Source organism: Fructilactobacillus sp. X2R5C2 (assembly GCF_059901375.1).
In genome coordinates this window covers 230,687-288,357 of sequence record NZ_JBWXUX010000002.1, presented here as the reverse complement: position 1 = coordinate 288,357, position 57,671 = coordinate 230,687, and the positions used below count along the sequence as shown (strand labels likewise).

The following is a 57,671-nucleotide window of genomic DNA, read 5'->3' as shown; positions in this document are numbered from 1 at the left end:
GTAGTGACCATCTTGGCTACCGAGGACCAGTACTTAGCCCATGGTGATGATCTTTCTGGTGAGAATATTATTGTCATATCGGATGAAATTGCCGCTGAATTGAGTGATACTTCGACGACTCAGGGGATTTTTGCCGTATGTAAAATTGAGGAACAAAGTTTTAACGTTCAAAAAGACAGTGGCGCTTGGCTATTACTTGATAACGTCCAAGATCCAGGCAACATTGGAACGATGGTGCGAACTGCCGATGCAGCTGGATTTGCTGGTGTTATTTTTGGTGATGGAACTTCTAGTGAGTATAATGGTAAAGTTTTGCGTGCAATGCAGGGCAGTCAATTTCATCTGCCTGTAATTCGGATGAATTTAAAGAAAGCCATGGAAATATTTAAAGCACAACACGTTAAAATATACGGAACCGAGTTAAATCCAGATGCAATTAATTATCAAGATGTCCAGCCAATGGATAATTTTGCCTTAATTATGGGTAACGAGGGAAATGGAATGAATAAAGACTTACTAAAAATGACTAATGATAACTTATACATTCCCATTAAGGGAAATGCAGAGTCATTAAATGTTGCCATTGCGGCTGCGGTTATTATGTTTCGCATTAAAAGCTAAATTGTTTATTAAGGTAAGGCTTTATCATTGAACATGACTTGTCTAATTATGTAGAATTAATATAGAGACAGATTGGAGTAATGTAAAATGGAAACTGAATCATGGAAAAATGACCCTGAGTATGTTTCAATTATTTCTGATTTATTAGAAAGTCCTCAGATTCAAAAATTGGGTGATTATACCCAACATCACCACTCGACCAGGCTAAAGCATTCAATTGCGGTATCGTACGAGAGTTATAAAATTGCCAAAAAAATGAATTTGGATTATCGGGCAGCTGCCCGTGGTGGTTTGTTACATGATCTCTTTTATTATGATTGGCGGACAACCAAATTTGATTTAGGAACTCATGCTTACATTCATCCCCGAGTGGCACTTAGAAATGCCAAGAAAATTACTGACATCACACCTAAAGAACAAGATATTATCTTAAAACATATGTGGGGACTAACCCTTGCAAGACCAAAATACATGGAAAGTGTGATTGTTTCCTTGGTTGATGATTATTCTGCTGTTGATGAGTTCTTTTCACCAATGAAGAAAAAGGTCAGAGGTTTGTTAAAAAGATAAGTTAGGAGGATGTGAAGATGAATTTTACTGATAAAGAAATAATTCATTTATGTCCTAAGTTTCAGGTCGCTTTTCAAATTCTAGGAAAGAAGTGGAATGGTTTAATTATCGAATCATTTTTGTTGGCGGGGCCACTTCGCTTTCGTGAATTGGCTAACAAGGTTGAAGGGTGCAGTGATCGTGTTTTAACTGAACGTTTAAAGGAGTTAGCTCATGAAGGAATTGTTGAAAAGCAAGCTGGTAGTAACTCAGGAGTTGCTCATTATCAATTAACCACTAAGGGAGAAGAATTACGGCCTATTATGAAGGAAGTTCATGGTTGGTCAGACAAGTGGTGCGACCCTGATAAAGCTTGACCATGTTGCTAAATTGCTATAATATTTAAATAAATACAATGATAAAAGAAGTAGTAGATCGGCTTATACAGAGAGTTCAAATTAGCTGAGATTGAACGTTACGATTGAATTCGCTTTTTGATGTTAGCATTGAATATTAAAAATGTTCGGTTGATGTCGTTATTCATCATCTATAAGTGCACACTTTAGTGTGAATTTGGGTGGTAACGCGATGCTTCGTCCCTTTGATTGGGGGACGAAGCTTTTTTTATGGAAACGGAGGTTGTCATGGCTTTAAAAGAAGACTTGGAACAAATTAAAACAAATGGCTTACAAAACATTAAAGCAGCTCAAGATGGAAAAACTTTAAATGATTTAAAGGTCAACTTATTAGGGAAAAAGGGATCAATTACTAAGGCACTACATGGAATTTCTGAATTGCCAGTTGAAGAAAGACCTAAGATTGGTAGTTTGGCAAATAAATTAAGAGATGAACTCGCAAAAACAATTGATTCTAAAAGGGTAGAGTTAGATCAGGCAGCCTTAAATCAAAAATTAAAGGATGAAAAAATTGATGTAACTCTTCCAGGTGATTCAGTTCCAAAGGGACATCCTCATGTTATTCAACAGATCATCGATGAGATTGATGATATTTTTATCGGAATGGGATACCAGGTTCTTTCTGGTCCTGAAGTTGAAGAGGAAGTTTATAATTTTGAAATGATGAACTTGCCTAAAAACCATCCGGCTAGGGATATGCAGGATACTTTTTATATTACTAAAGACATTCTTATGAGAACTCATACATCACCAATGCAGGCTCGTGCTCTTCAAAAACATGATTTTACTAAAGGACCATTAAAAATGGTTTCGCCAGGGGTCGTTTATAGGCGTGATACTGATGATCCGACTCATTCGCATCAGTTTCATCAAGTAGAAGGAATTGTGATCGATAAACACATCACGATGGCTGATCTTAAGGGAACCCTTGAAGTGATGACTCATAAACTTTTTGGTGATAAATTTCAGGTTCGACTGAGACCTAGTTATTTTCCCTTTACGGAACCATCAGTTGAGGCAGACATTACCTGCTTTAATTGTAACGGTAAGGGATGTGATGTATGCAAAGGCACTGGTTGGATCGAAGTTCTTGGAGCCGGCATGGTACATCCGAACGTCTTAAAAATGGCTGGAGTCGATAGTAATGTATACGGTGGTTTTGCATTCGGAGTTGGACCAGATCGTTTTGCCATGTTGAAATACGGTGTTGATGATATTCGTGACTTCTACCTTAATGATTTAAGATTCTTGTCACAGTTTGATTAAAGGAGGAAATAAATTTGCTGATATCTTATGAATGGTTGAAAGATTATGTTCAAATTAAGCTTTCTCCCGAAGAACTAGCTAATAAAATTGAGAAAACGTCCGTTGAGGTTGATTCTGTTTTTAAACGGAGTGATGGACTTAAAAAAATCGTGGTTGGTCAAATTTTATCCATTAAAGATCATCCAGATGCCGATCATCTTCATATTACACAAATCGATGTTGGTGAAGATGAACCCATTCAAATTGTTTGTGGTGCTCCAAACGTTGAGATCGGTAAAAAAGTCATTGTTGCTTTGTCAGGTGCCCGAATTGCGGATAATGTTAAAATCAAGAAGTCTAAAATGCGTGGTGTTGAATCAAATGGAATGCTATGTGCGCTTGATGAGATTGGCTTTGATAAATCAATCGTTCCTGATGAATGGAAAGACGGCATTTATTTCTTGCCAGATAACGCTAGGGTTGGCGATGAAGTTTATAACTATCTAGGAATGAATGAATCACTAATTGACCTAGACGTTACGCCTAATCGTGGTGACATGTTGAGTGTTCGTGGTACGGCATATGATTTGGGCGCTGTTTTTGATGAAAAAGTTAATTTCATTGAGCATGCTAGTGCACCCACTGGGACCCATGACACTGACGAATTTATTTCGGCAAAAGCAGATCCTAATTTAGCTCCAATTTATAAGCTGAAAGTTGTCGAAAATGTGGATGTGAAGCCAAGTCCATTGTGGCTCCAGATTAAGTTATGGAATTCTGGTATTAAGCCGATTAATAACATTGTTGATATTACTAACTTCATCATGGTTAAAGTTGGGCAACCAATGCATGCCTATGATTTGGATAAGTTGAAGTCAAAGGATCTTGAGGTCAGAAATGCTAAAGATGGTGAAGTAATTACTACCTTGGACGGAAATGATCGAAAGTTAACCAGTACTGATGTTGTAATTGCGGATGATAAACCAATCGCACTCGCTGGATTAATGGGTGGTAAGGACACGGAAGTAACGTCTGAGACCAAGAATATTGTTTTTGAAGCGGGTGTCTTTGATCCCGTTAAGACACGAAAAATGGCCCAAAAACAGCTTCTCCACACGGATGCCTCGCAGCGTTTTGAACGTGGAGTTGACCATGGAAACGTTGAAGCAGCCCTTGAGTATGCCGCTGGGATGGCAGAAGACTTGGCCAACGGTGAATCGGAACAAGGGATTGTTAATGGTAGTAATGAAGAAGTTCAACCACGTGTCATTTCAATTTCGGCTTCTTATATTAACCATGTCCTTGGCACGAATCTTAGTGTTGAAGAAATTGTTTCAATTTTTAAACGTTTAGGATTTGGTGTAGAAAAATCCGGTGATAATCTGACTGTCACGGTTCCAACTAGATGCTGGGATCTTAAAATTGATGCTGATCTAGTTGAAGAGGTAGCTCGAATATATGGATATGACAACATTCCGTCTACATTACCAATTACTCAGACAACTGAAGGCGGATTAACCCCCAAACAAGAAATGATCAGGAAATCAAGGGGAACGCTTGAAGGACTTGGACTAACTCACGCAATGTCTTATTCATTAACTACTCAAGAAAAAGCAAAAATGTTTATGTTAAGAACTAGTTCAGAAACCCCATTACAGTGGCCCATGACTGAAGATCATGCTATTTTAAGAATGAATTTGATTTCAGGTTTATTGGATGACGTGGCTTATAATCAGGCACGAAATGTTTTGAACGTACCACTTTATGAGCAAGGACGGGTCTTTTACAAACAAGATGAAGATCAGGTTCGACCTGATGAAGTGGAACATATTGCTGGTGCCATTTCTGGCTCGCTTGTTGCTAATAGTTGGGACCAAAAGGCCAAGCCAGTTGATTTTTATCAAATTAAGGGAATTCTGGAAAAGTATTTGGCAAGCCATTCTTTAAAGGGACATATCACTTATGTTTCTACGGACAAAATGGCCGATATGCATCCTGGTAGAACCGCTCTGATTAAACTAGATGACCATCTTATTGGATTTATTGGTGAGGTTCATCCTAAAGTTGCTAAGCAATTTAAGATTAAGGAAACCTATGTTTTTGAACTAGATCTTGATTATTTATATACAGCACCAAAATCGGGCCAACAATATCAAAAGGTCGGTCAATACCCAGCAATTCACCGTGATATTGCCATGTTAGTTGATGAGAACGTTACGAATGCTGAGATTAATAAATTAATTACTAGAAGAGGCGGCGCATACTTACAAGACGCTACCGTGTTTGATGTATACCAAGGTAGTAATGTCCCTGAAGGTAAAAAATCAATTGCATATTCTTTGACATTTGAAGATCCCAACGCCACCTTAAAAGATGAGACTGTTGATAAAGCAGTAGATAAAATTCAAAAGCGCTTAACTAACGAGTTAAACGCTGAGATTAGATAAAGGCGGATTTGTAATGGATGACAAAAAGAAACGTTTAAAGGGTGTCATTTTAAAAGCCAAGACCAGTTCATTTGGCAAGAAAATTATTTATTCAGTGATCGTAATTATTGTGATTTTAGTCATTGCAATTGTGTTAATTGGTCATCATTACTTCAAAACATCCCTTCAACCACTTGATCCCCATGATCAGCAAGTGACCCAAGTCGACATTCCCAGGGGATCATCTACCAAAAAAATTGGTGCGATCTTACAAAAATCGAAAGTGGTTAAAAGTGGAATGGTGTTTAATTACTACGTTAAGTCTCACAATATTACTAATTTTAAGTCCGGATATTATCAATTGAAGCCTTCGATGTCTTTGGATAACATTGCGCAGAATCTCCAAAAGGGTGGAAGTTCTGAGCCAATTCAAAGTACCAATAGTAAACTAATCATTCCTGAGGGTGATAACATTGATCAAATTGCGGATATCATTGCTAAGAATACCGATTTCTCTAAAGATGAGTTTCTGTCCCTTATGAAGGACCGTAAGTTCTTTGATGCCATGGTACAAAATTATCCTGAGCTGTTAAGTTCAGCTAAAAATGCAAAAGACACTCGCTACTTTTTTGAGGGGTATCTGTATCCGGCAACTTACCCGGTTCCAAAACATTCATCGTTAAAGATGTTGGTAAGTTTGATGCTTGCTAAGAGTAACGCAATGTATCAGCCATATTATCAACGAATGAAAGATCAAAAGTTAACGGTACAACAAACCCTGACTTTAGCTTCATTGATTGAACGGGAAGGCGTTAGCCAGGATGATCGCAATAAGATGGCTGGGGTACTTAGAAATCGAATTGAGAAGAAAATGCCACTCCAATCAGATGTAGCTGTTTTATATGCACTTCATAAGAATACTAAGACCCTTTCTAAACGTGACCTGACGGTTAATTCTAAATATAATCTTTATATCAACCAGGGATTTGGACCTGGCCCGTTTGATAGTCCTTCAGTAAGTTCAGTTCATGCGGTTTTGTATCCAACGGATATGGATAAGGGATACTTGTATTTCTTGGCCGATAACAAGACCAAAAAGATTTATTACGCTAAAAACTTGAAAGAACAACAAAATAACATTAAAACTCACATTAATCGGTAGTGGAGGAGAGACATGGTGAAAAAGAAGGAAAGACCAGTTATTATTGGCGTCACTGGTGGTTCTAGTAGTGGAAAAACGACGGTTAGTCGTGCAATCTTGCACCGTTTGTTAGGGCATTCCATTGCAATTTTGCAACAAGATTCTTACTACAAGGATCAAGCTAATATGACGATGGATGAGAGAAGACAAGTTAATTATGATCATCCACTGGCTTTTGATACCGATTTGATGGTTAAACAATTAAAGCAACTTTTAAATTATGAATCAATTGAAAAACCAGTTTATGACTACTCTAAGTTCACGCGGAGTAGCAAGACGATTACTCAGGAACCGCGGGATGTCATCATTGTTGAGGGCATTTTGATTCTTGATGATAAAAGATTACGTGATTTGATGGACATTAAAGTGTACGTTGATACCGATGCCGACATTCGGGTAATCAGAAGAATTCAAAGGGATACAAGTGAACGGGGACGATCGCTTGATTCAGTAATTCAGCAGTACTTGGCAACGGTTCGTCCAATGCACCTTCAATTTGTTGAGCCGACGAAACGGTATGCTGATATAATTATCCCTGAAGGTGGAAAAAATCAAGTGGCAATTGACTTACTTGTTACTAAAATTCAGTCGATTTTAAATGACATTGGTGATGATCCAATTAGTAATGCAATTGATACGACAATCTAGTTAAGTTGCTAAATCTTGATTTAAATGGTATTTTAATTTTGAATAAATTAGTGAGGTGTAAGAATGGCTGAAGATGAAATGTATCCAATGACGCAAGAGGGTAAGGAAAAGCTTGAAACTGAATTAAAGGATTTGAAAGTTAATCAGCGTCCTAAGATTGTTGATCGAATTAAAGTTGCTAGAAGTTATGGTGATTTATCTGAGAATTCTGAATACGAATCAGCAAAGAATGAGCAAAGCATGTTAGAAAGTCGAATTTCGACGGTTGAACACATGCTCCAATATGCTCAGGTTGTTGATAAAGAAGAAACCGATGAAGATGAAGTTACGGTCGGAAAAGAAATTCAGTTTAAAGAATTGCCCGATGAAGATCCTGAAACGTTTAAAATTGTTGGAGCCGCTGAAGCAGATCCAATGAGTGGAAAAATTTCAAATGATTCTCCGATTGCCCAAGCTTTACTTGGACACAAAGTAGGAGAGAATGTTGATATTGATATTCCCGCGGGCGTTATGCACGTTAAAATTTTATCAGTTAAATAATTGTGCAATTTAAATAAGACAATCGTCAGTTAAGACGATTGTCTTATTTATTTACGTAATTTTTTGAATCTGGTTTGGACAAGTAATATAAGTAACGTTAGCACACTTACCAAGATTCCAAGGTTTAAAAATGGTGGCCAATATGAAAGCTGAATGTTTTGCTTGCCCTTACCAGTTTTTATGGCAATAAAGTAATTATCCCATTTGGTAATAGGATGATTTTTTCCGTTAACTTTAGCGTGCCATCCCTTTGAATATGGGATACTTGAAGCAACAACGGACTTTGAATTGTTGGTATCGACAATGGCATTAACCCTTCTTGAATTAGGACTAGTAACCTTGATCGATCCCGCTTGGAGTTGATGGTCAGTCTGCTTAAAAAGAGAATTATTTAATTGGTAGAGAGTAAAATTCTGAAGCCACAACGATGATTTTTTGAATTGGATTTTAACGTTAACAACTTTGTCCTTTGATTGGTTAGCAATGTTTATCACCTTGATGGAATTTGATTCGGGACTAAGTGATAATTGATTACCATTTACGAATAAATCACACTTGCTATTTTGCATTTCAGTGCCAAGGGTCAAATAGTAGGAGTCATTAGTTTGTGGTTTAAATTCGAGTTCTAATGATGCCGGCTTGAGTGGGTTAACTTTATTAAAAATCGTACCAGTTAATTGGTTATGCTTAGTTACATTGTTATATCTCACGTTGTCAAAGTTGCGGTTTGAAAAAAGGTTCCTCCTAACACTTTGGTTACCGGTTAAGTTGGACCACAACTCTGACTGATATTGGATTGGATCGGCACTAGTAGCCTGGCTCGTAATTGCCTGCTTACTAGCACTAAATAGCATTGGCAGGGCATACTGGTTTTTATATAATGAGAATCCTGCGACATTATTTTGATATTTATAAGCGGCTTGATCATATCTTTCAGGGAACTCGCGAATCCCAGGAACATCAACGGATGCAGTCAATGGACGAGCAATATGATAATTCATGGATAATAACGCGTCCGAAACCATGGTTCCACTAGAATATTCAATGACTCCATCTCCATTTGGTTGACCAAGATTACCGATCAAGTTCGACATTTGAGGATTCATAACGGAAGAAAATAGAGACGCACCGTTGAAACCAAAGTTAAACGGATCATTTTTAGTGCGGGAAAAATCTTTATTGATACGAAAAAGCTGGTTAGAAGATTTAGCATGAAGAGTCGTTGTTACTTGGTTTAGTTTTGTCACGTAACCTCGGTATTCAACGTTACTTAAATATGAAATGTTGTCTAGTGATAGGAAGAGATTAGTGGCAATACCAAAAATTACCAACGAAAAGATACCAGCATTAAACCATTTTTCTTTGCGGAATGGAGTTATTAAGACAATTAGTGAAGCTAATATCATTAATCCTTCAATTGTCACTGTGTACCACTTTAAATAGTTATATTTGGAAATTCTAAGGCAAGTGTATCCAATCATTGCTAGTAAGGTTATTATTATGATCCAAAGGCCCTTTTGTGTGAGGTTGATGGATCGAATGTGCTTTAAACTTGTTAAGGCAACCATAATTAACCAGAAGCAAATTACAAATGAAAAGCGGTATGGATACCATATTGGAAATTGAAAGGCATGCCAGAATAGATTAAGTGGTTCAAAACAAGCTGACAAAATGAGAAAAATTGTCATTATGAAAGTGGCGAATCGAAGCCTTTTAGAAAAGGTTCGATTAATAAAAAACAATAAAAACAACATTAGGATCATTGAAGAAACAAAAATGTTTGGTAGTCCATTCGGCATTTGATCAAAGTTAAATGATCCAGGAGTTAACTTGGTGACAATGTCTAGAATGGGGTATTCAAACTTGAAATTTAATTTAGACGAAAATCCTTGTCCCTTTGAATTAAGCAAAGAGTAAAAGACAGGGAATAGGATGAAAGCAGCTAGTCCAACGGAAATGATTCCGTTGATAAGAAGTCGTAGTAGTTTAGTGGCAGCTTCTTTGATGCTCTTGGCATTAACAGCTAAATAATAAATTGTTAATAAGATGATAAAGATGGTGATCATATAAGCCATGTAGTAGTTGATGATTAACATGGCAGTGTAAGAAATGATGAACAGTGCCGAATGCTTATTTTTTAAAAGTTGAGAAAGCCCTAATACAATTAAAGGAAGCAAAATCATGGCGTCTAACCAAATGATGTTTAAGTTGTTAGCTACCATCCAACCATTTAAAGCGTATGCGGTTGCAAACGATGATGAAATTAACCATGATTTAGTAAGCTTGAGCTTCTTTATGAGAACGCTGAAAGTGAAGCCAGATAGGCCAATTTTGATTAAAAGAAGAAATAAGACTCCGATTGATAAATTGTCATTACTGAAGAAAAGCAGAATGAGATTTAAAGGACTCATTAAATAGTATGCCCATGTTCCAATCATTTCATTTCCTAAACCATTCGAAAAAGAGTAAAAAATAGATGATGGATGTTGTAAAATTGCTCTTCTAAAGTAAGCAAAAAAATCAATGTATTGTTGGCCTAAGTCAACCGTTAAAATCGTGTTATTGCCGAAGGGAGCCATATTGCGATATACTGCATATAATGCCATAATGACTATTGGTATCAAAAAGCCTAGAATTAATGACAAATTCTTAGACAAAATTTTTTTTATTTTTTGGTTAAGCATTTGATTACCTCATTAATTTATCAAACTGGTGAATTATAATGGAATCAGTTTGATTGTTTTTCTAGTAAATAGGTTATCATACATGAATTAAGAAAAGCGTCATAAATAATGAATTCGAGTTATTAATGTTAGTTAAGGAGCGTTAGCGTTGTGAAAAACTTTTTTGATCGGTTATTTAGGAGAAGAAGCCGTGGTTCAAGCCGTCGAAACGGTAATTCCAAGATCCCGTTTAGATTGAATTTTATTTTTGCTATTGTGGGAATATTGTTTGCGGTTTTGGTCTTTCGTTTAGCATACATGCAAATTTTTCAGGGGTCAGTATATAAGTCAGATGTTAATCAAAGTGATAATTCAGTGAAATACGGAAACGTTCCTCGTGGAATGATCTATGATTCAACGGGGAAGGTTTTAGTTGGGAACAAAACTCATCGAGCTATCACTTACACTAAGGGCTTAAGTGTCATGCCACAGGAGATTTATAATAATGCCAATAAGCTTGGTAGTTACATTACCATTCCAACCAAGACACTTACTAAGAAACAAATTGGTGAATATTACTTAGCTGATAAAACTAATTTAGCCAAAGCAACGAAGGCCGTTCCTAACGGTGAAAAATTGGCACCTCAAGCTGCTTACGATAAAGCCTTAGATATGATTCAGGATGGCAAGCTTATTAAGGTTACCCCTCAAATGAAGAACGCCGCTGCTATTTTTACTGAAATGAGCGGGGCTTATCAATTATCGACCACCAATATTAAAACTGATGGGGTAAGTAATAAGGAAATTGCTGAAGTAGGTGAACACGCTGCTGAAATGCCCGGAGTTCAAGTTGGAACGAGCTGGTCGCGTGATTATCCATCTGGTAATGAAATCCAAAGCATTGTTGGAAACGTGTCTTCTAGTAAAACGGGATTACCATCTGATCGGGTTAATGAATTATTAGCTGAAGGATATTCGAGAAATGATTCCGTTGGTCAAAGTAATTTGGAACAACAATATGAGCCAGTTTTGAGAGGATCAAAATCACAGACTGAAGTAAAAGTCGGTGGTGATAATAAGATTGTTAAAGAAGTTAAGAAATATCCTGGTCAACGTGGTCAAAACCTTCAACTTTCTATTAATTCCAAATTTCAGAATAAACTCCAAGATCTAGTAAAGGGTTCTGAATCAGGAGGAGTTGGTAATTCAACCGGAGCTTATGCGGTCGTCATGAATCCCAAGAATGGTGCAGTCATTGGAATGGCTGGAGTAAATCGTGATCCTAAGACTGGGAAAATCACGCCAAACGAATTAGGAACGATTAACAGTGCTATCGTAATGGGATCCGTCGTAAAGGGTGCTATGGTATCTGGAGCATTGATGGATAAAGTTATTACCCCAAATAGTAGTACGATGGAAGATATGCCAATTGATATTGGTGGAGCTAAAAAGAGTTCGTGGTTTAATAAAAATGGTGAAGCTAACATGTCCGTTAATGCTCAAGGGGCACTGGAAGTTTCATCGAACTCATACATGATGCAGCTTGCTATGAAGGAAGGCGGCTTTAAGTATAAAGCCGGGGGCTCGTTAAACATGAGTCCTAACGTCTTTAACACTGAGCGGAATTACTTCAATCAATTTGGATTGGGAGTTAAAACCGGAATTGATTTACCTGGTGAAACTGCCGGAATTCAAGGACCATCAACCTTTGCTAACATTGGTAAAGCACTGGATGAATCGTTTGGTAACTATGATTCATACACTACGATTCAGTTAGCTCAATATATGTCAACAATTGCTAATGGTGGGTATCGGATGAAACCCCATGTTGTTCAAAATGTAAGATCAACTAACACGAAGAATGGCCAACTTGGGGCCGTTCAAAATACCACAATGCCGACGGTGCTAAATGAAATTCCAATGACTCCAGCAGAACGAAACGTTGTTACGCAAGGACTGTACCAGGTTGTTCATGGTACCAATAAATACAAGACTGGTGGAGATCTATCCAGTATCTCTCCAGAGGTTTCTGCGAAGACCGGTACTGCTCAGACCTTTTATGAAGGTAAGCCAACGGTTACTTTAAGTTTGGCATCATATGCACCTTCAAAGGATCCTCAAGTGGTGGTTGCCCTTGCAATTCCAAATCTACCTGTTAATGCTGAAAATAATAACTTGAATTTAGCTAAACAAATTTATCAAGCATACTGGTCGGATGTTCAGAACAAGCCTTAGTTGCTGTTAAGGGAAAATACTTAACATTCTGTTAAAAGGACTGGATATCTAAGTTTAAAGATGTTAAGATTATGATTGTTGAGTTAGTTAAAAAAACGAATATGTTTGGAGGTATTTGACATGCGTGTTCATATCACTTTGGAATGTACTGAATGCCACGAACGCAATTACTTATCAACTAAGAGTCGTCGTAACAATCCCGATCGCTTAGAATTAGAAAAGTATTGCCCACGTGAAAGAAAAGTTACTTTACATCGCGAAACAAAATAAGATTTTGGGTTATTGCCCAAGATCTTTTTTATTATAAAATTAATGGGTGCTAAAATTGAATAAGGATAAAGTTAGAAAGCAAATATTAAATAAAATGGAAGGTGCTACACATACAGATCAAAAGTTTTTTGATCTGTATGTAGAACTTTTTCATCTTTCAGAATGGAATCACGCTGAAATAGTAGCTACTACCATGAATACGACAAATGAAATTCCCACGGCTCCCATTATTTTCAAGGCTTTAGGTGAAGGCAAACGGGTTGTTGTCCCCAGAACCTTACCAAATCATCAGATGGAATTTGTTGAAATGGATCATAATTTGGTTTTCCAGCAAACTAGATTTGGAATTTGGGAACCAGTTGCTGGTTCAGTGGTTAAATCGAATAAAATTGATTTAATGATTGTTCCAGGTGTGGCATTTAACCCTCAAAGCAAGCAGAGAATTGGCTATGGGGCTGGTTTCTATGATCGATACTTATCACATTTTAAGGGATATAAAGTAGCGCTAGCTCAAGAGGAACAAGTTATCTCTGCTTTAGATTGGAAGCCAGAGAATTTTGACGTTAAATTAGATCAAATTATTTATAGAGGATGAGCATGATAAGACAAAAGATTAGAAGGATTAATAATTATCCGTGGGTCACATATTTGTTATTATTTGTCATGATTGTGATTTATTTATTGATGACCGTGAGTGGCGGATCAGAAAACGTATTTAATTTATTGAAATTTGGTGCTCAGTCGAATCAACTGGTCCGGGATGGACAATGGTGGCGGTTAATTACCCCAATCTTTGTTCACATTGGCTTTCAACACATTCTAATCAATGGAATTACATTATATTATTTGGGAAAGTTGATTGAGCCAATTGTTGGGCACTTAAGGTATTTCATCATCTTTATGGTTTCTGGAGTTTGTGGTAATCTGATGAGTTTTGCCCTCGGAAATGGAATTTCAGCTGGATCTAGTACTGCTATCTTTGGATTATTTGGTGCTTTTTTGATGATTGCATTTCAGTATCGTGGTAATGATTTTGTGAGAAGTACAGCGAAGACGTTCGTTCTCTTTGTGGTAATTAACTTAGTGTTTGATATTTTTACTCCGGGGATTGACATTTATGGTCACATCGGTGGATTCATTGGTGGTTACTTGGTCAGTTTTGTTGTAGGATTAAGACAAAATATCAATTTAAATAAAATTATGCGATTATCTTATGCAACCGCTTTAATTATTGGTATAATAATAATGTACTATTTAGGTTCTGTTCGTTGACACGTTATACATAGTTAATTTAGGATGATGATTAAAAATGACAACTTTATATGATGTTCAACAACTGTTAAAAAAATTTGGAATATATGTATATGTCGGGAAACGACTTTGGGATATTGAGGTGATGGCTCTGGAACTTGACCATCTCCATGATGCTCATGTAGTTAGTGATCGAGAGTTTACATCCGCAAAACTGGTATTAACACGTGAACACAGAATTGAAGAGAAAAACTTAAAATCTAAAAATGAGACGGGAGGTCTATAGAATGGCAAAGAATTTGATTGGAATTGACTTAGGTGGTACGACCACCAAAATGGCTTTTTTGGACGAAAATGGTGAGGTTCTTGATAAGTGGAGAGTGCTTACCGATACTAGTGACAAGGGTGCTCACATCGTTGAAAATATCGTCAAGTCAATCAACAAACACATCGAAGATTCTGATAAAACCATTAATGACTTTGTTGGAATTGGAATGGGAACACCTGGAACGGTAAATCGTGAGAAGGGTACGGTTTCAGAAGCTTTCAACCTTAACTGGAAGGATGAACAACCAGTTAGAGAATTAATTCAAAATGGGGTTGGGTTACCGTTTCAATTAGATAATGATGCCAATGTGGCTTCCTTAGGAGAATACTGGAGAGGTGCAGGTAGCACTGAAGATGATGTTGTCTTCGTTACTTTAGGAACTGGAGTTGGTGGTGGAGTGATTGCCAACGGGAAACTGCTCCACGGTGTTAACGGTGGTGCCGGTGAAGTTGGTCATATTGCTGTTCAACCAAATGGTTATCTCTGTACTTGTGGAAAGAAAGGTTGTTTGGAACAGTATGCTTCAGCAACTGGAATTGTTCATGTCGCAAAAGACATGTCAAAAGAATTTAATGGACATTCGCGTCTAAAAGACCTAGAAAATACTGATGAAAAGATTACTTCTAAGATGATTTTCTACTTAGCAGACAATGGTGACATTTTGGCAAACCAAGTAGTTAACCGAATTTGTTTCTACCTTGGTCTTGCTTTATCCGACATTGGAAACACTCTTAATCCCGCAAGTATTATTATTGGTGGTGGAGTTTCGAATGCAGGTAACACTTTGCTTCAACCAACCACTCGATATTTCCAAGAAAACGCCTTCCCATCAATTCGTGATTCAACTAAAATTAAATTAGCCCAATTGGGGAATGATGCTGGTGTGATTGGAGCAGCTTCATTAGCATTACAATTTAGATAAAAGTATTGGAGAGATTTTAATTGAGTAGCGTGATAGTTTCAGTTCTTTATTTTTTGATCACTCTGGGAGTGGTTTTGTTAATTTGGTGGTTGTATCATGAATTTACTATTTTAATGGCCAAACGTTATTGTAAGTTTTTGAATGAAGACGAATTTCAAAAAGGGATTCGCAAATCTCAAGTTATTGACTTACGTGAAAGTAAGGCTTTTAACGATGGACATATTTTAGGTGCAAGGAACATGCCATATTCAACTTTTCGAAGTTTTTATCAAGAACTGAGACCAGATCTACCAGTTTATTTGTATGATCAAAATAAGACTTTGAGCATGAAAGCTGCTAAGCTTCTTCATAAAAAGGGGTTTAAAGACATCTCAATCCTTGATGAAGGATATCAAAGATGGGATGGCAAGATTAAAAAAGGTTAAATAAAAAAGAGAACTCAGTTGAGTTCTCTTTTTTGCTGAATATTATTAACTTAAATGAGCTGAATGACTCTTTCGGTTTGCTTTCTTGCGGTTTTCATCCATCTTAGATTCTTGTTCTTCAATTGGTTGAACCACTGTCTTCTTAAATGAAAGCCAAACTCCTGCAGCAATTCCAACACATGCCGCAACTCCGATAGTAAATCCTTGTGTAAATTTACTCATAGTCATTGCCTCCTTTTTATTATCTACTTGTCTATTATGCTTTATTTGCGCTAATATATCCAGTATAGAACATCATTAAATTAGGTGAATTTATGGAAAAATTATTAGCAATTGTTGGTCCAACGGCAGTTGGGAAAACGAACTTATCAATTAAGATTGCCAAGCGATTCAATGGTGAGGTTATTTCGGGTGACTCGATGCAAGTTTATCGACATTTAGATGTGGGCACCGCTAAGGTAGCCGAACCTGAACAAGAGGGAATCCCACATCATTTAATTAATATTATTGACGTTAATGAGCAGTACTCAGTCGCAGATTTTACTGAAGCAGCCCAAAAACTAATTACCGAAATCACAGGTCGTGGTCATTTACCCATTATTGTTGGTGGAACAGGCTTCTATGTTAGTTCGTTGTTAAATGGTTTGAGTTTAGGAAGTAAAAAAGATCCTGATATTCGTACTCGACTAAATGACGAATTAAAAGTTAGTGGGCCAAAGAAAATGTGGGAACAATTGAAGCAAATTGATCCTGTTTCGGCGGTAAAGATTCCCGTTGAAAATACTCGGAGGATTATTCGAGCCCTTGAAGTATATGAAAGTACGGGGAAACCAATTTCACATCAGGTTAATTCTGGGAAACAATATGATGATTTAGTGATTGGATTAAACACCGATCGAAAAGTTCTATATCAGCGGATTAATGATCGAGTTGATCTGATGATGCAAAATGGTCTAATTGAAGAAAATGAGTGGCTTTTTAAAAATGGTGGGCGTAAAATTCCTGCTAGTAAGGGAATTGGATATCGCGAATTTATCCCTTATTTTGACGGTAGAGAGGATCTTGATCAAGTTAGAAGCGAGATCAAGAAAGACTCACGACATTACGCTAAGAGGCAACTAACGTGGTTTAGAAACAAGATGAGCGTCAGTTGGTATGATTTAGTTCAACATCCAGATGAAATTCAACAAATTGAACGGCAAATTAAAGAATGGAGGAAGTAAATATGAATATCAGTAAAATGGTATCGGACACGGTTAACTTATACCGACAGTTAGATGCCAAAGATCAGAAAATTTGGAAACCAGGAACCCATGTTTCAAGTTCTTACGTTTCACTTAATATTCACATGAGTGAACTGGCTAAAAGTTCAGGGATGTTAAAGACGGATATTACCGTTCCCAGTGGCAATCGAGACTACCAATTAGAGAATTATGTCAAGACACTTCGGGACTTTCTGTTAATCGCTAATTTACAAAGCTGGACTGACATTATTGATGTAGATGAACAAACGTTAAATAAACTGTCTGCAATGAAGAAAACTGATGATTTAAATTCGTTGTATTTGTCAATGCTAAATATGCTGCTCAAAAGTTATTACGAAAAGAGCAAAATTGGGTATAAACACGCTTGGACCTTGTTTTTGAAGTTTGGAATTGTTGATCTAGGCTTTCAGGCAGAAGAAATCACAGACAAGTTTGATGAAATGATTCAAAATGACTTGAACACGGTCTTAGATAACCACTAAATCTAGTAATATATTAAAAACCATTGACTTATAGTTTAATATTCAATATAATTGTTCTTGTTGTTTGAGTTTATGTCGCAGTAGCTCAGCTGGATAGAGCAACGGTCTTCTAAACCGTAGGTCGAGCGTTCGAATCGCTCCTGCGACATATTTAAAAGGGTACATCTTTTAGGAGATGTGCCTTTTTAATTTGACTTATACCAGTAATTTTTATATACTTGTGATGTTGTAATTGTGGACTTCCACAGCTACAACCGCTCAGTATGAGTTTTTAAGTCCATTAGGCACTTAATACTGGCGAGTCTAAGCAAATTATAGGGAGGTGCACTACATGTACGCAATTATTGAAACCGGTGGTAAGCAATACAAAGTTGCCGAAGGCGAAGCCATTTTTGTTGAAAAACTTGATGCTAATGAAGGCGATAAAGTTACTTTTGATGATGTTGTCTTTGTTGGTGGTAAGACTCCTAAGGTTGGTTCACCATTAGTTGATGGTGCTTCAGTCGAAGGAAAAGTTGATAAGCAAGGTAAGGGCAAGAAGATCCGTATCTTTAGATACAAGCCTAAGAAGGGCGCTCAATCAAAGAAGGGTCACAGACAACCTTACACTAAAGTTACTATCAACAAAATTAATGCTTAATTCTCATGATTAAAGCTAAGTTTGATTTAAATCATAATCTAATTACTGGATTTAAAGTAACCGGGCATGCTGATTCTGGGGAGTACGGACATGACATTGTTTGTGCTGCTGTGTCAGCGTTGGCTATTTCTTCTGTGAACGGTTTAATTACTGTTTGTGATGTTGATCCCTTTGTTAAACAGGATGAAAAGAATGGAGGTTATCTCCAGGTTAAGATTCCTGATGAGCACTGGGATGATGTTAAGGTCCAGACTTTACTTAAAAGCTTTATGAATGGTCTTAAGGATATTTCAAAACAATATGCGAATTATGTTGAAGTAAAATAATAATCCTTTTAATTTGGAGGTGTAAACACATGTTAAAAATGAATCTACAATTCTTCTCTCACCATAAAACTGGTGGTTCATCATCTAACGGTCGTGACTCTGCTGGACGTCGTTTAGGTACAAAAGCCGCTGATGGTTCATCAGTAACGACTGGTACAATTTTATACCGTCAACGTGGAACTCATATCTACCCAGGCAAAAACGTTAAGCGTGGTGGAGATGACACATTATTCGCTTTAGTTGATGGAATTGTTCGTTTCGAACGTTTAGGCCGTGACAAACGTCAAGTTTCTGTTTACCCTGAAGCAGAAGTAGCAACTAAGTAAATCAAAAGAGACCTAGCGGAAACGTGGGGGTCTCTTTTTTTATCAGTATCGTAACTTGCTTTTACATGATCGATATTGATATGATAGGAATATAAATATGTGGGAGGCATGAAAATGTCAATTTCAATTGTAAAAGTAAAAAATGGTATGACCATTCAAGCTGACAATAACATCTGGAAAATCGTTAGTTTTCAACACGTAAAGCCTGGTAAGGGTGGAGCGTTTGTTCGGACTAAGTTAAAGAACTTAAGGACCGGAGCGGTTCAAGAAAAGACTTTCAGAGCCAGCGCTAAGGTTGAAAAAGCCAACATTGAGACTAAAAAGATGCAGTATCTTTACGATGATGGTAGCGGTTTGGTCTTTATGGATATGGATAATTATGAGCAATTAACAATTCCAAGAGAACAAGTTAAAGAAGAAATGAACTACTTGCAAGAAAACATGGAAGTTCAGGTAATTCAGTATGGTGGAGAAACACTTGGAGTCGAAGTCCCTAAGACGGTTACACTTGAAGTAGCTGATACTGAGCCTGGAATTAAGGGTGATACTGCTTCTGGTGGATCAAAGCCAGCTACTATGACTACAGGTTTAACCCTTCAAGTTCCATTCTTCGTTAACAAAGGTGACAAGTTAGTTATCAATACTGACGATGGTACTTACATTTCTCGGGCATAATAATTAGGCGATTCTGATTATTATACCAATTGGGGGTTTATATTATGGCAGCAGATGAAAGTTTCATTACACTCGATAATAAGAAATCAGACCTAGGATCAATTAAAATTGCACCGCGTGTGATTGAAGTAGTAGCTGGAATTGCAGCTGTGCAAGTTGAAGGTGTCAATCGTATGCGTGGTAGCTTTTCTTCTAGTGTAAATGAATTATTTGGAAGAAAAGAACGTGGTAAGGGTGTCAAACTAGCGATCGCTAATGGAAAACTAAATGTTGATATTTTTGTCTATCTTAATTATGGCGTTTCGGTTCCTAAGGTAGCATTAGAGATTCAGAGTCAAGTAAAACAACAGTTGTTGTTTATGACTGATCTTCGAATCGGTGCCGTTAATGTTCACGTTGAAGGGATGATTCCTCCAAAGAGTACTGGTAAAGTTGATACTGATAAGTTATTCGATAATGAGGATAAAAAGTGAAAATAAGTCGACATCAAATTAGGGAGTTAGCTTTTCAAACTTTGTTTGCAATGGAAAGTAATGACTCGGTGGAACCAAGTGAGTTTTTTGATTATCTGGTAAAAGAAGATGTGACCGCTCCTAAGTACTATTTAGAGCTCGTCAACGGAGTAAGAGATCATAAAACGGAGCTTGATGCCATTATTACTGATCACTTAGCTAATAAGTGGTCCATTGATCGAATAAGTAAGGCTGACTTAATTATTCTAAGAATTGCGTTATTTGAAATTAAATATGTAGAAGCAACGCCGAATAAAGTTGCTATTAATGAAGCTTTGGAATTAGCTAAAAAGTTCTGTGATGATAAATCCAGAAACTTTATTAATGGAGTATTAGACAGCGTAATTGAAAAATAAGAATCCCACTCGGATTCTTATTTTTTTACGTTTAGCTAGATTAAAAATAATATGCTAGAATTGTACTAATAATAACGTAGCGGGAGATGTTTTCGTGGTTCAGTTAATTAATGGGAAAAAGGTCGCTAATGACCTCAATTTAGAAACGAAAAAAAGAGTTATACGTTTGAAAAAACAGGACGTAATTCCCGGGTTAGCGGTAGTAATTGTCGGAGATGATCAAGCAAGTCAGCGATACGTGCGTAGTAAGGAGAAGAAGGCCAAAGAACTCGGAATCTTTTCAATAAAACGGGCATTGCCTGAGTCTGTTACCCAATCTGAATTAGTTCAAATCGTAAAAGACCTTAATCATAATGACCGCATTAACGGAATTTTAGTTCAATCACCTCTTCCCGATCATATTGACGAAGAACAGATTATTGCAACTATTGATCCTAAAAAGGATGTTGATGGTTTTCATCCGGTGAACGTTGGAAAATTATTTCTTAATTTAAAGGGCCATTATCCCGTTGCATGTACTCCCAAAGGAATCATGACTTTGCTTGCTAAATATAAAATTAATTTGGACGGCAAAAACGTTGTGGTGGTTGGAAGAAGCTCAATTGTTGGAAAGCCCATGTTGGCATTGATGTTAAATGCTGATGCAACGGTCATTGATGTCCACAGTCATACTGATGATATTTCAAAGTACACTAAACATGCGGATATCGTTATATCTGCCGTTGGAAAGTACGCCATCTTAAATGATGATGATTTTAAACCAGGTGCGGTGGTAATTGATGTTGGTCAAAATATGGATGAAAACGGTAAATTAGCTGGCGATGTAGCTTACAAAGCCAAGAGTGACAACATTGAATTCATTACACCTGTTCCGGGTGGAGTTGGTCCAATGACAATTGCTACTTTAATGCAGCAAACGGTTGATATGTGTGAATGGAGTAAAAAGATTGGCAAGTAAATATCTAACTGTATCAGCATTGACGCAGTATATAAAAAAGAAATTCGACGTTGATCCATACTTAGGAAGAGTTTATCTTACGGGTGAAATCTCGAACTTTCGTTTGCGTCCGACACACCAATACTTTAGTTTGAAAGATGATAATTCTAAGATTAACGTTACGATGTTCAAATCAGCGTTTTCTAAGATCAAGTTTATGCCTGAAGAGGGAATGAAAGTTCTAGTAACTGGACATGTCTCTGTTTATGAAAAAACCGGGATGTATCAATTTTATATTGATCATATGGAACCGGATGGTGTGGGCCAACTTTATGAAGCTTATGAACAATTAAAGAACAAGTTAGCTAAAGAAGGACTGTTTGAGGGAATTCATAAAAAGTCACTGCCAATGTATCCGAAAAAGATTGCAGTAGTGACATCGCAAAGTGGGGCCGTTATCAAGGACATTATTACCACCGTTAGAAGACGGTTTCCAATCGCCCAAATTGTTTTGTTTCCAGCTGCGGTTCAGGGAGAAAATGCTGCATCGGAGATTGCCCATCAAATTAGACGAGTTAATGAAATTGGTGGATTTGATACTTTAATTATCGGACGTGGTGGTGGATCAATTGAAGATTTGTGGCCATTTAATGAAGAAATAGTTGCACGAGCAATCTATGATAGTGAAGTTCCTGTTATTTCGTCTGTAGGACACGAAACTGATACTACTATTGCTGATTTGGTATCTGATCAACGCGCTGCCACTCCGACTGCAGCGGCAGAATTAGCTGTTCCCGTACTTAGCGATGTGCTTTTAGATTTAAAGACGAAACAAACTCGAATTTATAATGCGATGGATAATCTTTTGGCACGGTCGCGATCCGAATACGATCGGATCATGAATTCCTATGTTTTTAATCAGCCAGAACGGTTGTATGAGTCATATGTCCAACAATTGGATACCTTAAATACAAAACTCAGTACTAGTATGAAAGATTTGATCAATCATTATCATAATCAACTTCAGGGAGAGTCAGAACAATTAAAGTTAAGTTCACCCGTCCATAAAATTAGTGGGATGCAGAAGCAAGTTAATTATTATCTTGCTTCCATCAAAAAATCAGTCCAAGGAATTGTAGATGGAAAGCGAAATCAATTAAGTTCAAATGCATCTGCACTTGATCATTTGAGTCCGTTGCGCTTAATGAGTTCAGGATACAGTATGGTGACAGATAGTAGCGGCCGAATGGTTAAATCAATTAAAAATTTGAAGAAAAATGAGCAGATTGATGTTCAATTTAGCGATGGGAGTGCCAAAGCAACTGTTGACCGAACTGAATCTAAAGGAGATAACAAATAATGGCAGATAAAAAACCAACGTTTGAAGAAAATATGAGTAAGTTAGAAGAAATCGTTAATCAGCTTGAACAGGGCGATGTGCCCCTTGAGAAGGCTTTGTCTGAATTCAAAGATGGGGTTGAGTTAAGTAATGAAATGCAAAAGACCCTGTCGAATGCCCAAAAGACCCTTACCAAAATGATGGATGATAGTGATAATGAAGTTCCATTTGATCGCGATCAGCAAAATGGTGATAGTAATGATGGCCAATAAACAAGTTCTGACAGAGTTCAAACAGGAGTATATTCCACAAGTTGATCGAGTTCTAGAGAACGACATTCAAAAAGCTAGCTCAGTCAAGTTAATTGTAAAAGCGATGGAATATTCGCTGATGGCGGGTGGAAAGCGACTACGTCCCTTATTAACGTTAGCTACTCTCCAAACCCTGAAGCATCCCATTGATGAAGCAATGGTCCAAGCTAGTTCTGCCGTTGAATTAATTCACACTTATTCGCTGATTCATGATGATCTTCCCGCAATGGATAATGATGATTATCGGCGCGGAAAGTTATCAAATCATAAAGAATTTGGTGCGGGAATTGCAACTTTAGCCGGTGATGGACTATTAACTTTGGCATTTGGATGGTTAACAAACACTAGTTTATCGGATACCAAAAAAATTAAATTAGTTCATCTGTTGGCACATGCCGCCGGTCCTGATGGAATGGTTGCTGGACAAACTGTTGATCTAAGTTCTGACAAAAAGCAGTTAAGTCTTGACGAATTGATGCATTTACATAAGCAAAAAACTGGCGAGCTTTTTCATTATTGTGTCATGGCAGGAGCCATTATTGCCGATGCTGATGAGCAGAGTAAAAAGGCCTTATCAAGTTTTGCTTGGAATTTTGGGTTGGCTTTTCAGATCTTTGATGATATTAAAGATGCACCAGATGATGAAAATCAAGATGATATTGATAAAAATACGTATGTAAACTTATTGGGAATGAAAGGTGCTAAACAAAAATTAAAAGAAACTGTGCAAGCAAGTCAGCATTCATTAGAAGAATTGCCAGAGAAATTTTCACCTGACCTGTTAAGTTCCTTTTTATCATATTTCATGGTCCAGAAGTGAGGTTTAAATGGCAAAAGAAAAAGAACGAGTGGACGTCTTACTAGTCAAACAGGGATTGTTTGATACGAGAGAGAAAGCTAAAAGAGCCGTCATGGCAGGTGAAGTGTTAGGCAAAAATGAACAGCGCATGGATAAGCCAGGTGTGAAAATACCAGTTGAAACTAAGCTTCATTTAAAGGGGAATGTACTTCCATACGTTAGTCGTGGAGGCTTGAAGTTAGCCAAAGCCCTGAAAAGTTTTAACATTAGTATAAAAGATAAAATTGTTTTAGACATTGGATCCTCTACTGGAGGATTCACTGACGTCATGTTGCAAAACGGGGCTAAGTTAAGTTATGCCCTTGACGTCGGAACGAATCAATTAGTTTGGAAATTGCGAAATGATCCTCGGGTGATTGTAATGGAAAACACTAATTTTAGGTATAGTAAACCCGCTGATTTTACACATGGGAAACCTGAATTTGCATCAATTGATGTATCTTTTATTTCGCTCAAATTGATTTTAGGGCCATTAAAATCAATCTTAACTACTGATGGTGAAGTTGTGGCTTTAATTAAACCACAATTTGAAGCTGGTCGTGGCAACGTTGGAAAACATGGAATTGTTCATGATAAAAAGGTTCATCAACAAGTAATTAATAATGTAATTCAATTTGCTACAGATGCTGGTTTTTCAGTTTTAGGTTTAGACTTTTCGCCAATTAAAGGTGGAGAGGGAAACATTGAATTTTTGATTCACTTAAAATCATCTGATAATCCACGGATTGCACCAAGTGTTTCTGCAGAAGATGCGATGGATAAGGCTTATAAAAGCTTGAATAATTAAGAAGGTGAGAAGTTGTTACAGGAAATTTCAATCAAAGATTTTGCAATCATTGATCAATTGGAGGTTAATTTCTATTCAGGGATGACCGTTCTATCGGGAGAGACTGGAGCTGGAAAATCAATTATTATTGATGCTGTAGGTCTACTAGCCGGAGGACGTGGTTCGTCGCATTTTATCAGAAAGGGTGCTAATAAATCGATTTTACAAGGAATGTTTGCTATTCCTACTGACGGTTTGACGGCGCGAGTTTTAGATAAGTTTGGCATTGATCATGATGATGACACTGTCATTTTGCAACGTGAATTATATCGTAATGGGCGTAACGTATGCCGTATTAATGGCATGTTGGTCAATACAAACACCCTGAAACAAGTCGGTGAAACTTTGGTTGATATTTATGGTCAAAATGAACATCAAGCGTTAATGCAACCTGATAAGCACATTGGTTTACTTGATGAATTTGCTGGTAGCAACCTCAAACCAACGCTTAAAAAGTATCGAAATAAATACGAAAAATACCTGAAATTAAAAAAAGAACTAAACAGTAAAAATAAAAATGAAAAAGAATGGGCGCAACGGATTGATATGTTAAAGTATCAAGTTAATGAGATTGAGGCTGCTGATTTGACCGATGGAGAAGAGGAAGATTTGATTGCTGAAAGAGATCGGTTAAATAATTTTCAAGCTATCAGCGATAGTTTAGGTAGAAGTTTTAATGATATTAATGGCGATGAAAGCATTAGCCCAATTGATATGATTGGAGATGCCATGAGCGCGCTTGAAGACGTGGAACGACTTGATGATGAATTTAAGTCAATTTCTGAGAACGTTAAAAATGCTTACTACACACTTCAAGATGCCTCTGGTGAAATTAGTAATCAAATTGACACGTTAGAGTTTGACCCCGATCGGTTAAATGAAGTTGAGCAGCGGTTAAATACCATTTTTGAATTAAAACGGAAATATGGCGATTCAATCGCTCAGATTTTAAAGTATTATGACAAAATTTCAGGGGAATTAGCTGAAATGGAATCTGATGAGAAAAGTGGAAATAATTTAGAAGAACGGTATAATGCAGCCGTTGATGAATTAAACCATTTGGGAAAAGAACTAAGTAAGATTAGACACCAGCAAGCCGAAAAGTTAACCACTGAAATTCACCAGCAGTTGGTGGACCTTTACATGGATAAAACCCAGTTTGAAGTTCGGTTTTCCAACCTACCAAAAGATACATTCAATCGAAACGGGATTGAAGATGTTGAATTTTATATTCGGACTAACCCAGGAGAGGATATGGCACCGTTAGCGAAAATTGCTTCTGGTGGAGAACTGTCTCGAATTATGTTGGCACTTAAAACTATTTTTTCAAGGGTTCAAGGTGTAACTTCGATTGTGTTTGATGAGGTCGATACAGGAGTTTCGGGTAGAGTTGCCCAGGCGATTGCAGATAAAATCAGTGCTATTGGACAAAAATCACAAGTTTTATGTATCACACATCTTCCCCAGGTGGCCGCAATGGCTGATAATCATGATTTTATCTCTAAGCACGTTGACGCCAATAATCGAACTGAGACTTCCGTTCAACCCTTATCTGGTAGTGAACGAGTTAAAGAACTAGCTCGAATGCTTGCTGGGACCACGGTCACGAAGCTAACGATGGAGCATGCTTCTGAACTTTTAAACTTAGCAAACAAGCAAAAAGACCAAAAAAAGAAATGAGTTTCAGTTTATCGCGTGTTGATTAATTGATTGATAAATTGCATAATATAGTTAACGAAGTTACGAAAAAGGAGCGGTTTAAGTGAGTGAAAGAGGAATGTTAATTGTTCTTTCAGGTCCTAGTGGTGTAGGTAAAGGAACGGTTAGAAAAGCACTTTTCAATGAACCTGATGTTGATTTTAAATATTCAATTTCAATGACCACCAGAAAGCCCCGCAAAGGTGAAGTTAATGGGGTAGACTATTATTTTGTTTCAAAAGATCAATTTGAGGAAAATATTAAGAATGGTGAGATGTTAGAGTATGCTAAATACGTTGACAATTATTATGGGACACCACTACAATACGTTAACGAGACATTAGATTCGGGACGAGATGTTTTTTTGGAGATTGAAGTCAATGGGGCAATGCAAGTGCGTGCAAATTGTCCTGATGGCGTCTTTATCTTTTTAACACCCCCTGATATTGACTCACTTCGAAATCGTTTAGTTGGTCGTGGAACTGATGATATTGAAGTCATCAATAAGCGAATTGAAAAGGCTTCTAAAGAAATTAGAATGATGCAGAACTATGACTATGCCGTCGTCAATGATAAGGTATCAAATGCTGTTGATCGAATTAAGACAATTGTTAAAAGTGAACGTTTAAAGGTAAATCGAGTTATGCCGAATTACCTTAACAAATTAGGAGATGAAATTTAATGTTTATTTATCCACCACTTGAAGATTTATTAAAACACGTTGATTCACGATATTCACTCGTGATGTTAGCTAGTAAGCGAGCTGAAGAACTTGATCAGGGTGCAAAACCACTACTTCCTCATTACAAATCAGTAAAATCAGTTGGAATGGCACTTGAAGAAATTGCTGCTGGTGTATTAACAATCGCTCCAGAAGACAAATAATAAAGGCTTTTGTGATGACCTCATCGCAAGGTCTTTTTTTATTAAATGATTAATAATGATTGTGTAGTATAATTGATAAGAAATGTGTTGGAGGGACTTAATTTGTTAAAGGGAAAACGGATTGCTCTGTTTGTGACCGGTAGTGTTGCAGCATATAAAGCAATTTATTTATTAAGAATGTTCAGGAAGAATGGCGTGGATGTAAAAGTTATGATGACTCCATTTGCCGAAAAATTTGTCTCTAAATTAACTTTTCAAGTCTTATCCAAAAATGATGTTTATGATGATCAAAGTTATTTTGATGATTCAACTACCATTAACCACATTGGATTAGCCAAATGGGCCGATTTAGCGGTGATTGTCCCGGCTACAGCTAACTTTATTGCCAAGACAGCCAATGGAATTGCGGACAATTTTGCTAGTACCACTCTGTTAGCCATGGATTGTCCCAAGTATTATGCGCCTGCCATGAATGATGTTATGTTAGATAATCCTGCAACCCAGAGAAATATTATGCAATTAAAGCACGATGGAGCTCATTTTATTGCACCAAAAGTTGGTTTACTAGCGGAGGGTTATTCTGCCAATGGTAGAATGGCTGAACCTGAAGAAATTTATCATTTTTTGGATCAAAATTTTATTGATGGTAATTATAAGCCGTTAGATGGTGTTAACCTTTTGGTCACAGCTGGTGGGACACGAGAACCAATTGACCCCGTTAGGTATCTTTCTAACAAATCTTCGGGAAAGATGGGGTATGCAATTGCTGAAGTTGCCCAGCAAATGGGAGCCAATGTGACGTTAATTAGTGCTAACAGTCATTGTCAGGTTCCGTCTGGAGTAAAGGTTATCAACGTTCATTCAGCTGATCAACTAGAGCAACAGGTACAAGCTAACTTTCCCCATAATCGTGTTTTAATTATGGCTGCAGCGGTAAGTGATTTTAAGCCAGACCACGTTTCATCCCAAAAAATTAAAAAAGATCTTGATCATGATTCGTTGGACCTTCATCTGACTAAAAATCATGACGTTGTTTCAAGGGTAGCCAAGACTAAGAAACCGGATCAAATTGTGATTGGGTTTGCTGCCGAAACTAATCATCCAGTGGAAAATGCTACCCATAAATTAAAACAAAAACATCTTGATTTAATTGTTCTAAACGATGTATCAAATTCGGCCATCGGTTTTAATAGTGATGATAATCAAGTATCAATTATTTCTGATAAAGGGTTAATCAAGAAGACTAACGTTGAGTCAAAATCTAAAATTGCTAAGGAAATTTTAGAGATCCTGTGTAAACGTTTGAACTAATTTGTAGTATACAATACCTGAAAGGAGGGGTCATTTGAAAATTGCAAAAGTAATCGTTGATGTACCAACTATGCAAACAAATACCCCTTATTCATATCGCATTCCTAATGGTTTAGAAACCCAATTAAAGCGTGGAATGAGAGTTGTTGTTCCATTTGGTAATGGGAATCGTAAGGTTGAGGGATTTGTGGTAGATATTGAAGAAACTGATGCTAAACAATCTCCTCAACTAAAAGAAATTGATCGTACGATGGATCTCGTTCCGGTTTTAAATGATGAATTAATTAAACTATCAAAGTGGTTGGCTGACAAAACCTACTCTTTTCAAATTAGTTGCCTTTTAACCATGTTACCCAATGCTATGAAGGCCAAATATGCGACATATGTAAAGGCTATTGGTCCAATTGATGACGAGGACATTAGTAAGAAATTTAAAGCTAGTGATATGATCCCGTTTGATTCAGAACATTTTGATGGCCCAGAGATGGGTAAACTGGCGAAGTTGCGTAAGGCAAATAAAATTAAAGTGGTTTATAAGGTTCAAAACGAGGCCAAAAAGAAGCAAGAAACGGCCGTTGTTAACCAAATTAATGATTTTGATGGAACCCAAAAACAAATTCGAAAGAATGCTACTGCTCAACTCAATCTATTAGAAGTTTTGCAAAAGAATCCCAAGCAACCACTCGTTCAATCACATCTTGTTAAGGATTTGGGAATTTCTAATGCAGCCATTAAAAGTTTTGAAAAGAAGAACTGGTTGAAGAAGATTCAAGTTGAAAAGTATCGCGATCCTTACAAACATGAAATTAAGGCTGATCAACCAAAAAAACTAACTAAAGATCAAGAGGACGCTGTCAAAGAAATTAATCGTTCTATTGATAGTCACCAAAATGATACCTATCTTCTTGAAGGTGTTACTGGTTCGGGTAAAACTGAAGTATATCTTCAAACAATCCAAAGAGCATTGGATTTAAAAGAGACAGCTTTAATGTTAGTTCCGGAGATATCTTTAACCCCACAGATGGTTAATCGGGTTAAAAATCGGTTTGGAAATCAAGTTGCCGTGATTCATAGTGGACTATCAACGGGTGAAAAATACGATGAATGGCGAAGAATCAATAGTGGAGATGCGCGAGTGGTAGTTGGAGCTCGATCTGCTGTTTTTGCTCCATTAGATAACATTGGTATCATTATTCTTGATGAAGAACATGACACAAGTTATAAACAAGATGATAATCCACGTTATCATACGCGAGATGTTGCTATATGGCGCGGCAAATATCATCATTGCCCTGTCGTATTAGGAAGTGCCACCCCTTCGCTTGAGTCGAGAGCGCGTGCAGGTAAGGGTGTTTACAAGTTTCTCCACCTGCCAAAAAGAATTAATCAAAAGCATTTGCCAGAGGTGTCAATTGTTGATATGACTCAAGAAGAAGAAACTCATGATGGGATTTTTTCGGAAGAATTACTTAAGGCTATTGACCAGCGGATTGATAAGAATGAACAAGTGGTCTTAATGCTCAATCGGCGCGGCTTTTCCTCCTTTTTGATGTGTCGTGATTGTGGATACGTTTTAAAGTGTCCTAATTGTGATATTTCTTTAACCCTTCACATGGATTCTCATACGATGAAGTGTCATTACTGTGGATTTGAGGAACCTATCCCTAAGTATTGCCCGCATTGTCATAGTAAAAACATTCGTTATTTTGGGACAGGGACTGAGAAGGTTGAGAAACAGCTACACGAACTCCTTCCTAAAGCTAGAGTGGTCAGAATGGACGTCGACACAACCAGAAAAAAGGGATCACATGAAAAAATTCTTCATGAATTTGGTGATCATCATTTTGATATTCTTCTTGGAACACAGATGATTGCTAAGGGGCTTGATTTTCCGAATGTAACGTTGGTAGGAGTATTAAACGCTGATACAGGATTAGACTTGCCAGATTTTCGATCTAGTGAACGAACTTTCGATCTTTTAACCCAGGTGTCTGGGAGAGCTGGGAGAGCCGATAAAGACGGAGAAGTTATCATTCAAACTTATAATCCTGAAAACTACGTGATTCAATTAGCTAAGCATCAGGATTATGAGGCTTTTTATCAAAAAGAAATGCAGTTAAGACATCTAGCAGATTACTCACCTTATTTCTTTACAATTAAAGTCTCAATTAGTTCGTTAAACGAAAAGCAAGCTGCCTCAGAGGCTTACGACGTAGTTAATTATCTTAAGGGATCTCTTAATAACGAGACCATTATTCTAGGACCAACTCCAAGACCAATTGCAAGAATGAAAAGGCGGTATTATTTTCAGATCATTATTAAATATAAACGTGATTTAAAACTTAATCAGAGTTTAAAGCACGTCCTTCAAGTGTCACAAAAAGAAGTTAGAAAGGGCTTAAGGATTGGGATTGATCCCGAACCAGTAAGTTTTATGTAGGTGAATCATTATGAAATCAGTTGTATTCATGGGAACACCCGATTTTAGTGTTCCAATATTAAAAGCTTTAAATGATAATTATAACGTGTTAGCAGTTGTTACTCAGCCTGATCGTCCGGTGGGGAGGAAACATCAAATTGTGGAATCACCAGTTAAGCAAGCAAGTAAAGAATTAGGTTTATCAGTGCTACAACCGCAAAAGCTGAGTGGTAGTAATGAGATGGAACAAATTATTCAAATGAAACCAGATTTTATCATCACCGCTGCTTTCGGGCAGTTTCTTCCGACCAAACTGCTGAAGGCCGCTCAGATTGCTGATGTTAATGTTCATGGATCTCTGTTGCCTAAATATCGGGGTGGAGCTCCAGTTCAATATGCCATTATGAATGGCGATCAAGTAACTGGGATTTCAATTATGTACATGGTTAAAAAGATGGATGCTGGGGATGTCTTAGCTCAACAATCCGTTGAAATTGAGGATACTGACGATACTGAAAGTATGTTTAAGAAGTTAAGCTTAGTCGGACGAGATCTTCTTTTAAAAACCCTTCCTAAAATTATTGATGGAACGGTTCAACCTCAAAAACAAGATGAAAACCAGGTTGTTTTTGCTCCAAACATTAAACGAGAACAAGAAGAATTAGATTTTGCACTTCCTGCTCGAGTAGTTGATGCTAAGGTAAGAGCTTTGAGACCAGATCCAACTGCGTTTGCAATGATCGATGGTAAGCCCAATAAAATCTGGAAGACTGAGGTAATTAATGAATCAACTAACTTGGATCCAGGTCAGATTGTGAATAAGGATAAGCATCATCTTCAAGTTGCAGCTGGTGATGGAACAGTTATCGGAATTGATGAGATTCAACCAGCTGGTAAGCCCCAAAAATCAATTACCGAATATTTAAATGGGAACCAAAAATTAGAAATTGGAGATCAATTTATTGACAGAAAATAATTCAAGTAATCCAAGATATCTAGCCGTTAAAACTCTAGAACGAGTTCATGGTGGAGCATATTCAAATTTACAAATTAACAATGTCATTGATTCAAGTACCATGAGTTCAAGGGACATCTCATTATTTACTAACATTGTCTATGGGGTAATTCAACATCGATTAACGTTAGAATATTATGTAAATCAGTTGGTAAAAAAGCCTGATAAGCTTGATGGATGGGTAAAAGAATTACTTTATACCGCCATTTATCAAATGCAATACCTTGATAAAGTTCCTGACCGAGCCATTTTTGATGAATCAATTAAAATCGCTAAGAAACGTGGTCATGACGGAATCAGACGGCTTGTAACCGGAGTGCTTCATAACATCCAACGTAATGGATTACCTCAAATTGATAAACCCCAAGATTCGGCTTCGTATTACTCAATTCTTTATAGTGTTCCTCTTTGGATCGTTGAGCAGTTAAATAAACAAATTGGCCTAGATAAGACAATTAGCATTTTTAAAAGTATTAATCAGCCAGCTAAGCAATCGATTCGGGTTAACCAACAAAAAATTTCTGATGCTAATTTAAAAAGGGAGTTAGTTCAAGAAGGGTATGATGTTAAAACCAGTGAAGTGGCGGATCATGCATTAATTTTGTCAGGGAAAAGTGCCAGTTCAAGTCCCTTATTTAAAGCTGGGATGTTCACCATACAGGATGAAAGTGCGATGTTACCAGTGCAATCAATGAACATTCATGGTGATGATTACGTACTCGATGCGTGTGCTGCACCCGGAGGTAAAACCACGCAAATTGCTGAGTATTTGGCCTCTGGAAAAGTTGAAGCATTGGATTTACATCAGAAGAAGTTGAATAAAATCGAACAGAATGCAGCTCGGATGGGTGTAAAGGATAAAATTGAAGTCCATGCACTTGATGCTCGAAAAGTCTCAAATTTGTTTCGTAATGAAGTCTTTGATAAAATTCTGGTTGATGCTCCCTGTTCAGGACTAGGATTGATGCGTCGAAAACCAGAGATTAGATATGACAAAACGCTAGACGATGTTTCTCATCTTGCGAAAGTTCAGGCTGAAATTTTGGATGCAGTTGCTCCTACACTGAAAATAGATGGACAGTTAGTTTTTAGTACCTGTACTATTTTGAATCAAGAAAATCGTGATAACGTGCAAAAGTTCTTAGATAATCATCCAAATTTTAAGCCGATTTGGGTGGAAACAAAACAAAATCTTAAACCAAAAAGAGAAACAGATGATTTAAGAATTTATCCGGATGATTATGATTCTGATGGCTTCTTTATTTCTGGATTTCAGCGGATCAAATAGGAGATTAATGTGAAAAAGGGAAAGATTTACCAATCTTTAAGTGGATTCTACGACGTTAAGTCCGATGGTAAAGTATATCGAACCAAAGCACGTGGTAATTTTAGAAAGAAAAACATTAAACCCATTGTCGGAGATATGGTTGAGTTTGATATTACTAACGTTAATGAGGGGTATATTTTGAAGATGTTACCTCGATTTAACGAGTTGATTCGTCCGCCGGTGGCAAACACCGATCAGGCCGTTGTTGTGAGTTCAGCGGTTGAACCGGATTTTTCATTTTCACTTCTGGATAAACAGTTAGTGGCACTTGAAAAGCAAAAAATCACACCAATTATTTATATTAGTAAAACTGATTTACTTTCTTCTGAAAAACAGATTGATTTTTTTAAAAAGATTGCTAAAGATTATCGCACCATTGGCTACGATGTGATTTTGCCCGTTGAGGTGGATGATCCGCATGCGATTAATGAGGTTGCTAAAAAGCTTCCGCACAAGCAATCCATTGTAATGGGGCAGACTGGATCTGGAAAATCCACTCTTCTTAATCAGATTGATCCGGAATTAAAATTAAAAACAGGAGAGGTTTCAAAGTCTTTAAGTCGTGGAAAACATACGACGAGAAAAGTTTCCTTATTAACAGTAAATGAGGGTTTAATTGCTGATACGCCTGGGTTTTCTTCGTTTGATACCCTTGATATTAAATCAAATGAATTAAAGAATTATTTTCCTGAATTTAAACGAGTATCAGCTAACTGTAAATTTCGTGAATGTCTCCATGTAAATGAACCCGGTTGTGCCGTGAAAGCAGGAGTTGAAAGTGGTACAATCTTGAAGAGTAGGTATGACGATTACCTGCAGGAATATAATTTATTAAAGGCACAGAAGCCAGTTTATAATAAGAAAAGAGGAAATTAATCATGATTAAAGTTGCTCCTTCAATTTTGAGTGCTGATTATGTCAACCTTCAAAAGGACATTGAAAAAGTTGATAAGGGTGGTGCCGAATTATTACATATCGACATTATGGACGGAATGTTTGTTCCATCAATTGCTTATGGTCCAGGTTGGGTAAAAGAAATTCGTCCCATTACTGGTCTGACTCTTGATTGTCATTTGATGATTGAAAATCCTGAGCGATACATTAATACTTTTGCAGATGCCGGCGCTGATATTATCGGGGTTCATGTTGAATCTACTCCTCACATTCATAGAGCTCTTCAAATGATTAAAGATAAAAACGTTAAAGCTGAGGTGGTTATTAACCCAGGGACTCCCGTAGAGATGATCAAGCCCGTTTTATATATGGTAGATCAAGTTCTTGTTATGACCGTTAATCCCGGTTTTGGCGGCCAGAAATTCATTCCGGAGACCATTAGTAAGATTAAAGAACTGAACAGACTCCGTGAAGAAAATGATTCTTATTCTTATGACATCGAGATTGATGGAGGAGTTAATGATCAAACTGTCGTTGGCGCTTATAATGCCGGAGCAAATGTGGCTGTAGCGGGTTCGTATGTATTTGATGCCAAAGATCCTGCTGCTCGAATTCAAGCTTTAAAGGATGCCACCAACTTTTAATTATGAATACAGTTAAGGTGGTTGTTGGTGGTCCAGTTCAATTTTGGCCAAGTAATTTACAAGATAACCAAATTTCGGGACCGTTTGTTGGAGTAGATCGAGGAAGTCTACGATTAATTAAAATGGGAATTCGTCCTGATTATGCTGTTGGTGACTTTGATTCAGTTTCGGATGAGGAATTTAAATTAATCTCACAAAATGCAAAAAAAGTGATTCGAGTTGATCCGGTCAAGGATGAGACTGACACGGAACTAGGTGTGATGACAGCTGGTGAACATTTCGCTAGTTCGGAAATTGATGTTTATGGATTTTCGGGTGGTCGATTGGATCATTTACTTACTAATCTATTAATGGTTTTAAAACCCAACATCAAACCATATTTAGAACGTTTGAAATTAATCGACAGTCAAAATCAGGTTAGATATTTTTTGCCAGGTTCGCATCAAATTGAGAAGATTAATGAAATGAAATATTTGGATTTTTGTCCTTTAACAGCCATGCATTTAACCCTTAATGATGAAAGGTATCAATTGAATCATAAGTGGGTAAGTCAGCCAACTTCTTATTCTAGTAATGAGTTTATTGGTGATAAAGCTTCATTTTCTTTTGATGATGGAGTATTAATGGTAATTCAAAGCAGAGATTAAAAAAGCAGCATAACCACTGAATGGTTATGCTGCTTTTTTAATTAATTAATTAAAATACATTGATTATACTCGGGTAACCTTACCAGATTTTAAAGTTCTAGCACTAACCCAAACACGCTTAGGCTTGCCATCAACTAAGATACGTACCTTTTGTAGATTTGGCTTCCAACTTCTTCTTGAGGAGTTTAAAGCGTGAGAACGACGATTACCAAAATGAGTTCTCTTGCCATTAATGTGATCCTTTGCCATAATATCCCTCCTTATTTTGGAATTCTTTTTTATTTAATAGTCCACTTAAATAATTTACCATAATACAGCCATAAATGCAAAGTTTCTTTCAAGTAAATGTCCTTGACAGCTTTGTTCATATTTTTGTTTTATAATGGGGTGTGGTAATATTAGATATCGTTATGAGCTCGAAAAAATAAGGGGGATGCAAACGATGGCTGTAAAGTTAAACACTCAATATGGATCAATTGATATTGATAATGATGTAATTGCTACAGTAGTCGGTGGTGCCGCAACTGATAATTATGGTGTTGTTGGCATGGCTAGCAAAAACCAATTTAAAGATAATATGAATGAAATTCTTCGCAAGGACAGTTACTCTAAAGGGGTAGTAGTCAGAGAAGTAAATAAAAAGGTGCAAGTCGATGTTAATGTGATTGTAAGTTATGGGACCAAAATTTCTGAAGTTTCTAGGAATGTTCAATCAAAGGTCAAATATAACCTAGAATCAATGTTGGGCATCAATGCCGATTCAGTTAATGTAATCGTTCAAGGCGTTAAAGTAATTAACGACTAGCGGCTGAAGTATAAGGAGGATTTGATAATAGTGTCATTAACTAAGATTACTACTAAAGAGTTCGACCAAATGGTTCAAGCTGCCGCGGTCGTTCTGAATAATAATACTGATTTTATTAATTCATTAAATGTGTTCCCAGTTCCAGATGGAGATACTGGAACTAACATGAGTTTATCATTATCAAGTGGAGAAAGTTATGTTGATAAATCAACTGATGACACGGTTGGTGGAAAAGCTTCGGCACTTGCAAAGGGACTTTTAATGGGAGCTCGTGGGAATTCTGGGGTAATTATGTCCCAGATTTTCCGTGGTTTTGCTAAAGACGTTGAGGGTAAAAAGGATCTTAACGCTAAAGAATTTGCTGACGCTATTATTGCAGGAGCCAAGACTGCTTATAATTCAGTGATGAAGCCTACAGAAGGGACCATTTTAACCGTTGTTCGATTAGCAGCAAAAGCTGGTGAAAGCAAGGCTGACGATACTGATGATATCATCGAAGTAATGGATGCAATTCTTAGTGCATCAAAGAAAGCCCTGAAAGAGACCCCCGATCTCCTGCCCGTTTTAAAGCAAGTCGGCGTAGTTGACTCAGGTGGTCAAGGATTAGTTTTTGTCTTTCAAGCCTTTGATGATGTGTTAAATGGACGCAAAATCGAGGATAAGGGTGAACATCAACCCAATTCTGAAGAAATGAATGAAATGATTGATGTTGAACACCATAAAAGTGCTCAAGGGAAGTTAAATCCTGAAGACATTGTTTATGGATATTGTACTCAAATCATGGTTCGAATTGGGAAGGGTAAGCAAGTAACCCAAAAATTTGATTATGATACTTTCTACAATTACTTAGCTAAACTGGGTGATTCATTATTAGTTATCAATGATGATGAGGTTGTCCGAGTCCATGTTCATACTGAACATCCGGGTAAGGTTCTTTCGTGGGGCCAACAATTTGGTGATTTAGCAACTGTTAAGGTCGATAATATGCGGCTTCAACAAGAATCAATCATGGAAAGTGACGAAAAAGCACAACAGAATGATAAAAGAGCTGAAAATGAAAAAGAAGATCACAAAAAGCCAAGAGACTTAGCTATCATTGCTGTAGTAGCTGGAGCTGGTCTAGAGAAGCTTTTTAAAAGCTTAGGTGTTACCAATATTATTAGTGGTGGTCAGACCATGAATCCTAGTACTCAGGACATTGTTGATGCTGTTAATAAGAGTAATGCTAAAAGGGCGATCGTCCTTCCTAACAATAAAAATATTTTTCTAGCAGCAGAACAGGCACAAGGAATTGTAAATATTCCAATGGAAGTTGTTCATACTAAGACAATTCCCCAAGGCTTAACAGCGATGTTCTCATTTGATCCTGATAGCAGTTTTGAGAAGAATCAGAAGCAAATGGATGCCTCTCTTAATACCGTTAAAAGTGGCCAAGTAACAACCGCAGTCCGTGATACTAAGATTAACGGAATGGACATTAAGAAAGGAAGTTACATGGGGATTATTGATGGTAACATTGAGGTCCTTGGAAATTCATTAGATGACGCGGCCGTTAAAATGGTCAAAAAAATGTTAGATGATGATAGCGAAAATGTAACGATTATTTTCGGTAAAAATGCTAAAGCAAGTGATGCGAAAAAGGTATCTGATGCAGCATTAGCAACCGATGATGAACTGGAAGTTGAGACTCATGAAGGGGATCAACCAGTTTATCCTTTGATTATTTCTGTCGAATAGGTAAAATGTGAATAGTGTTTCTTTTTAACAAGACTGTTAGTCCAATTGGATTAGCAGTTTTTTTAGGAGGTGAATTTTATGAGCGGCTTAGATGATAATGTGGCAACTCTAAAGGGAGTTGGACCTAAAAAGATTGAAGCTCTTGATGATTTAGGCATTCGGACTGTCTACGATTTATTAACTTATTTTCCGTTTCGATATGAAGATTTTCGAACTAAAAATTTGGATGAAATTTCTGACCAACAGGTTGTAACTTTGAAAGGTCGAGTTGCAGTAACTCCAACTGTGAACTTTTTTGGCAGACGGCGAAGTCGGTTAACCATTAAATTACTGGTGGGTCATGATGTAATTCCGGTGACCTTTTTTAATCAACCGTGGTTAAAAAAACAAGTTGAGACTGGGGATGACATCCTCATTTACGGAAAGTTTGATGCTAACAAGAAGTCAATGGCTGGAATCAAAATTTTAAAACCCGGTGATGGAGAGAAATTTGGCTCAATTTATCCTGCCAATCATAAAATTACGCAGAATACAATTCGACAATTGGTAACCGAGGCTTATGATCAGTATCAAGATCAGATTGAGGACTTTATACCCGATTGGATTCTACAAAAATATAAATTAGAGAATTTAAAAAGTGTCATTACTAATATGCATTTTCCAAAAAATCATCGGGCAGCTGCTCTAGCACGGAGAACTGCCAAATTTGACGAATTCTTTTTATTTCAAATGCGTATGCAAACTTTAAAGCAACAAAAAGAGGCGGATGCAAGTTCGGTTATTACCCCCAAACGTTCGGCTTTGCAGAAATTTATTGCTGCTCTTCCTTACCGATTAACTGGTGCACAAGATAAAGTGGTAACTGAAATTTTGGCCGATTTGGGACGTCCTTACCAAATGAATCGTCTTCTTCAAGGTGACGTTGGAAGTGGTAAAACCGTTGTGGCAGCCATTGCCATTTATGCTGCCGTTTTAGCGGGCAAGCAGGCAGTAATCATGGCACCAACTGAAATTTTGGCTGAGCAACATGCCAATAGTCTGGCAAATTTATTTGAAAATACTAAGGTTAACATTGGTTTACTTACCGGAGATACTTCTAGATCAGCTCGTAACGAGCTATTACCTCGAATTAAAAATGGCGAGATTAATTTGGTAGTTGGAACGCATGCTTTATTTCAAAAGGAAGTTAAGTATCAAGACCTTGGACTTGCAGTTATTGATGAACAACATCGTTTTGGAGTAAATCAAAGGAAAGCGATGCGTGAAAAAGGACAGGCAACTAATGTTCTTTCAATGACAGCTACACCGATTCCACGGACGCTTTCAATTACAGCTTATGGTGAGATGGATGTATCTGTTATTGATGAATTACCTGGTGGAAGAAAGCCAATTAAAACCGCCTGGATCAAGAATCAACAAATTGAAACCATGCTTAAATTTGTAAGGAAACGATTAAATGATGGCGAACAGGTATATGTAGTAGTTCCACTCATTGGTGAATCCGATGCGGTAGACATGCGAAACGTAACCGATACATACCAAAGCTTTAAAGCCGAATTTGGTGATCAGCATGCGGTTGGACTACTTCACGGTCAGATGAATGATGAAGATAAAAATGAAGTCATGGATGCGTTTAAAGATAATAAGATTCAAGTTTTGGTTTCTACAACTGTGATTGAAGTGGGAGTGGATGTTTCAAATGCTAGTACCATTGTCATCTATGATGCTGATCACTTTGGACTAGCCCAACTTCATCAGCTTAGAGGTCGTGTTGGGAGAGGAGATCAGCAATCATATTGTATTTTAATTGCCAATCCTAAAAACGAAACTGGCCGCAAACGTATGAACGTAATGTGTTCCTCAACTGATGGTTTCTTTATTTCGCAAAAAGATTTAGAATTAAGAGGTCCTGGGGATATTCTTGGTAAAAATCAATCTGGAGTTCCAACCTTTAAAGTTGGAGATCCAGTAGCAGACATTAACATTTTAAGTACCGCACAGACGGTTGCAAAAGAAATTGTTGATGATAAAAACTGGGAACAAGAACCACAAAATCGAATGTTAGTAAAAAGACTTAAGTCTTTGAATCAAGACGTTAAGTTTGATTAAGGAGCTTTGCTTATAATGATAAAAATCGCTATTGATGCAATGGGTGGAGATAATGCACCAAAAGAAATTGTTAAAGGAGTTGAGCTTGCCCGTAATGAAATAGATAACGTGGAATTTCAACTATTTGGTAATTCTACCCAAATCAATTCTTTGTTGAGTAATAAAGAGCGGATTAAAGTGATTCAATCAGATGAAGTTATCAAAATGGAAGACGAACCAGTTCGAGCCGTTAAAGATAAGAAGAATTCTAGTTTAGTTATGGCAGCACGAGCAGTCAAAGATGGTTCTGCTGATGCTTTTTATTCGTGTGGTAATACTGGAGCGATACTAGTTGCGGGATTACTGATAATTGGAAGAATCAAGGGGATTGATCGTCCCGGACTAATTACGACCCTTCCCGTGATTAATAATGACATTGGATTTACTTTAATTGATTGTGGAGCGAATGCTGATGCCAAAGTAGTGAACGTTTATCAATACGCTCTTCTTGGAAAGTATTACGCAGAAAAAGTCCTTAAAATTAATAATCCCAGAATTGGATTAATCAACAATGGAACTGAGTCTGATAAGGGAAACAAAATTCATCAAAAAATGTATCAAGCTCTCAGTCAAAATGATGACATTAATTTTATTGGTAACATTGAATCACGTGGATTGTTGGATGGAATTACTGACGTTGCGGTGACCGATGGTTTCACAGGCAATGCCGTGTTAAAGAGTATTGAGGGAACGGCACTGTCTATGATTAATATGTTAAAAGATGGTATTATTAATGGTGGATTTGGCTCCAAAATGGGAGCTTTATTATTAAAAGATACATTAAAAAAGATTGCTCACAAAATGGATTACACTAAGTATGGAGGCGCGGTCTTACTTGGATTAAGGGCTCCGGTGGTTAAAAGTCATGGAAGCAGTAAAGCTAAAACCGTTAGAAACACTGTAGTTCAAATTGAACAAATCATTACTTCTAACTTTGTGGGATCGGTGAAAAATTATTTTTCTAATCACACTGATGAGATGGATGACATTAAAAAGGGTGAGCAGTAGGAGGAATCACTAAATGGATAGAGAAATAGTATTTAAAAAAGTAGCAGAGATTACTTCGAATCGTTTTAAGGTTCCAGTTGATAAGGTCACTGATGATTTAAACTTCACTAATGATTTAGGTGCCGATTTTATTGACATGGCGGGGTTTATTGTGGAACTTGAAGATGAATTTGGTGATGTATTTACCAGTGAGAATACTGAAAATATTAGTGATGTTAGCGACTTGGTTAATGTGATTATAAGAGACACTGATCCTAAGTCCAAAAAACACATTTCAAAGAAATAAATGATTCGTTATGATGACGAGTCATTTTTTATTATGCAATTATCGGATTTTAGGCATTAATGATATAATTAAAAGAAAAATGTTACCTTTGGAGGAAATGGAATTGCAAAAGCAGTTTGATGACTTGTTAGAAGACAAGTTCAATATTAAATTTAACGATGAATCACTTTTAGATGAGGCCATGACACAAGCCTCATATGTTAATGAGCATCCGGGTCAGGGATTAAAGTTTTATGAACGTTTGGAATTCTTGGGGGATGCCGTTTATCAGTTAGTGGTTTCTGACTACATCTTTAGACGTTTCCCTGAATTACCACAAGGTCGTTTGACTAGATTAAGGGCGGCCATGGTTAATGAACACAGTTTTAGTCGGTTTGCCCGTGAATGTCATTTTGATAAGTACATTCGTTTAGGTAAAGGCGAAGAAAAAGCGAATGCTAGGCAACGTGACTCACTATTATGTGATATTTTTGAGTCATTTATTGGAGCAGTATATTTAGATCAAGGAATGGCAACCGTTAAACATTTTTGTGAAATTGTTATTTTTCCTAAATTGGATGAGGGTTGGTTTGACGAGTTTTTTGATCATAAAACTGAGCTTCAAGAAGTGGTTCAAGAGGATGGACCAGTCGACCTAGATTATGAATTAGTTAGTGAAGATGGTCCTGACAATGACCGTAAATTTAAAGTAGCCGTTAAGATCAATGGGAAAGAAATGGGAGTTGGTTTAGGTCATTCTAAAAAAGATGCTGAACAGAAGGCAGCTAAAAAGGCCTTAAATGAACTAGGAGTAAGCACAAGTATTAAGTAAATGAGGCATTAAGGTGAAGTTAAAATCAATTGAGATTGCGGGGTTTAAATCCTTCGCAGATAAAACCACAATTGACTTTCAGGACGGATTGACAGGAATTGTTGGACCCAATGGTAGCGGGAAAAGTAACGTTATTGAAGCAATTCGCTGGGTATTAGGTGAACAATCCGCTAAAACCTTACGTGGTAAAAAGATGTTAGACGTGATTTTCTCTGGGTCCAAAGGGCGCAGAGCTCTTAATCGTGCGGAAGTTAGCATTGATTTTGATAATTCAGATCATTTTTTAGACTCAGATTTTACTGAAATAAAAATTACCCGTAAAGTTTATCGTAACGGTGAGAGTTCTTATTCAATTAATGATAAAGAATGTCGACTTAAAGACATTAACAATCTTTTTATGGACACAGGTCTAGGTGAAGGATCCCTTTCGATTATTTCGCAGGGGAACGTAGATGAGATTTTAAATGATAATGCTGAAAAGCGGCGTTCAATTATTGAAACGGCAGCTGGGGTTTATCGATACAAGAAACAGAAAAATGAAACCGAACAAAAATTAGCAGATACTCAGGGGAATCTTGACCGGATTTCAGATATTATTAATGAATTAGATAAACAGATGGGGCCATTAAAACAGCAAAGCGAAAATGCTTCGCTGTATTTGTCTAAAAAGAAGTATTTGGATCGCTTGGAGTATTCACTGCTAACAGTTCAAATTAAACAGCATGAAAATAGTCGCTCGAGTCTAAATTTTAAACTTAAGCAACAGCAAAATGATTATAATAAATTAAAAGCCAAAGTTAATTCAATTCAAAGCCATAAGCGGGAGTTAACTTTAAAAATTAATGAGTTATCACGCGAGCGTGAAAGCCTTCAAAATCAACTATTAGATAATACTAAGAAGCTTGAGTCAGCTAGTAGCGCACAAAAGTTATCTAAACAACGACGTGAATTTAACCAACAAAAAAATGTTGATTTGAAGAAAGAATTAAAAGAACTTCGAATCAAACTGGATGATGTAGTTCAAAATATTAATGATAATCAGAGTCAAATTAATAAAAAAAGAACCATTATTTCTAAACTTAATCAAGAAATTAGGGAATCTAGAGTTGCTCATTTTAAGGAACGTTTAGTAGCAAAGCAAGCAGAGTTAGAAGATACTAGAAATGATTACATAGATTTGATGCAGTCATTAGCTGAAGCTAAAAATGACCTTAAACTGATGCAGAAGTTATCAAAACGTAGTGACAATGCATCACAGGAAAAGGAACAAAGAATTATTACGCTTGATAAACAAGTGAGTCGATTAAGGCAACAGCTGGACGTTTCAAAGCAGGAATTCTTAGATCTTACCGATGATCAAAAAAGAATTGCAAGTAAACTTGAGCAAGTTAATGGTCTCCTTGCTAGTTCAAATAAAAAAACAGCAGAAATGCGTAAAAGATGGTATGGGGCACTTCGAGTCTTTCAGGAGACCAAAACCGAACGTGATAGCATTAAATCAATGTTAGAAAATCATAATTCACTCTATCGTGGGACCCGTAACTTATTAAAAGAGAAGCAAGATCTTCCTGGAATTAAGGGAACTGTTAGTGATTTTATCGAAGTACCTGATAAGTATGTTTTTGCAATTGAGACGGCTTTAGGAAGTAGAATTCAGCAGGTAATTACTAGAAATGTCCATGATGCGAGGGATGCTATTAAGTATCTAAATAAAAATAAACTCGGTAGGGTAACTTTTTTACCAATAAATGCTGTTAATGAACGTTATTTAACTGTAAATATTTTAAATAATGTGAGTCAAATGGATGGTTTTGTTGGAGTTGCCGCTGATCTGGTTAAGATGCCATCCGAAATGACGAGAGTTAAGAATCATCTCCTTGGTGGAATTATTATTGCTAACGATTTAAAAGCTGCTAATGGCATTAGTAAAGCAATTAATCATAGAAATCAGATTGTGACATTGAATGGTGAAATCATTAATGCTGGGGGTTCAATAACTGGCGGTTCTAACCGAAATCAAGCTAATGGATTGCTGAGTCAAAAAGAAAAGTTGACCCAATTAGACCTTCAGGTTGACCAGATGGATCAAAAAATGAATGCTGGAGAGAAAGCCATTAAGCGTGCCCAAGGGCAGCAAAAGGATCTACAACTCCAACATGATCAGATGTACCAGGAATTAAGTGAAATCAAGAGTAAAATTAAGGTTAAACAAAGGGATATTAACGCTAGTCAAAAGAGCTTAAGGGAAACGCAGCGAGATGCCGATGCATTCCGTTTACAGTTGAAAAATGCGTTTAGTGATCACGGTGATAATGAATCAGACGTTTCTCAAAAGATTGATGGTTTAAAACTTAAAATTAAACAAAATCAAACTAAAAACACATTGGTTAAAAACGAAATTGAACAGCTAAATGGTGAAATTAGTAAAAATAGTTCATTGATTTCAGACATAAAGGAACGTTTAATCCTTGTAAAAGAGCAAAATAAGCAACTTGAGAAAACGAAAAATTCACTGATAGATCAAAGAAATAGTTTGAATAACAAATTTAGCAAATTAACGAGTAACATGAAAGCCTTGAATCAATCAATGAAACAAGATGATGACGTCACTCAGGTAGATGTTTTGGCTTTAAAAAAGCAGATTGATGAAATTAAAGTGCGACTTACCAACCTTAATCATCAGGTAAATGATGCCAGTCAAGATGATCAAAATGACGAACGTCAGATTAATCAAGGGCAAGATCGTTTAATTTCTCAAACACAAGTGATTCAAAAATTAAAAGCAAGTTTAAAAGTAGTTGAGAATAACCTTATTTCAGAACATCAGCGTCTCCAAACATCATTTAATGAAGATCAATCAGTAGAGCCAGTTGACTTTAACTTAGACAAAATCAATTCATTAATTCAAGATTATCAACGGAAGATTGATAGCTTGGGTCCAATTAATATTAATTCGATTGATGATTACTCAGAGATCAAGGAACGGTATGATTTTATGAATCATCAATTAGAGGATTTGATTGATTCTAAGAAGCAATTGGTTAAAATCATGAATCAGATGGATCAAACGGTAAAAGTTAAATTTAATGAGACTTATGATAAAATTGCAACTGCATTTAGTCGCACTTTTCGGAACATTTTTGGTGGTGGTGAAGCCCGCTTAAAGATGGATGATCCGCATCACTTGTTAACAACGGGAATTGATATTTTAGTAAAGCCACCAGGTAAAAGATATCGCAACTTAAATCTCCTATCCGGTGGTGAAAAAGCGTTAACCGCACTGGCATTGCTTTTTTCAGTTTTAGAGGTGAAACCAGTTCCGTTCGTTATACTTGATGAAGCTGAATCAGCCCTTGATCCTGCAAATGTGGATCGGTTTGCTCGGTATATTCAGAGCTTAAAGGATAAGACGCAGTTCATAGTAATTACGCATCGAAAAGAAACGATGGTCTATGCTGATTATTTGTATGGAGTAACAATGCAAGATTCTGGAGTATCAAAAGTTGTGTCAGTAAATTTGGATGAGTCCAAGAAGCTAGGAGAAAAATAATGGGTTTATTTGATATTTTCAAAAGCAAAAAGAAAGATTCCGAGGAAAAAGCAAAGAAACAGAACCAACAAGAGGATCATGAAAAAAAGGAAGATAATAATTCTGAATTAAAACAGAAAGATGAGAAATTAAAATCAGATGAGCAGAGTAAAAATGAGTCAAAATCAGCCGATGAGTTAACTAAATCTAAAACAGAAGAGAATTCAGAAGCTCACCACGATGAAAAGAATCGGGCAGCCAAGGTCTCTGAAGAGACAGAAGATAAACAAGCTGAGACAAAACAAACGATTCCTTCGGAAGATAAATCGCAAAATGAAGATCAAAGAACAGAGGAGAATGATAATGAACCAAAACCGGAGTCTAATGAGAAAGCTTATGAACATGGTTTGGCGAAATCCCGTTCTTCATTTGGACAAAAGTTAAATGCTTTATTTGCAAATTTTCGTTCGGTTGATGATAACTTTTTTGACGATTTAGAGGATACTTTGGTTGAATCAGACGTTGGATTTGAAACGGCCATTCAATTAACCGATGAATTAAAAGAAGAAGTTAAACTAAAAAACGCTAAAAAACCCAAAGATGTTCAAAATTTAATCGTTCAAAAGATGATTGATTTGTATGATGCCCCAAGTGACAAAGATAATGCCATTCAACTCTCAAAGGACGGTCCAACGGTTATTTTGTTTGTAGGTGTTAATGGGGTCGGAAAGACTACTACCATTGGTAAGATGGCTAATAACTACAAGCAACAAGGTAAAAAAGTTCTTATGGCTGCTGCTGATACTTTTCGGGCTGGTGCGATTGAACAATTAGATGAATGGGCCAAAAGAGATGGCGTTGACATCGTCAAGAAAGAAGCTGGGAGTGACCCGGCATCGGTTGTTTTTGAAGCTGTCGATAAAGCTAAGAAAGAAAACTATGATGTTTTATTTGTGGACACAGCTGGTAGATTACAAAACAAGGTTAATTTGATGAACGAACTGGCTAAAATTAATAAAGTCATTAAACGAGAAATTCCAGCTGCTCCTCAAGAAGTTCTATTAGTAATTGATGCGACGACCGGACAAAATGCATTAAATCAAGCTAAGATGTTTAATGAAATTACTGATATTACAGGAATTGTTTTGACTAAGCTTGATGGAACCGCTAAGGGTGGGATCGTGATTGCGATTAAGAATAAGCTCAACATCCCCGTCAAGTTTGTTGGACTTGGAGAAACGGTTAACGATTTACGCCCATTTGATTCCAAGAACTTTATTGATGGGTTATTTAAGGGATTAATTCAAAATAATTAGTGGTGAAATGCAATGGACATTAAAAAGAATAATCGAATTAATGCTTTGTACGATTTTTATGGCGAATTATTAACTAAAAAGCAAGCTGAATACATTCAAGAGTATTATGCCGATGATTTTTCATTAGGTGAAATTTCCGAAAACTTCGATATTAGTCGTCAGGCAGTTTATGATAATATTAAGAGAACGGAACAAATTTTAGAAGATTACGAAAGTAAAATGCATTTGTACCAGTTATTTGTATTACGCAATCAGCAAACCGATGAAATCAGAGATTATGTAAGAAAAAATTATCCAAATGATACGGAACTAAATGAATTAGTGGATCACTTAGAAATTACGGAAGAAAATTAGGGGTGAAAAAATGGCTTTTGAAGGTTTAACCGATCGATTACAGAAAGCTTTTAAAAACTTAAGAGGAAAGGGCAAAATTAGTGAGTCGGATTTACGTGAAACCATGCGTGAAATCCGACTGGCTTTACTTGAGGCTGATGTTAACTTTAAAGTGGTTCGGCAATTTGTTAAAACAGTTCAAGAAAAGGCTAAGGGAGCTGACGTTCTGGAAGGATTAAATCCTGCTCAGCAAATTGTTAAAATTGTTAACGATGAGTTAACTAATATGATGGGAGAGTCGGCCACCCCCCTAGTTAAGTCGGATAAAATTCCAACCGTTATTATGATGGTTGGACTACAAGGGGCAGGTAAGACGACATCAGCTGGTAAGCTTGCAAAAAAGCTTAAAACTGATGACCATGCTCGTCCATTGATGATTGCAGCTGATGTTTATCGGCCAGCTGCGATTGAACAATTAGAAAAAGTTGGAGAACAAGTAGGTGTTCCGGTATTTCAAGAGGGAACCGATGTTGATCCAGTTCAAATTGTTCAAGATGGATTAAAGGAAGCCGACAAAAACAATAACGATTATGTTTTAATCGATACTGCCGGCCGTCTTCAAATTGATGAGAATTTAATGGATGAGTTGAAAAACATCAAAAAAGTTGCCAACCCTAATGATATCCTTTTGGTTGTGGATGCGATGACTGGTCAAAACGCGGTTGATACCGCGGTTGGTTTTAATGATGCTTTGGATATTACTGGTGTTATTCTGACCAAATTAGATGGTGATACTCGTGGTGGTGCTGCTTTATCAATTCGAGCTGTTACCGATAAGCCCATTATGTTTGTTGGTCAAGGTGAAAAGCTAGATGACTTGGATGTCTTTCATCCAGATCGAATGGCTTCGCGAATTTTGGGGATGGGGGATATGCTTTCCTTCATCGAAAAAACTCAAAAAGAATATGACGAAAATCAAGCTAAAGAATTAACTGAAAAAATTAAAGAGAATTCTTTTGATTTCGATGATTTCATTGATCAATTGGAACAAATCCAAAAGATGGGTCCCATTCAAGATCTAGTCAAAATGATTCCAGGAATGGCAAATAACCCGGCTTTAAAGAACTTAAATGTTAATCCTAAAGATCTTGATCATATTAAAGCGATTATTTACTCGATGACTAGTGAAGAACGTTCCAATCCAGATGTCTTAAATCCTTCGCGACGACGTCGTATTGCCCGTGGTTCTGCTCAGCCTATTCAACAAGTTAATCGACTTATAAAACAGTTCGATCAAATGAAGAAAATGATGAATAAGGTTTCAAATGGAAATATGTCTGAATTATCTAATATGATGAATTCTGCCGGAATGGGTGGCGGAATGACTGGAAAATTATCTAATCTTGCTATGAAGCGAATGGGTAGAAAAATCAAGAAAAATAAGAAGAAAAGACGTAAAAACAAGAAACGTCATTAATTTGGTGCTGTAAAGAAAAAAACCTTTACATCATTAATAATTATTGTTAATATTAGTAATTGTTAAGATAATTAATAGGAGGTGTATTTATGTCATTAAAAATTAGATTAAGAAGAATGGGTTCAAAGAAGCGTCCATTTTACCGTATTGTGGTTGCAGACTCACGTAGTCCTCGTGATGGTCGTTTTATTGAAAACGTTGGTACTTACAATCCATTAACTGAACCCGACCAAGTAACATTAAAAGAAGAATCAATCATGGACTGGTTAGAAAAAGGTGCTAAGCCTTCTGATACTGTTCGTAATATCTTGTCAGATGCAGGCCTTATGAAACAATTACATGATGCTAAATTAGCAGCTAAGAAATAAGTGATTGACCATGGTTAATTTTGATAATTTAATTAAAACAATCGTTAAACCATTAGTTAAATATCCTGATGATATTAGTATTTCTCATCAAGATACTGATCAGTTTAGCGAATATATACTGTCAACCAATCCCAATGATGTGGGCCGAATTATTGGTAAAAAAGGTCGTGTAGCTCAGACCATTCGAACAATAATTTATAGTGTGCACGTTAATGATGGAAAACGAATTAAACTCGTTATTGATGATGGCAAAGACTAACTCTTAGATAAAACTCGTTTTTATTTAAGAGTTTTTTTATAGAAATAGGTGAATTATGGAATACTTAGAAATTGGTCGACTTGTTAACACTCAAGGCATCAAGGGTGAAGTGCGAGTACAACCCAATACTGATTTTATTGATGAGCGTTTTAAGGTAGGTAACCATGTTTTTGCTTTTCCGAAAAATGGTAACATGGAAGAACTTGAAATTGATGGTGTAAGGAATCATAAGGGATTTATTCTGTTGCACTTTAAAGGCCGAGATTCCATTAATGATGTTGAATACTTAAAACCTGCAATACTTAAAATTGATGCTAACCAAAGAAAGACCTCTGATTTAAAACCTGGTGAGTATTTTTATCAGCAAATCATTGGATTAGACGTTGTCGATGAAAGCGGTAATCAAGTTGGTGTGATCAAAGACATTATGGATATGCCAGCAAATGATGTTTGGGTAGTTGATCGAAAAGACAAGGACGACCTTTTGTTACCAAAGATTGATTCAGTCGTAAAGAAAGTTGATATTCCTAATCATAAAGTGATTGTGGAATTAATGGAAGGAATGGAATAAAGATGAAGATCGATATATTAAGTCTTTTTCCAGAGATCTTGAAGGGACCATTGAGTGAATCAATTATTGGGAAGGCAGTCGAAAATAAAATTGTAAACATTGATATTACTAATTTTCGGGACTTTTCCACTAACAAACATCATAATGTTGATGATACACCGTTTGGTGGGGGAGCCGGGATGTTACTCAAACCGCAACCCATGCTGGATGCTTTTGCTCATACCCAACAAGTTTCAGTAGAGCAAGGTTATCCAACTGGACGGGTAATTTTAACCGATCCAGCTGGAAAGAGGTTTGAAGAATCAGATGCAGTTGATTTGGCTAAAGAAGATCATTTGACATTTTTGTGTGGTCACTATGAAGGATTTGATGAACGAATTAAATCAGTTGTGACGGATGAATATTCAATTGGAGATTTTGTTTTAACGGGTGGTGAATTACCCGCCTTAGTAATGATTGATGCTACTGTAAGATTGATTAAGGGAGTCCTTGGAAATCAGGAATCTGCTCCTGATGATTCTTTTTCCACGGGATTACTAGAATATCCCCAATATACGCGACCGGCCGATTTCAGAGGATCAGAGGTTCCACCAGTTTTGACGAGTGGTGACCATCAAAAAATTGCTGACTGGCGTCAAAAGGAATCTTTACGAAAAACGTACTTACGCCGACCTGATTTAATTGATTATGATAAGCTTTCTAAGAAACAAAAAGAATTACTAGCGGACGTTAAGATTGAAGAAGAAAAGAAATAGGTATTGAGTTTAATTATCAATGTGTTATAATTTTAAATGGTCTGATGACTAAATAAAACGGTACTCCGCTGTCGAGAAGATAAGAATGCTAGTTAGGAGAAATGATTATGCGTCAAAACAAATTGATTGATAAGATTAATAGTGATCAACTGCGTTCAGATATTCCTGAATTTCGTGTTGGTGATACTGTAACGGTTTCCGTAAAGGTTGTCGAAGGTAGTAACGAACGAATTCAGAGATTTACTGGTGTTGTAATTAAACGCCACGGTTCAGGCATTCAAGCTACGTACACCGTAAGAAGAATTGCCAGTGGTGTTGGGGTTGAAAGAATCTTCCCATTACATTCACCAAGAGTTGCTAAGATCGATGTTGTTAGACATGGTGCCGTTCGTCGTGCTAAGTTATACTACTTGCGTGATCGTTCTGGTAAGGCTGCTCGTATTAAAGAAGCAAGTCGTAAACATTAATTTTAAACAAAAAAAAGAGTTCGCATTGCGAACTCTTTTTTTGTTATCTATTATTATTTTTTAGCAACTTTCTTACTATGACGACTATTATACTCATACATGATCCAGCCAACGAGTGCAAATGCAATTGGTCCAGCAATGGTCCAAAAGGCCGTAGTGTAATCGTGAATCAAGATTGGCTGAACGGCTGTAAAGCCAATCCCTAATACTAAGACGATTAGAATGATGGCAACCATGATATTAGTAACAATTCGATTCTTATAGAAAACAAATGGACGTGGAACGTTCTTTAGTTTCTTAAAGAATGGGAAAGCACCAACTAGGAACAAGTATGGGAAAGTAGTTGAGATATTAGCCATGTCGGTCAAAATTAAGTAAAATTGTTGTGCGTTATTTCCACTGAATGAAATTACAAAGATAACGGCCACCACGACAAAGGCTTGAATCCACATTGCAAAACCTGGCATCCCATGTTTGTTTAGTTGAACAACTTTCTTTGGCCATAAATCAGGATTAGATCCCTCAATGAAGGATTTAATTGGTGAGTAAATGAGGACAAAGAAAGAACCTAAGTACGGAATAAACATTCCTAAACCAGCAACTCGAGCCATGAAACGACCAAATTCCATAGCCGATCCGGCAGAAAATCCGAATGTTTTAGCGAAAACATAACCAAGGTTATTCATTAAGACATAGGTAATGTTTCCTAAATTAACTGAACTTTTTCCAACGACTGAATGCCAGTTAGCGGTAATACCGACTAAGAAGATTGAGCCAGAGTAGATGACGGCCATGATAATAGCGGCAATAATTACTCCACGTGGGAAAGTTTTAGTGGGATTCTTAACCTTATCAACGACTCCACCAATTGACTCCATTCCACCGTAAGCAAAGATTGCATAAACAACGAATGACATAATGGCAATCGGTGTTACAAATAATGGGTTAGGGGATTGAATAAAACTCTTTGCACCATTAACTGGTTCAGCTAATTGTCCTTTATTTAGAAACCAGACAATCACGGATAGAATTGCAAAGATCAACGGGAGGGCAATTGATAAAACCCCACCAATATTGGCAATCTTAGCAATTGAATCAAACCCATGAGTAGCACAAAGGGTAATGATCAAAATCCAAGCCATTCCTAGAATTCCAATGGTTTGCATTGGGGTAAAGATTCCAAATAAATGCCAAGTTTGGGTTTTGTCAGTTCCAAAGATAATGTTAGAGAATGGAATCCAAACTTTAGATGAAGTGGAAATCATCCAAATAATCCATGATGATAACCAAATAAAAGTTCCAATAAAAGCTAAACGTTCACCAATTGATTCCTTCAACCAGGAATAAATTCCACCTTTAGCACTACTGAAAGTGGAACCGTACTCGGCAAACATTAATGAAACTGGTAAGAAAAATACTAGTGCTCCAAATATGTACCAGATAATACTGGCATAGCCCATTTGATCATAAGCTACAGTCGTATTACCGAAGCCAAATATCGCAGTGAGTATCATTAAAACTAAAGACATCAAGCCTAATTTATTCTGCTTTTTCCCTTTAGACATAAAGTCACTCTCCTTGATCTAATTTATGAAAATACTAATTGAGTATACTCTCTTTTACTACAGATTTAAATCCTGATGATAGTTTAGAGGGGAGAAGTCGGTTGAATTAGTAATTAGATCTTGACCAAGGTTTTTGAAACTGCGCATTGCTAGTTTAGCCGATTTGGTACTAGCTTCATTAGCTAACTGACTTAATTCAGAAGAATTTAAACTACTTGCTTCTGTGTCAGTTTGTTTCAGAATTTGCTCGTATTGTTCAATTAGAGTTTGTTGCACTTCCTTCAACTTGTCACCAAATTCAAGATAGTGGGGATCAACTAAAATGCCTACTAGCTTAAAAATCCAGTAAGCTGATTTGGGATCAAAATCTCTTTTAACATGATACTTGTAAGCTTCTGGAGTATCAGTGATTCCTTCAAGAAATGGGACATAAGTACTTTGTGCTGCTACTCCCATTGCTAGCCAGTGGATACCACCGATTTCAATTGGCAGATTTGGTTTAATTTGAAGGACGTGTGATTCTTGGGTCTTAGCGAGGCTAACCGGACGGAATTTAGTCCGATCAGCTTCGTCGCCGGCACCGAGTGGATCGAATTGGGTTCCTTGATAGTGTGAACTAAGAAGGTTTTGGGCATCTAATTCTGAAATTAAGGTTTCGCTTTTTCTAGTAAAAGGCATGTTCTGAGACGTAGGATCTTGTTTAACAGCAGGGTTAAACATTCTTTGCCCGTACCAGACACGTGGAGTGTTGTAGTAGGTATCAGAAAGATCATGAGTCCCAAAAATGTGACGGAAATTAAAGCCAGAACGATCTGGATTTAATCGATTAGATGAGACAAAATCGTAAATTTGAGGGGACCACATGAAGTAATCGTCATTATTAAAATCTACTTCTTCAATGGCCATTTGATTAGCAACCACCGCATAATGGTCATCCGGAATTCGTTCGGCAACCCATTGATGCCCAGATCCGATTTCTAAATACCAAACTTCATCTTTATCAGAAAAAAGGACCCCATTGTTTTCGCTGGCACCGTATTTTTCAATGATATTACCCAAACGACTTACTGCTTCTCGAGCCGAATGTACATAAGGAAGAACAACGGTGACCATGGCTTCTTCACCAATTCCGTCCTTTACAAGTGGATCATAACCTAAAACGCGTGGGTTAGCATAGGTGCTCTCGGTGGCACTCATGGCAACGCCATATTCATTAATTCCATCTTCTTCGAATAAACCTTCTTTGTCAGTCCATTCTGGCGTTGCGGTGTACTTTCCTCTAACCTTTGGTAATGGCATCTTAAAACCGTTATCAGTGGATTTGAATTCTTGGTTATCACGATATTCATGGTGTTCATGAACCACGAATCGTTTTGGCCAGGATGCTTTGGCATCCTCATTTCGACCAATTAAAGTGCTTCCATCGACCGTGGCATTTTTACCAACTAAAATGCTGGTACATGCTGAATATTCGTTAAAATGTATCATTTCAATTGCCTCCTATTAAATCACATATGATTATCCTACCATATTGCCTTACGTAGTTATAATTTGACGTTTGGTGTGAGAAAATACTTAATGTATAATTATATTATAGGTTTTAAAAGAAGAACGAGGGTAAAATATGAGTAACAAACAGTACATAATGTCAATTGATGAAGGTACCACCTCGGCTCGAGCTATCTTGTTTGGCCATGATGGACAAATCGTGGCAAAAGCTCAAAAAGAATTTAAGCAATATTTTCCACAGCCAGGGTGGGTCGAGCAAGACCCAATTGAGATTTGGAATGCGGTTGAATCGGTTATTTCAGAAGTGTTGATTAATTCTGGGATTCCACCATACAAAGTGCGAAGTATTGGTATTACCAATCAACGTGAGACGACCGTAGTGTGGGATAAACGAAGTGGCAAGCCCATCTATAATGCAATTGTTTGGCAATCAAAACAAACCAATCAACTTGCGGATCGATTAAAAGCTGATGGTTATGCTGATCTTATCCATCAAAAAACTGGTTTAATTGTTGATTCATATTTTTCGGGAACCAAGATTAGGTGGATTTTAGATCATGTTAAAGATGCTCAAAAACGTGCCGAAAATGGGGAGCTGTTGTTTGGGACCATTGATTCGTGGCTTTTATGGAAATTAACCGGTGGAACGGTGCACGCTACGGATTACACTAATGCTAGTCGGACCATGATTTTTAATATTAATTCCCTGAAGTGGGATGATGAATTACTTAAGGTTCTCAACATCCCCAAATCCATGTTGCCAAGAGTTGAGTCATCATCACATTTGTTTGGCTACACCAAGGGTTATTCATTTCTAGGTGTCCAGATCCCCATTGCTGGGATTGCCGGTGATCAGCAAGCTTCGTTGTTTGGTCAATTAGCTTTAGAGTCTGGGATGACCAAAAATACGTATGGAACTGGTGCTTTTATTATGATGAATACCGGTAAATCACCAAAGTTTTCTTCCAATGGGCTCCTAACCACTATCGCTTATGGGATTAATGGTAAGGTGAAATATGCCCTAGAGGGTAGTATCTTTGTTGCAGGTTCGGCCATTCAGTGGTTAAGGGATGAAATGGGATTGATTAGTTCAGTTAAAGCATCTGAAAGAATGGCATTTGATGACCAGACCAATAACGGAGTTTACGTCGTGCCTGCCTTTACTGGTTTAGGAGCGCCATACTGGGATCAGGAAACTAGGGGTTCTATTTTTGGTTTGACCTCAACTACCACTAATAATCAGATTGTTCGAGCTACGATTGAATCGCTTGGTTTTCAAACGAAAGATGTTTTAGATACCATGGTAGCTGAGACTAAAATTCCGATTAAATCATTAGTGGTTGACGGGGGAGCTGCTCAAAATAATTATTTAATGCAGTTTCAAGCTAACATTTTAAATGATCAAATTGAGCGATCGTTAATTTCAGAAACAACGGCTCAGGGAGCCGCATACTTAGCTGGATTAGCGGTTGGCTTTTGGAAAAGTATTGATGAAATTAAAGCAACTAAACACGTAGGAACCTTTTTTGAACCACAGATGGATCAAGGGAAGCGTGTTGAATTATATCGTGGGTGGAAAATGGCAGTTCAAGCTGCTAGGAAATTTAAAGAATAGGGAATTTAATTATGCAATTACCGGAAGATTTTAAAAGTAAATATCATGATCTTTTAGGGGACGATTATCAATCCTTTATTGATTCGTTTGACGATGATTCTTATAATGCCTTTCGGACCAATCCGTTAAAACCCAGAGCAGACGTTCATTTAGATCGATCACACCCAATTGCTTATACGGAAAATGGTTATTATGGCAAGGTAAGTGGAAAGACCGTTGAGCATCAAAGTGGTTATGTCTATAGTCAAGAGCCGTCTGCTATGTACGTTGCTGAGGTGGTTAACCCTACTCCTGGTGATAGGGTTTTAGATTTATGTGCTGCTCCAGGTGGCAAATCAACTCATTTAGCAGGGTTAATGCAAAACAAAGGATTACTTGTTTCAAATGAAATTGAACGTGGTAGAGCTAAAGTATTAGTTGAGAATCTAGAGCGATTTGGAGTTTTTGATCCATTAATTTTAAACGAAGACCCAAAGACGCTTTCGAAACATTTTCCCAGGTACTTTGATAAGATTTTGATTGATGCGCCGTGTTCTGGTGAAGGAATGTTCAGAAAAAATCATGAAGCCACTAAGTATTGGTCAAAAGATTATCCACGGGAATGTGCCATAAGGCAGAAAGAAATCGTTGCTGAAGCAATTAAGATGTTGAAACCAGGAGGCCAACTAATATATTCGACCTGCACTTTTGCACCCGAAGAAGATGAGCAAATTATTGCGTGGATCTTAGATAACTATGACTTTAAGACTTTACCTATTAAAAAATATGATGGAATGGTTTCGGGAAAGCCAGAATGGGCTGATGGTAATGAAGCATTAAAAAATACCATTCGATTATTTCCTCATCTCTTTAAGGGTGACGGACATTTTATTGCTAAGCTTCAGAGTCTAAGTAGTGGTAAGTCGAAAAAGATTAAACATCAAACCGGAAATGCATCAACCGAAGTCCGACGAGAATGGGAAGAATTTTGTAAGCGTAATTTTCAAAATGACTTTTATCCTCATCATTTATTAGAATTTGGGAAAATGCTCTACTCATTTAATCCTGAGATTCCTAATCTTAATGGATTAAAGGTTATGCGTCCTGGGACACCCCTTGGAATGATCAAGAAAAATCGAATTGAGCCTGCGTATGCTTTGGCACTTGTAATTAATCCTCATGATGTTAAAAATGTAATTGAAATTGATGATAATCAATGGGACAGGTATGTTCATGGAGATACCATTACGGTTGATGCGAAACTCAAGAAGGGATGGTACTTGATTCAGTGTCGTTCAATGAATATTGGCTTTGGAAAAGTTGTCAATGGAACATTAAAGAATTTTTTCCCCAAAGGATTAAGATTTAAAGTTTAAAAAAACTACCCAAGATTGGGTAGTTTTTATTTTCGTTGTTTTAAGTAATTTTGTAATTCTAGGCTATGAACTGATTCTCGTTTTCTTAATTCGTTGATGTTGTGAGCACCTAATGCCGTTAGGATTGTTTTAATTCCGATGATCCAGTCGTTGATCATTTCAATCGTGGCATCTTCACCGTCATTAATTAATTTAACCAGGATTTGACTAGCAATTCCTACTGCATCAGCACCTAAATATAGTGACTTGACGATCTCCATTGGATTAGTGATTCCACCAGTAGCAATGATATTCATCTTTGGTACTTTTTGGGCTTCGAAGAG

The 57,671-nt window shown here is 37.0% G+C and carries 61 protein-coding genes, 1 tRNA gene and 2 other annotated features (2 of these 64 running past the window's edge); of the genes, 56 read left to right on the top strand and 6 right to left on the bottom strand.

Features of this window, described 5'->3' with window-relative positions; translation table 11 throughout:
- The 8 genes from AC6UD2_RS04010 to greA form a co-directional block, all read left to right on the top strand.
- Positions 1-621, top strand: partial view of a TrmH family RNA methyltransferase gene (locus tag AC6UD2_RS04010; RefSeq protein ID WP_010021566.1) — the 3' portion only. 147 nt of this gene lie to the left of the window's left edge; only the last 621 of its 768 coding nucleotides appear in the window; its start codon lies off the left edge, out of view; the stop codon is at positions 619-621.
- An 87-nt stretch (positions 622-708) separates the two neighbouring features.
- Entirely contained in the window at positions 709-1,191 is a 483-nt protein-coding gene (locus tag AC6UD2_RS04005) for an HDIG domain-containing metalloprotein (RefSeq protein WP_010021565.1), read from the top strand.
- A 17-nt stretch (positions 1,192-1,208) separates the two neighbouring features.
- Positions 1,209-1,547, top strand: a complete 339-nt coding sequence (locus AC6UD2_RS04000; protein ID WP_500698098.1) for a winged helix-turn-helix transcriptional regulator — start codon at positions 1,209-1,211, stop codon at positions 1,545-1,547.
- A gap of 29 nt (positions 1,548-1,576) precedes the next feature.
- Positions 1,577-1,774 (top strand) — a binding site (T-box leader).
- A gap of 40 nt (positions 1,775-1,814) precedes the next feature.
- Positions 1,815-2,852: a phenylalanine--tRNA ligase subunit alpha gene (pheS, locus tag AC6UD2_RS03995; protein ID WP_010021563.1), complete on the top strand. Its 1,038-nt coding sequence runs from the start codon at positions 1,815-1,817 to the stop codon at positions 2,850-2,852.
- A gap of 14 nt (positions 2,853-2,866) precedes the next feature.
- On the top strand, positions 2,867-5,278 hold the full coding sequence (gene pheT / locus AC6UD2_RS03990; protein WP_500698097.1) for a phenylalanine--tRNA ligase subunit beta: 2,412 nt from the start codon (positions 2,867-2,869) through the stop codon (positions 5,276-5,278).
- A 13-nt stretch (positions 5,279-5,291) separates the two neighbouring features.
- Entirely contained in the window at positions 5,292-6,419 is a 1,128-nt protein-coding gene (gene mltG, locus AC6UD2_RS03985) for an endolytic transglycosylase MltG (RefSeq protein WP_500698096.1), read from the top strand.
- Between the two features lie 12 nt (positions 6,420-6,431).
- A complete protein-coding gene (gene udk / locus AC6UD2_RS03980; RefSeq protein WP_010021558.1) occupies positions 6,432-7,106 on the top strand; it encodes a uridine kinase in 675 nt (224 codons plus the stop codon).
- 63 nt (positions 7,107-7,169) lie between these two features.
- Positions 7,170-7,646: a transcription elongation factor GreA gene (greA, locus tag AC6UD2_RS03975; RefSeq protein ID WP_500698095.1), complete on the top strand. Its 477-nt coding sequence runs from the start codon at positions 7,170-7,172 to the stop codon at positions 7,644-7,646.
- 47 nt (positions 7,647-7,693) lie between these two features.
- Here the strand turns inward: greA and AC6UD2_RS03970 are convergent, their stop codons facing one another.
- Positions 7,694-10,330, bottom strand: a complete 2,637-nt coding sequence (locus AC6UD2_RS03970; RefSeq protein ID WP_500698094.1) for a YfhO family protein — start codon at positions 10,328-10,330, stop codon at positions 7,694-7,696.
- A gap of 150 nt (positions 10,331-10,480) precedes the next feature.
- Here AC6UD2_RS03970 and AC6UD2_RS03965 point away from each other — a divergent pair, with 150 nt between their 5' ends.
- The 7 genes from AC6UD2_RS03965 to AC6UD2_RS03935 all read left to right on the top strand — a co-directional run bounded on the left by AC6UD2_RS03965 (position 10,481) and on the right by AC6UD2_RS03935 (position 15,740).
- Positions 10,481-12,544: a peptidoglycan D,D-transpeptidase FtsI family protein gene (locus AC6UD2_RS03965; protein ID WP_500698093.1), complete on the top strand. Its 2,064-nt coding sequence runs from the start codon at positions 10,481-10,483 to the stop codon at positions 12,542-12,544.
- 120 nt (positions 12,545-12,664) lie between these two features.
- Positions 12,665-12,814, top strand: a complete 150-nt coding sequence (gene rpmG / locus AC6UD2_RS03960; RefSeq protein WP_081454141.1) for a 50S ribosomal protein L33 — start codon at positions 12,665-12,667, stop codon at positions 12,812-12,814.
- Positions 12,815-12,869: 55 nt separating this feature from the next.
- Positions 12,870-13,409: a 5-formyltetrahydrofolate cyclo-ligase gene (locus AC6UD2_RS03955; RefSeq protein ID WP_500698092.1), complete on the top strand. Its 540-nt coding sequence runs from the start codon at positions 12,870-12,872 to the stop codon at positions 13,407-13,409.
- Between the two features lie 2 nt (positions 13,410-13,411).
- Positions 13,412-14,086, top strand: coding sequence for a rhomboid family intramembrane serine protease (locus AC6UD2_RS03950; RefSeq protein WP_500698091.1), 675 nt, complete (start codon positions 13,412-13,414; stop codon positions 14,084-14,086).
- Positions 14,087-14,123: 37 nt separating this feature from the next.
- Complete coding sequence (locus AC6UD2_RS03945; RefSeq protein WP_010021549.1) at positions 14,124-14,351, top strand: YqgQ family protein; 228 nt, start codon at positions 14,124-14,126, stop codon at positions 14,349-14,351.
- 1 nt (position 14,352) lies between these two features.
- The gene (locus AC6UD2_RS03940; RefSeq protein WP_010021548.1) at positions 14,353-15,315 is read left to right on the top strand and encodes an ROK family glucokinase; all 963 of its coding nucleotides are present in this window, start codon (positions 14,353-14,355) and stop codon (positions 15,313-15,315) included.
- Between the two features lie 20 nt (positions 15,316-15,335).
- Complete coding sequence (locus tag AC6UD2_RS03935; RefSeq protein WP_052236581.1) at positions 15,336-15,740, top strand: rhodanese-like domain-containing protein; 405 nt, start codon at positions 15,336-15,338, stop codon at positions 15,738-15,740.
- 45 nt (positions 15,741-15,785) lie between these two features.
- Here AC6UD2_RS03935 and AC6UD2_RS03930 read toward each other — a convergent pair whose 3' ends face one another.
- The gene (locus AC6UD2_RS03930) at positions 15,786-15,962 is read right to left on the bottom strand and encodes a DUF3042 family protein (RefSeq protein WP_500698090.1); all 177 of its coding nucleotides are present in this window, start codon (positions 15,960-15,962) and stop codon (positions 15,786-15,788) included.
- Positions 15,963-16,054: 92 nt separating this feature from the next.
- On the opposite strand from AC6UD2_RS03930, the gene miaA reads away from it, so the two are divergent.
- From miaA to AC6UD2_RS03810, 24 genes are all read left to right on the top strand, one after another.
- Positions 16,055-16,963: a tRNA (adenosine(37)-N6)-dimethylallyltransferase MiaA gene (miaA, locus tag AC6UD2_RS03925; protein WP_500698089.1), complete on the top strand. Its 909-nt coding sequence runs from the start codon at positions 16,055-16,057 to the stop codon at positions 16,961-16,963.
- Between the two features lie 2 nt (positions 16,964-16,965).
- The gene (locus AC6UD2_RS03920; RefSeq protein WP_010021543.1) at positions 16,966-17,487 is read left to right on the top strand and encodes a hypothetical protein; all 522 of its coding nucleotides are present in this window, start codon (positions 16,966-16,968) and stop codon (positions 17,485-17,487) included.
- A 74-nt stretch (positions 17,488-17,561) separates the two neighbouring features.
- Positions 17,562-17,635 (top strand) — tRNA-Arg (locus AC6UD2_RS03915).
- 94 nt (positions 17,636-17,729) lie between these two features.
- Positions 17,730-17,802 (top strand) — a sequence feature (ribosomal protein L21 leader region).
- A gap of 16 nt (positions 17,803-17,818) precedes the next feature.
- Positions 17,819-18,127: a 50S ribosomal protein L21 gene (rplU, locus tag AC6UD2_RS03910; protein ID WP_010021542.1), complete on the top strand. Its 309-nt coding sequence runs from the start codon at positions 17,819-17,821 to the stop codon at positions 18,125-18,127.
- Positions 18,128-18,132: 5 nt separating this feature from the next.
- Positions 18,133-18,453: a ribosomal-processing cysteine protease Prp gene (locus AC6UD2_RS03905; protein ID WP_500698088.1), complete on the top strand. Its 321-nt coding sequence runs from the start codon at positions 18,133-18,135 to the stop codon at positions 18,451-18,453.
- A 29-nt stretch (positions 18,454-18,482) separates the two neighbouring features.
- The gene (gene rpmA / locus AC6UD2_RS03900; protein WP_010021538.1) at positions 18,483-18,779 is read left to right on the top strand and encodes a 50S ribosomal protein L27; all 297 of its coding nucleotides are present in this window, start codon (positions 18,483-18,485) and stop codon (positions 18,777-18,779) included.
- A gap of 114 nt (positions 18,780-18,893) precedes the next feature.
- The gene (efp, locus tag AC6UD2_RS03895) at positions 18,894-19,454 is read left to right on the top strand and encodes an elongation factor P (RefSeq protein ID WP_039143941.1); all 561 of its coding nucleotides are present in this window, start codon (positions 18,894-18,896) and stop codon (positions 19,452-19,454) included.
- Between the two features lie 44 nt (positions 19,455-19,498).
- Positions 19,499-19,927: an Asp23/Gls24 family envelope stress response protein gene (locus AC6UD2_RS03890; protein WP_010021536.1), complete on the top strand. Its 429-nt coding sequence runs from the start codon at positions 19,499-19,501 to the stop codon at positions 19,925-19,927.
- Positions 19,924-20,322, top strand: coding sequence for a transcription antitermination factor NusB (gene nusB / locus AC6UD2_RS03885; RefSeq protein WP_010021535.1), 399 nt, complete (start codon positions 19,924-19,926; stop codon positions 20,320-20,322). The genes AC6UD2_RS03890 and nusB overlap by 4 nt, the downstream gene beginning before the upstream one ends.
- A 94-nt stretch (positions 20,323-20,416) precedes the next feature.
- Positions 20,417-21,280 (top strand): bifunctional 5,10-methylenetetrahydrofolate dehydrogenase/5,10-methenyltetrahydrofolate cyclohydrolase, encoded by an 864-nt coding sequence (locus tag AC6UD2_RS03880; protein ID WP_500698087.1) that lies wholly within the window; start codon positions 20,417-20,419, stop codon positions 21,278-21,280.
- Positions 21,270-22,619, top strand: coding sequence for an exodeoxyribonuclease VII large subunit (gene xseA, locus AC6UD2_RS03875; protein ID WP_500698086.1), 1,350 nt, complete (start codon positions 21,270-21,272; stop codon positions 22,617-22,619). Before AC6UD2_RS03880 ends, xseA begins: the two co-directional genes overlap by 11 nt.
- Positions 22,619-22,870, top strand: a complete 252-nt coding sequence (locus AC6UD2_RS03870; protein WP_500698085.1) for an exodeoxyribonuclease VII small subunit — start codon at positions 22,619-22,621, stop codon at positions 22,868-22,870. Before xseA ends, AC6UD2_RS03870 begins: the two co-directional genes overlap by 1 nt.
- Entirely contained in the window at positions 22,857-23,729 is an 873-nt protein-coding gene (locus AC6UD2_RS03865) for a polyprenyl synthetase family protein (protein ID WP_500698084.1), read from the top strand. The genes AC6UD2_RS03870 and AC6UD2_RS03865 overlap by 14 nt, the downstream gene beginning before the upstream one ends.
- Before the next feature lie 7 nt (positions 23,730-23,736).
- Positions 23,737-24,555 carry a TlyA family RNA methyltransferase gene (locus tag AC6UD2_RS03860; RefSeq protein ID WP_500698083.1) on the top strand — a complete coding sequence of 273 codons (819 nt, stop codon included), beginning with the start codon at positions 23,737-23,739 and terminating at the stop codon, positions 24,553-24,555.
- A gap of 12 nt (positions 24,556-24,567) precedes the next feature.
- Positions 24,568-26,274 (top strand): DNA repair protein RecN, encoded by a 1,707-nt coding sequence (recN, locus tag AC6UD2_RS03855; RefSeq protein ID WP_500698082.1) that lies wholly within the window; start codon positions 24,568-24,570, stop codon positions 26,272-26,274.
- 82 nt (positions 26,275-26,356) lie between these two features.
- Positions 26,357-26,974: a guanylate kinase gene (gene gmk / locus AC6UD2_RS03850; protein WP_010021525.1), complete on the top strand. Its 618-nt coding sequence runs from the start codon at positions 26,357-26,359 to the stop codon at positions 26,972-26,974.
- On the top strand, positions 26,974-27,177 hold the full coding sequence (rpoZ, locus tag AC6UD2_RS03845) for a DNA-directed RNA polymerase subunit omega (protein WP_010021524.1): 204 nt from the start codon (positions 26,974-26,976) through the stop codon (positions 27,175-27,177). The genes gmk and rpoZ overlap by 1 nt, the downstream gene beginning before the upstream one ends.
- A gap of 102 nt (positions 27,178-27,279) precedes the next feature.
- The gene (gene coaBC, locus AC6UD2_RS03840) at positions 27,280-28,488 is read left to right on the top strand and encodes a bifunctional phosphopantothenoylcysteine decarboxylase/phosphopantothenate--cysteine ligase CoaBC (protein WP_500698081.1); all 1,209 of its coding nucleotides are present in this window, start codon (positions 27,280-27,282) and stop codon (positions 28,486-28,488) included.
- Positions 28,489-28,522: 34 nt separating this feature from the next.
- Complete coding sequence (gene priA, locus AC6UD2_RS03835) at positions 28,523-30,928, top strand: primosomal protein N' (RefSeq protein ID WP_500698080.1); 2,406 nt, start codon at positions 28,523-28,525, stop codon at positions 30,926-30,928.
- A gap of 10 nt (positions 30,929-30,938) precedes the next feature.
- Entirely contained in the window at positions 30,939-31,883 is a 945-nt protein-coding gene (fmt, locus tag AC6UD2_RS03830; protein WP_500698079.1) for a methionyl-tRNA formyltransferase, read from the top strand.
- Positions 31,870-33,210 (top strand): 16S rRNA (cytosine(967)-C(5))-methyltransferase RsmB, encoded by a 1,341-nt coding sequence (gene rsmB, locus AC6UD2_RS03825; RefSeq protein ID WP_500698078.1) that lies wholly within the window; start codon positions 31,870-31,872, stop codon positions 33,208-33,210. The genes fmt and rsmB overlap by 14 nt, the downstream gene beginning before the upstream one ends.
- A gap of 9 nt (positions 33,211-33,219) precedes the next feature.
- Entirely contained in the window at positions 33,220-34,125 is a 906-nt protein-coding gene (rsgA, locus tag AC6UD2_RS03820) for a ribosome small subunit-dependent GTPase A (RefSeq protein WP_039143963.1), read from the top strand.
- A gap of 2 nt (positions 34,126-34,127) precedes the next feature.
- Complete coding sequence (rpe, locus tag AC6UD2_RS03815; protein ID WP_010021518.1) at positions 34,128-34,787, top strand: ribulose-phosphate 3-epimerase; 660 nt, start codon at positions 34,128-34,130, stop codon at positions 34,785-34,787.
- A 2-nt stretch (positions 34,788-34,789) separates the two neighbouring features.
- The gene (locus AC6UD2_RS03810) at positions 34,790-35,434 is read left to right on the top strand and encodes a thiamine diphosphokinase (RefSeq protein WP_039143966.1); all 645 of its coding nucleotides are present in this window, start codon (positions 34,790-34,792) and stop codon (positions 35,432-35,434) included.
- A 63-nt stretch (positions 35,435-35,497) separates the two neighbouring features.
- On the opposite strand, the gene rpmB is transcribed toward AC6UD2_RS03810, so the two are convergent.
- On the bottom strand, positions 35,498-35,683 hold the full coding sequence (gene rpmB / locus AC6UD2_RS03805) for a 50S ribosomal protein L28 (protein ID WP_010021515.1): 186 nt from the start codon (positions 35,681-35,683) through the stop codon (positions 35,498-35,500).
- 193 nt (positions 35,684-35,876) lie between these two features.
- Here rpmB and AC6UD2_RS03800 point away from each other — a divergent pair, with 193 nt between their 5' ends.
- The 15 genes from AC6UD2_RS03800 (at position 35,877) to rplS (ending at position 51,304) form a co-directional block, all read left to right on the top strand.
- Positions 35,877-36,239 (top strand): Asp23/Gls24 family envelope stress response protein, encoded by a 363-nt coding sequence (locus AC6UD2_RS03800; RefSeq protein ID WP_010021513.1) that lies wholly within the window; start codon positions 35,877-35,879, stop codon positions 36,237-36,239.
- A 30-nt stretch (positions 36,240-36,269) separates the two neighbouring features.
- Positions 36,270-37,976, top strand: coding sequence for a DAK2 domain-containing protein (locus tag AC6UD2_RS03795; protein ID WP_500698077.1), 1,707 nt, complete (start codon positions 36,270-36,272; stop codon positions 37,974-37,976).
- A gap of 78 nt (positions 37,977-38,054) precedes the next feature.
- Complete coding sequence (gene recG / locus AC6UD2_RS03790; RefSeq protein ID WP_500698076.1) at positions 38,055-40,085, top strand: ATP-dependent DNA helicase RecG; 2,031 nt, start codon at positions 38,055-38,057, stop codon at positions 40,083-40,085.
- A gap of 15 nt (positions 40,086-40,100) precedes the next feature.
- Positions 40,101-41,132 (top strand): phosphate acyltransferase PlsX, encoded by a 1,032-nt coding sequence (plsX, locus tag AC6UD2_RS03785; RefSeq protein ID WP_500698075.1) that lies wholly within the window; start codon positions 40,101-40,103, stop codon positions 41,130-41,132.
- 13 nt (positions 41,133-41,145) lie between these two features.
- A complete protein-coding gene (locus AC6UD2_RS03780) occupies positions 41,146-41,418 on the top strand; it encodes an acyl carrier protein (RefSeq protein WP_500698074.1) in 273 nt (90 codons plus the stop codon).
- A gap of 103 nt (positions 41,419-41,521) precedes the next feature.
- A complete protein-coding gene (gene rnc / locus AC6UD2_RS03775) occupies positions 41,522-42,229 on the top strand; it encodes a ribonuclease III (protein WP_010021506.1) in 708 nt (235 codons plus the stop codon).
- A 13-nt stretch (positions 42,230-42,242) separates the two neighbouring features.
- Positions 42,243-45,779 (top strand): chromosome segregation protein SMC, encoded by a 3,537-nt coding sequence (gene smc, locus AC6UD2_RS03770; RefSeq protein ID WP_500698073.1) that lies wholly within the window; start codon positions 42,243-42,245, stop codon positions 45,777-45,779.
- Entirely contained in the window at positions 45,779-47,074 is a 1,296-nt protein-coding gene (gene ftsY, locus AC6UD2_RS03765; protein WP_500698072.1) for a signal recognition particle-docking protein FtsY, read from the top strand. The genes smc and ftsY overlap by 1 nt, the downstream gene beginning before the upstream one ends.
- 12 nt (positions 47,075-47,086) lie before the next feature.
- Positions 47,087-47,428, top strand: a complete 342-nt coding sequence (locus AC6UD2_RS03760) for a putative DNA-binding protein (RefSeq protein ID WP_010021503.1) — start codon at positions 47,087-47,089, stop codon at positions 47,426-47,428.
- 10 nt (positions 47,429-47,438) lie between these two features.
- The gene (gene ffh / locus AC6UD2_RS03755; protein WP_500698071.1) at positions 47,439-48,884 is read left to right on the top strand and encodes a signal recognition particle protein; all 1,446 of its coding nucleotides are present in this window, start codon (positions 47,439-47,441) and stop codon (positions 48,882-48,884) included.
- Positions 48,885-48,973: 89 nt separating this feature from the next.
- Positions 48,974-49,252 (top strand): 30S ribosomal protein S16, encoded by a 279-nt coding sequence (gene rpsP / locus AC6UD2_RS03750; RefSeq protein WP_010021500.1) that lies wholly within the window; start codon positions 48,974-48,976, stop codon positions 49,250-49,252.
- A 10-nt stretch (positions 49,253-49,262) separates the two neighbouring features.
- On the top strand, positions 49,263-49,511 hold the full coding sequence (locus AC6UD2_RS03745) for a KH domain-containing protein (RefSeq protein WP_010021498.1): 249 nt from the start codon (positions 49,263-49,265) through the stop codon (positions 49,509-49,511).
- A gap of 55 nt (positions 49,512-49,566) precedes the next feature.
- Complete coding sequence (gene rimM, locus AC6UD2_RS03740) at positions 49,567-50,082, top strand: ribosome maturation factor RimM (RefSeq protein WP_500698070.1); 516 nt, start codon at positions 49,567-49,569, stop codon at positions 50,080-50,082.
- A 2-nt stretch (positions 50,083-50,084) separates the two neighbouring features.
- Entirely contained in the window at positions 50,085-50,837 is a 753-nt protein-coding gene (trmD, locus tag AC6UD2_RS03735) for a tRNA (guanosine(37)-N1)-methyltransferase TrmD (protein ID WP_500698069.1), read from the top strand.
- A gap of 107 nt (positions 50,838-50,944) precedes the next feature.
- Positions 50,945-51,304, top strand: coding sequence for a 50S ribosomal protein L19 (rplS, locus tag AC6UD2_RS03730; protein ID WP_039143984.1), 360 nt, complete (start codon positions 50,945-50,947; stop codon positions 51,302-51,304).
- A gap of 53 nt (positions 51,305-51,357) precedes the next feature.
- Here rplS and yjeM read toward each other — a convergent pair whose 3' ends face one another.
- A complete protein-coding gene (yjeM, locus tag AC6UD2_RS03725) occupies positions 51,358-52,869 on the bottom strand; it encodes a glutamate/gamma-aminobutyrate family transporter YjeM (protein WP_500698068.1) in 1,512 nt (503 codons plus the stop codon).
- A gap of 57 nt (positions 52,870-52,926) precedes the next feature.
- Entirely contained in the window at positions 52,927-54,357 is a 1,431-nt protein-coding gene (locus tag AC6UD2_RS03720) for a C69 family dipeptidase (protein WP_500698067.1), read from the bottom strand.
- Between the two features lie 136 nt (positions 54,358-54,493).
- On the opposite strand from AC6UD2_RS03720, the gene glpK reads away from it, so the two are divergent.
- Together glpK and AC6UD2_RS03710 are read left to right on the top strand one after the other, a co-directional pair.
- Positions 54,494-55,993: a glycerol kinase GlpK gene (gene glpK / locus AC6UD2_RS03715; protein ID WP_500698066.1), complete on the top strand. Its 1,500-nt coding sequence runs from the start codon at positions 54,494-54,496 to the stop codon at positions 55,991-55,993.
- Between the two features lie 11 nt (positions 55,994-56,004).
- Complete coding sequence (locus tag AC6UD2_RS03710; RefSeq protein WP_500698065.1) at positions 56,005-57,348, top strand: RsmF rRNA methyltransferase first C-terminal domain-containing protein; 1,344 nt, start codon at positions 56,005-56,007, stop codon at positions 57,346-57,348.
- A gap of 26 nt (positions 57,349-57,374) precedes the next feature.
- Here the strand turns inward: AC6UD2_RS03710 and fni are convergent, their stop codons facing one another.
- Positions 57,375-57,671: the end of a type 2 isopentenyl-diphosphate Delta-isomerase gene (gene fni / locus AC6UD2_RS03705; protein ID WP_500698064.1), read on the bottom strand. Its footprint extends 729 nt past the window's final position; only the last 297 of its 1,026 coding nucleotides appear in the window; the start codon falls outside the window, past its right edge; it ends in the stop codon at positions 57,375-57,377.

What these genes read in the sequence shown, in the direction of transcription:
- rpmB (WP_010021515.1), bottom strand. Translation starts at nt 35,683, where the DNA reads ATGGCAAAGGATCACATTAATGGCAAGAGAACTCATTTTGGTAATCGT.
- AC6UD2_RS03760 (WP_010021503.1), top strand. Translation starts at nt 47,087, where the DNA reads ATGGACATTAAAAAGAATAATCGAATTAATGCTTTGTACGATTTTTAT.
- rplS (WP_039143984.1), top strand. Translation starts at nt 50,945, where the DNA reads ATGCGTCAAAACAAATTGATTGATAAGATTAATAGTGATCAACTGCGT.
- AC6UD2_RS03860 (WP_500698083.1), top strand. Translation starts at nt 23,737, where the DNA reads ATGGCAAAAGAAAAAGAACGAGTGGACGTCTTACTAGTCAAACAGGGA.
- mltG (WP_500698096.1), top strand. Translation starts at nt 5,292, where the DNA reads ATGGATGACAAAAAGAAACGTTTAAAGGGTGTCATTTTAAAAGCCAAG.
- trmD (WP_500698069.1), top strand. Translation starts at nt 50,085, where the DNA reads ATGAAGATCGATATATTAAGTCTTTTTCCAGAGATCTTGAAGGGACCA.
- AC6UD2_RS03710 (WP_500698065.1), top strand. Translation starts at nt 56,005, where the DNA reads ATGCAATTACCGGAAGATTTTAAAAGTAAATATCATGATCTTTTAGGG.
- AC6UD2_RS03800 (WP_010021513.1), top strand. Translation starts at nt 35,877, where the DNA reads ATGGCTGTAAAGTTAAACACTCAATATGGATCAATTGATATTGATAAT.
- ffh (WP_500698071.1), top strand. Translation starts at nt 47,439, where the DNA reads ATGGCTTTTGAAGGTTTAACCGATCGATTACAGAAAGCTTTTAAAAAC.
- AC6UD2_RS03865 (WP_500698084.1), top strand. Translation starts at nt 22,857, where the DNA reads ATGATGGCCAATAAACAAGTTCTGACAGAGTTCAAACAGGAGTATATT.
- AC6UD2_RS03810 (WP_039143966.1), top strand. Translation starts at nt 34,790, where the DNA reads ATGAATACAGTTAAGGTGGTTGTTGGTGGTCCAGTTCAATTTTGGCCA.
- ftsY (WP_500698072.1), top strand. Translation starts at nt 45,779, where the DNA reads ATGGGTTTATTTGATATTTTCAAAAGCAAAAAGAAAGATTCCGAGGAA.
- AC6UD2_RS03920 (WP_010021543.1), top strand. Translation starts at nt 16,966, where the DNA reads ATGAATATCAGTAAAATGGTATCGGACACGGTTAACTTATACCGACAG.
- AC6UD2_RS03780 (WP_500698074.1), top strand. Translation starts at nt 41,146, where the DNA reads ATGGATAGAGAAATAGTATTTAAAAAAGTAGCAGAGATTACTTCGAAT.
- AC6UD2_RS03890 (WP_010021536.1), top strand. Translation starts at nt 19,499, where the DNA reads ATGGCAGCAGATGAAAGTTTCATTACACTCGATAATAAGAAATCAGAC.
- rpmA (WP_010021538.1), top strand. Translation starts at nt 18,483, where the DNA reads ATGTTAAAAATGAATCTACAATTCTTCTCTCACCATAAAACTGGTGGT.
- rimM (WP_500698070.1), top strand. Translation starts at nt 49,567, where the DNA reads ATGGAATACTTAGAAATTGGTCGACTTGTTAACACTCAAGGCATCAAG.
- pheS (WP_010021563.1), top strand. Translation starts at nt 1,815, where the DNA reads ATGGCTTTAAAAGAAGACTTGGAACAAATTAAAACAAATGGCTTACAA.
- plsX (WP_500698075.1), top strand. Translation starts at nt 40,101, where the DNA reads ATGATAAAAATCGCTATTGATGCAATGGGTGGAGATAATGCACCAAAA.
- AC6UD2_RS03905 (WP_500698088.1), top strand. Translation starts at nt 18,133, where the DNA reads ATGATTAAAGCTAAGTTTGATTTAAATCATAATCTAATTACTGGATTT.
- miaA (WP_500698089.1), top strand. Translation starts at nt 16,055, where the DNA reads ATGGAAAAATTATTAGCAATTGTTGGTCCAACGGCAGTTGGGAAAACG.
- rpoZ (WP_010021524.1), top strand. Translation starts at nt 26,974, where the DNA reads ATGTTTATTTATCCACCACTTGAAGATTTATTAAAACACGTTGATTCA.
- rpe (WP_010021518.1), top strand. Translation starts at nt 34,128, where the DNA reads ATGATTAAAGTTGCTCCTTCAATTTTGAGTGCTGATTATGTCAACCTT.
- AC6UD2_RS03745 (WP_010021498.1), top strand. Translation starts at nt 49,263, where the DNA reads ATGGTTAATTTTGATAATTTAATTAAAACAATCGTTAAACCATTAGTT.
- AC6UD2_RS03945 (WP_010021549.1), top strand. Translation starts at nt 14,124, where the DNA reads ATGACAACTTTATATGATGTTCAACAACTGTTAAAAAAATTTGGAATA.
- AC6UD2_RS03940 (WP_010021548.1), top strand. Translation starts at nt 14,353, where the DNA reads ATGGCAAAGAATTTGATTGGAATTGACTTAGGTGGTACGACCACCAAA.
- AC6UD2_RS03930 (WP_500698090.1), bottom strand. Translation starts at nt 15,962, where the DNA reads ATGAGTAAATTTACACAAGGATTTACTATCGGAGTTGCGGCATGTGTT.
- AC6UD2_RS03870 (WP_500698085.1), top strand. Translation starts at nt 22,619, where the DNA reads ATGGCAGATAAAAAACCAACGTTTGAAGAAAATATGAGTAAGTTAGAA.
- efp (WP_039143941.1), top strand. Translation starts at nt 18,894, where the DNA reads ATGTCAATTTCAATTGTAAAAGTAAAAAATGGTATGACCATTCAAGCT.
- yjeM (WP_500698068.1), bottom strand. Translation starts at nt 52,869, where the DNA reads ATGTCTAAAGGGAAAAAGCAGAATAAATTAGGCTTGATGTCTTTAGTT.
- recG (WP_500698076.1), top strand. Translation starts at nt 38,055, where the DNA reads ATGAGCGGCTTAGATGATAATGTGGCAACTCTAAAGGGAGTTGGACCT.
- rplU (WP_010021542.1), top strand. Translation starts at nt 17,819, where the DNA reads ATGTACGCAATTATTGAAACCGGTGGTAAGCAATACAAAGTTGCCGAA.
- AC6UD2_RS03970 (WP_500698094.1), bottom strand. Translation starts at nt 10,330, where the DNA reads ATGCTTAACCAAAAAATAAAAAAAATTTTGTCTAAGAATTTGTCATTA.
- AC6UD2_RS03720 (WP_500698067.1), bottom strand. Translation starts at nt 54,357, where the DNA reads ATGATACATTTTAACGAATATTCAGCATGTACCAGCATTTTAGTTGGT.
- glpK (WP_500698066.1), top strand. Translation starts at nt 54,494, where the DNA reads ATGAGTAACAAACAGTACATAATGTCAATTGATGAAGGTACCACCTCG.
- AC6UD2_RS04005 (WP_010021565.1), top strand. Translation starts at nt 709, where the DNA reads ATGGAAACTGAATCATGGAAAAATGACCCTGAGTATGTTTCAATTATT.
- udk (WP_010021558.1), top strand. Translation starts at nt 6,432, where the DNA reads ATGGTGAAAAAGAAGGAAAGACCAGTTATTATTGGCGTCACTGGTGGT.
- AC6UD2_RS03950 (WP_500698091.1), top strand. Translation starts at nt 13,412, where the DNA reads ATGATAAGACAAAAGATTAGAAGGATTAATAATTATCCGTGGGTCACA.
- rpmG (WP_081454141.1), top strand. Translation starts at nt 12,665, where the DNA reads ATGCGTGTTCATATCACTTTGGAATGTACTGAATGCCACGAACGCAAT.
- AC6UD2_RS04000 (WP_500698098.1), top strand. Translation starts at nt 1,209, where the DNA reads ATGAATTTTACTGATAAAGAAATAATTCATTTATGTCCTAAGTTTCAG.
- greA (WP_500698095.1), top strand. Translation starts at nt 7,170, where the DNA reads ATGGCTGAAGATGAAATGTATCCAATGACGCAAGAGGGTAAGGAAAAG.
- rpsP (WP_010021500.1), top strand. Translation starts at nt 48,974, where the DNA reads ATGTCATTAAAAATTAGATTAAGAAGAATGGGTTCAAAGAAGCGTCCA.
- fmt (WP_500698079.1), top strand. Translation starts at nt 30,939, where the DNA reads ATGAAATCAGTTGTATTCATGGGAACACCCGATTTTAGTGTTCCAATA.